The organism is Bacillus sp. RO2 (genome assembly GCF_012911845.1).
In the GTDB taxonomy this organism is placed as follows: domain Bacteria; phylum Bacillota; class Bacilli; order Bacillales; family Bacillaceae_I; genus Sutcliffiella_A.
The window spans coordinates 230687-288357 of record NZ_JAAXCU010000057.1 but is presented as its reverse complement, the minus strand read 5'-3'; the positions used below and the strand labels follow the sequence as shown (position 1 = coordinate 288357).

The following is a 57671-nucleotide window of genomic DNA, read 5'->3' as shown; positions in this document are numbered from 1 at the left end:
TTAGGAAACAACTTTTGGCGGTAAGGCTCGTGGAAAATATCACTTTCCATCATCTTGCCGACAAGATCCCAATTTTTAAGCATAAACGCCCCGAGCATGACATTGGCATGGCTACTCCCAGTCACTGCCTCACTAAATGAAAGTCTGTCTGGCAATAATCCTCTTGATTCCTTTGTTTTTGCTTCAAATTCTGGGATGACTGCCACCATTTCCAGGTCATCTACCGGAAGCTTTACATACTCCCATTTATTATTTTGATAGGTAGATACAACAAGTCCCCCATAAAGAGATGCTGCGACGTTATCCGCATGACCTTCAAACTTTGCTGCAAGCTGCAGTTTTTCATCAGGACTAAGATTTTTCTCACATAGTACATTCATGATTTCAATGGCTCCTACAATAGCTGCTGCACTGCTGCCAAGACCTCTTGCGAGCGGAATATCACTCATGGTCAAAACGTGCGCAGGAGGAGCTTCTACATTCCATAGCTTCTGCAATTCTTGACAGACGGTGTAGAGGATGTTTTCCTCCTTTTTAATGGAGAGAGGAGGAACACTCGTAAACTTCCATTCGTCTGAATAATTGACAAAAAGGGTAACGTATTTGTTTACCGCCATTCCGATAGAGTCAAACCCTGGCCCAAGATTGGCAGAGCTTCCGGGTACTTTAATCACAAAACCATCTCTATATCCGTTCATACTGTTACTCCTACGAACGATTTGACGAGTTGGGAATAGTCGTTGGGAATCTTTTGTACGTTTACATCGGCATAACTCGTAGCTGTTACCGGGTCCTTCAAACCATTTCCAGTCAATACCGCAACCACCTGCTTACCTTTTGCGAGTTCTCCTGTTTTTAGCTGTTTGATAACTCCAGCAACGGATGCACTGGATGCTGGTTCTGCAAACACTCCTTCTGTTTGAGCAAGTAGTTTATAGGCATACAGCATTTCTTCATCTGTAACAAAGTCTATTTTTCCTTTTGACTCCTCTGCTGCCCGAACCGCATACTCCCAACTGGCAGGATTTCCGATTCGAATGGCTGTTGCGATTGTTTCCGGGTTAGAAATGACCCGGTTTTGGACAATTGCCGCTGCTCCCTCCGCTTCAAATCCACGCATTTCAGGTAATCCAGTTCCTTTGTCTTGATGATATTCTTGAAAACCTCGCCAATATGCGGTGATGTTCCCTGCATTTCCGACAGGCAGGGCAAGGACATCTGGTGCTTTTCCAAGCTGATCGCACACTTCAAATGCAGCCGTTTTTTGTCCTTCAATTCTATATGGATTAAGGGAGTTTACGAGCGTGATTGGAAGCTCCTCTGATAATTGACGAACCATTTGCAAAGCTTCATCAAAATTTCCGTCCAATGAATAAATCTCTGCTCCATACATGACGGCCTGTGCAAGCTTTCCTTGCGCAATTTTTCCGTCTGGAATTACGACAATGCATTTCAAACCCGCTCTTGCAGCATAGGCTGCTGCAGAAGCTGAAGTGTTACCCGTAGACGCACAGACAACTGTTGTACTGCCTTCTTCTTTTGCCTTTGCAACGGCTAAGGCCATTCCTCTGTCCTTGAAGGAGCCGGTTGGATTGGCCCCCTCCACTTTTACATGCAACTCCACTCCAAGTTGTTCAGAAAGGTTTTCAAGAAACAGCAGTGGCGTGTGCCCTTCTTGAAGGGAGACGTTTGGTGTTTGTTCACTAACTGGTAGAAATCTACTATATTCTTTGACTAGTCCTCTCCACATCATACTGCCACTTCCCCTTCTACCCGATAACTGCTTTTTATTTCTTTCACATATTTCATATCTGCCAGCTCTTGAAGTAGATTGTCATAGCGCTCTAGAGATGCGTGATGCGTCACGACCACCACTTCTGCCAACGCCTCTTCTTTTAGAGGAAGTTGCAGGATTTTTTCAAAGCTGACACCCTTTTGCGAAAATAGATTAGTAATGTGAGAGAGTACTCCTACTTCATCTTGTACATGCACACGGAGGAAGTGTTTTGCTTGAATTTCTTCTTTTTCTTTGAGTGTCTTTGGGAACTGAGGGGATACCATGCTTTTGCCATTCACACCAAGGCGCATATTTTTCATCACTCCGACAAGGTCGGAGACAACCGCTGTTGCTGTAGGCAAACTGCCTGCACCTGGTCCGTAAAACATCGTTTCTCCTACCGCTTCGCCATACACATACACCGCATTGTATTCGTTTTGCACACTCGCTAATGGATGAGCATGCGGGAGAAGAGTCGGCTGAACGCTGACCTCGACTTTTTCCTTTTCACGATGTGCGATGCCAATTAGTTTAATTGTGTACCCAAGTTTTTTGCTATAGTTCAGATCCTCTTCAGAGACGGAACTAATTCCTCTTACCTGGACATCTTTGAGTTCGATATTCATGGAAAACCCAAGCGTCGAGAGGATGGCCATTTTCCTTGCCGCATCAATTCCTTCCACATCCGCTGTCGGATCGGCTTCTGCAAATCCAAGTTCCTGTGCTTCTTTTAGCACTTCCTCATAGGAAGAACCTTCATTGTTCATTTTTGTAAGGATGAAATTGGTCGTTCCGTTCACAATTCCCATCATTTTCGTAATTCTATCTGAGGCAAGCCCATCTACTAAACCTCTAAGAATAGGAATCCCACCTGCCACACTAGCCTCGTAAAACAGGTCACAATTGTTCTGGGCAGCTGCTGCTAACAGCTCTGATCCATAAACGGCCATTAAATCTTTATTTGCAGTAACAACATGTTTCTTGTTATGCAGCGCCCTTAATATATGATGACGAGTCTCTTCGACTCCTCCCATTACTTCAATGACCACGTCAATTTCAGGGTCATCCAGCACCTCTTCTGCATGCAAAGTCAACAACTCAGGATTCAAATCCACCAACCGCTCCTTATGCAAATCCTTCACAAGCGCCTTCTTCACCCGCACCGGACAACCCACCTGATGCATCAACTTATCCTGATGACCTTCCACAATCTTCACCACACCACAACCAACCGTACCCAACCCCAACAAACCAACCGAAATCACCTTCACTGCGCTCCACTCCCCTTTAAGGGGTCTGACCCTCAGTGCGGTAAAGGATTAAAGAGGGGTCTGACCCTCACTCCTCTAAAGCACTAAAGAAACTCCCTCATTTTTTCTTTATGTCTTTCCTGCGTGTACATTTGTGTTTATATAATGGACATTATAGAGGGGTTTTGTGTGCTTGACAAGGGGAGATTTTTGCGGTTTTTACTTGTAAGCGCTTAACTTGTTGGGGGAGTAACAAGAAAAAAATAAGGGACCGGATCTCTTCTCCACACTTCTTTGTAGAGAAAAGAATCCAGTCCTCAGCAGACCTTTGTCTTCACTTGATTTCCTTGTAATACTGCGACAATATTATCTCTGCATAGCTTTATCATTGTTGTCCTGGTTTCTACACTTGCGCTTCCAATATGAGGAATTGCGACCACTTGAGGAAATTGAAGCAACGGATGCTCGGCTCCTATAGGTTCCTCATAGAAAACGTCCAATCCGGCTCCGGCAATTTCATTGTGATTTAAAGCGGCGATAAGCGCTTCCTCATCCACCACCTGCCCCCTCCCTACATTAATGAAGAAGGCAGAATTCTTCATACGCGTGAATGCGTCTTGATTAAACAGATGCCTCGTATCATCTGTTAACGGTGTTAAGCAGACGACATAATCTGATTCCTTTAACAACTGTTCAAAGCTTCGGTATGCCGCCCCTAGCTCCTGTTCAGCTTCCATATGGCGATTTCTATTATGGTAGAGAATCTCCATACCAAAGCCACTAGCCCTTCTAGCAACAGCTTGTCCTATTTTGCCCATGCCGACGATCCCAATTGTTTTATGATGCACATCGGCACCTGCAAGCAGGAAGGGACTCCAGCTTTGCCAGTGCCCCTCTTTTACAAAACCTTGAGCTTCCGTAATTCTTCTTGCAGTTGCTAGCATCAACGCAAAAGTAAGGTCTGCAGTCGTTTCTGTCAGCACATCAGGTGTGTTGCAAACAGTCACACCTCTATGTGATGCAGCCTTTATGTCAATATTGTCATATCCAACTGCAAGGTTAGCCACGACCTTTAGGTTTGGCGCTTGCTCTAACAATTCTTCATCTACTTTATCTGAAAGCATCGTCAAAAGAGCCGTTGCTTTTTTAGCTTCTTTCATCAACATCTCCCTTGGAACAGGCTCGCTTTCACTGTCCCACATCTTTACATCTGCAATCTCCATAAGAGGGGTGAATACTTCTTCTTTAAGTTTTCTTGTGATAAACACATACGGCCTTTTCATCTGTTTCTCTCCCTACATCTTGTTGTCTGGAATAGTTACTCAAGCTATCTGTTATTTTATCACTCATAGCTTTTCCAAAACATACAAATATAGGGCAAGCGCTTATTTTTTCACCCAATCTAATACTGGGATTCCATAGTTTTTAGCAGGCACACCTGCGAGATCATAGAAATTTCCCAGAAGCTGTTCATAGTGAGTGGAAGAATGCAGTATTGCTTTCATCCGGTCCTCATGCCATTTTTTATCAGCAACAGGTCCGCTCGTATAATAGTCCTCTACACATTCAAAGTAGTGAATGGGAAATGTCAATCTTGCATACAGTAGTCGCCATGAAAAGCTTGATAGCGGCGATACCCTTTCATAGTCTTGTAAAAAAGTTTGGATCTTCGTTGGGTTCATGTCTTTTCCTTTGCGGCATTCTACCCTTATCCATTCCGATAGGTCTCTGCTTGCATGATCAAAAATCCAATCTGTTGGGAGCTTCATCCATTGCGCCTGCTGCCAAGTGAGATCTGTGAAGCGGTGGTGGCAGAGCGTAGCGGCATCATTCATCATCGGACTATCATCAAGCTCTGTGTCCACTAGATACTGAATGGCATTTTCGGTTAATCCTAAATAGTAAGGAAAGGATTCTACAAACTGGGTATCAAAAACATCAACTGGATTGCTTCTTACCTTTTCTCTAAAAAAGCTCTCCATTTGGTCGATCCTTTTTACCCATAAGCTTTTCCATTGACCGATTCGATTAATAGCTGTCATTTTTGCAGGATAACTTCTAGCATTTGTATGAAAGGCAGCCAGTTCTTTACCGACAACTAATTTCCTTGAACTGTAATCATACGGCATCCGGAAAAGGGCGATCTGCCGGCCATCTATCTCCGTTGTATAGGTATCATTCTTATTTTTCACAAAAGAACTAACATATATATCTTTATGCGTGCGTATCATATAGTCACTTATCTTTTGAAGCTCATCAATTTCTTCTGCTTCCAAGTGAGCAACAGGTACCATGATATAAAGTACGCGATTAGACCAAAAAGCATCAAACTGTCGTACCCTTTGCTTCCTTTCCACCCTTAACTCATATTGATCATAAATAATCTGCTTCAACTCTGTTCCCTCCTTCTCCCTAGTACCAACTATATGAAGAAAACAGAGAAAACTTGTTACAAATAATAGCCATCTCCCTAAAATGGCCAAAACGCCACCACCACACAGATAAATCACACCAAAAGCTATTAATTCCACCAAATTAGGGCATAAAGGGAAGATAAAGAAAAAAAAGGAATAAAAGGGGTCTGACCCTCATTGTTCTAAAGCGTTAAAGAGGCAAAGAATTAAAGAGGGGTCTGACCCTCACCGCTCTAAAGTACTAAAGAGGGACCTAAATCCCCCTCGACTATATTATAAAAGATGGGTGAGTTGTATGAAGAATTTTGAGAGTATGGATGATGTGGAGAAGAAGGCACGGGAGTTATTGGAGGAGCGCGGGGTGACGATGGATGATATTGCGGAGTTGGTGTATTTCTTGCAGTCGAAGTATCATCCTTCCCTTGAGCGGTCCGAGTGTCTGGAGAATGTGGATCGCGTTCTTTCTAAGCGTGAAGTTCAAAATACCGTCCTTACAGCAATTGAATTAGACATATTGGCGGAGCAAGGAAAAATACAAGAGCCTCTCTTAAGAATATTGCGTGATGATGAAGGATTGTATGGAGTGGATGAGGTATTGGCATTATCCATTGTAAACGTATACGGCTCCATCGGCTTCACGAACTACGGATACATTGATAAATTGAAGCCAGGCATACTCGAACACCTAAATGACAAGAGCTCTAGAAAAGTTCATACCTTCCTCGATGATATCGTCGGAGCTATCGCTGCTGCAGCATCAAGCCGTTTGGCACATCGAGCAGCAAATACAGAATGAACGAATAGACAATAAAAACCAGGAAGCCGAACTAAGTAGCTCGCTGCCTGGTTTTTTGACGTCCTTCATCATAATAAGATTTCTTATATTCTTTCTATCCACTCTTCCAACGAATCCACTGTATAGGTCGGCTGCTCCTCATACGTTTCTAAATGCGCCTTTGTCGTCACACCTGTATGCACAAGCAACGTATCCATCCCTGCATTCATCCCAGCCTTAATATCTGTATGATAATTATCTCCCACCATCAGCGTTTCTTCACGAGGCACCCCCAACACTTTCAGGGCCTGCTCCATGATGACTTTTTCTGGTTTACCGATAAAGGTCGGTTGTGTTTCCGTTGAAACCGTCAAAACAGAAGTCAACGATCCGTTTCCAGGAAGTAGCCCTCTCTCCGTAGGAATGGCAATATCACCGTTAGTGGAAATGAATCGCGCTCCATTACGAATATTAATTGCACCCAGTGCCAACTTTTCATAACTGATGGATCGGTCGATTCCGCTTACTACCACGTCAGCACCCTCATCAACCAATTCGAACCCTTTCTCCAGCAATGCGGTTCTAATTCCTTCCTCGCCGATTACATATATTTTCGCCTCAGGCTTGAAATCATAAATATAATTGGCCGTGGCATTGCTTGTTGTAAAAACTTGTTCATCTAAAGTCGGTATGCCAAAGTCTCTTAATTTTTGGGCAACCTGTTGTGGTGTTCTAGAGGAATTATTCGTTACAAAAAGATATGGAATCTTTTTATCATATAAAGCTTTTACAAAATGGCTTGCCTCTTCAATCTTTTCTTTTCCACGATACATCGTTCCGTCAAGGTCAATTAAATATCCTTGGTACTTTTTCATCTATCTTCACACTCCACTATAGTCATTTCATTAGTTTAGGTTTCTTTCAACCTGTTCATGTTAGCACAATTTACTAGCCCGATAAAAGCAAGAAAGAACGCTCCCATAAAAGAAAGCGTTCTCAACTCAGCGTTAATTTCTAAAAGCCGAAACAGGGCCTAATTCATTTTCCAAATATACGCGGACAGCACCACAGAAACCAACAACTGTCTCCTGTACATCCGTTAAACACGTTTCCACCTCTTCGTGAGAAATCAGAAGATATTCTTGTACTAGTGTTTTTCGGAGTCGTACAAGTCTCTTTAAGTGCTGGGCCATGTCACCTGTCACTACTTTTTCATCCTCAAGGATGTCAATGATGTCCTCATAGCTACCAGGGTCACGCATGATAAAGCCGTCAATCATTGCATTACCCACATCCAGTATGCCTTCAATGATTGCTACCGCAACACGCTCAAGCGCCTTCTTTTCGATGGAAGAATTCCAAGAGTCATGCTTTTGATATAAGGCTATATTGTCTTCAATATAAAGTAACGTATGCTCTATTTTTTCTCGATCCACAAAGTACATTTTAATTTCTCCTTTGTATGTAATCTTGGCTGTTGTTATGTTATCGGTTGCAACAGTTTTGGCCTGGCGTAAAAATAACCTTGCGCCATGTCCACTTTATGTTTGGAAAGAATCTGAACCTCTTCGGGACGCTCAATTCCTTCTGCAACCACAAGTGATCCTGTCTCATTTGCTATTAACAAAAGTCCCTGCAGCATTTTTTCTTTGACCATATTTTTATCAATATCTTGAATAACAGAACGATCAATTTTTATGATATCAGGCATAATTCTATTGATGGTATGAAAGCTCGCATAACCGGCACCCGTATCATCGACGGCAATTTGAAAGCCTAGCTCCCTGAGCGCAACAATGTTTCGCTCAAAATTCTTCAACCCATCGATAGAATCTTGCTCTGTCACCTCAATAGCTATATTCTGTGGAATAATCTCCGGATACTTTTTCAACAGAACCAGCATCTTTTCAATCAACTCTACCTCGTTTAAAGTGGTAGGAGTAAAATTGATAAAAATTGCTTCCTTCATTTTGCACTGATAAATTAGTTGAAATGCCTTTTCTAATATGAGTAATTCCAGCAAAAATAACCTATTAGTCTGTTTGGCGATGGAAAATAGCTGCAAAGGGTTTTCCATCAATGACCCTTTAGGGCCGCGAGTCAGCAACTCCCACGCCTTGATGCCGCCTTTAGACACATCAATTATTGGTTGGGCCAAAAGCGTAATATCTTTAAAAGCAATGATTTGATTTATTTGAAACTTTAATTGCTGGTACTGTAATTTATCTTGTTTCTCGGCCATGGCCATTGCCTGCACATGAGCTTTAAGCATGCATTCAGACAACGAGTACTCCCCTGACTCCAAGAAAACATAACCAGATTGGACACACAAATGCTGGTTATCCAACTGTTTATACTTTCGTCTTTCTATTACCGTCTTAACTTTAGCAAGTCTATCCTCAAGTTCCGTTGTACTGTGAAATCTTGCATCCACTTTCAATAACAAAGAAATTCCATCACTATACTGTTCATGTAAACAAACAATTTCTTCATCAACAAATGTTTGCCCAATGACTTTTCTAAGCTGCGCTTTGATAGCTTCTCGACACGATAAATATTTACGCCTGCCTATTTTTGAAATGATATTCTCCAAGTCAGGAAAATAAAATGAAATCACCGCTACCTGAAACCCTTTTTTTAAAGTATGCTTCACTCGTTGTTCAATCGGATTCCTCAAAATAAAAATCGGCGGATAATAACGCAGATATTTGGACGGAAGCATTATTTTTACTAGATGTGAGCCATTCTTATTATAGTATCTCTTTATGCGATTCCAGCTTCGCCCCATGAAGTGGCTCCCTTCTCTCTAGACAAAAATCAGCAAGTTATATTTCTTTTATTTTATCACAAAAAATAAGAAAATTGTCCCATTTCTTGCACAGTGTAGATATAATTGATAATATCCGATAACAAGAAAGACGTTGTATTTGTTATACTAGAAAAAGATGCAAGAAGGAGGTTTCAATATGGGGGAAAAATTCTTTTTATATGACGATACAGTCGATACCAAAACCCGTTTTGTGAGCTTTATGGGAGAAAATAGTCGCTTTGACTTGGCAATAGTGAAATCCGATCGCTATTATGGAAAAAGTCTAGTACTCGATATCCAAGGCAACCGTTTTGCCATCATCGGCAGTGATGACTTGGATGAGCCAGGCTATCTTGAGCATGCTTACCAGTTATCTGAAGAAGATGCAGCAGAATTACGTTCTTTTTTGTATGAGGTAATCTAAACACTTGAAATTCTTAATAATCCCTTATTGTCTCGGTAAAACTAATCTTACTCTAAGACAAAGGGGATTTTTTCATGTTTATCGATGAAAAGGATAAAGAAGCAGAGCACTATACTGATTTCTCTAATGTGGAAACCCAGCGAAATTATTTGATACCTGAAACATTACCTGAAGGTCCTTATGGTTCTCCCCGCGGTAAAGAAACACCGGTGGAAAACAAAAGCACTCCTTGGCGTGAAGGTCAGCGTTATTATAGTGCATTTAATTATGAAAATAAAAACCTTCATCAGGATATCCCCAGACAGCATCCTGGTGCCCATCCCACCCATAATGACAAGAATATGAACGAAGAGCATCCATATGGGAATGAGAAAGACTGATAAATACTAGGAAAAGGACCCCAGCAGCTTTTGATGGGGTCCTTTTTGCAACAATCACTTCGCCTCAGCTGCAGGTTTTTTCACTTTTTTTAGTACAAAGTAAGCACAGCCGAAATTACAGTACTCTAAAATGTAGTCAGGAAGGGTGCTGATCTTTGTGTCATGGGTGGATTTATGATTTTGGTCTTCGAAAAATCCTCGCAAACGCAATTGGTTATAACCCCAGTCACCGACAATATAGTCGTATTTGTTCAAAACATCAATATATCTCGCGCGAAAGGTTTCTTCGTTGAAACCGTTTCGATTTTCTTCCAACAGTTCGTAACAATGGTTTCCAATACAAATCATTTTCCGCTCCTCCATTTCCGCTCTTATCTACATTATAGACCATTCTCCACTAATTTCTAAGTCAAAATTTTTATCAACGGGCAATCCTATACGTAAGGAGGTGTTTCCATTGAGGAAAACAATAAAAATTCTTGCGGCATGCAGTTTAGTTACTGCAATCACTTCAGCCTGTTCTTTTGACCCTACACCAGAGGAACGCCAAGCCAGAAGCGCCATATACGGGCGTGATGGGCAGCCAATGAATACAAATACAGGACACCGTTACGATATGTATGATGTAAGAGACAGCAATAACCATGATCAAACTCGCTTCGGTTATGTTCGAGACCAAGCTGAGCCGGTGAGAAATTCTCAGCGCTACAATGAGAATATCGCTGCCGTGGATTACGGTGAAATTGCCAATATCATCAACAAAATGGTTGTTCAGTTACCTGCAATAGAAGATTCTGCGACACTTGTTACGGATGAAGAAGTACTTATTGCCTATGAAACAAACAGTGAAGACCGCGAGCTAACAGCCGATCAGGTTAGTAAAACCGGATTATCCATCGTTCCACGTTATTATCATGTTTACATTTCTGATAATCCAGAAATGATTCATGATATTGAACGTTTTCGTTCCCTTGGTGTGACAAGTCCTAGGGTGGATGAAATATTAGAAACGACTATAAAAGAAATGCTCAAATCTCCGCAAGGCAAACAGCTGAATTCCGGCGAAAACGGGAACGGCGAAGCAGACGGTGAGATGAACGAAGAGTCAGACAAAAGCGAGTTTAGAAAACAAATGAAAAACGACTAACAAAAAAGGTACAGCCACGTAATGTGAAGCTGTACCTTTTTAAATATTGGCTCAGTTAAACACCGCTGTTGATTTCCGCAAAAGGCTTCGCTTTCCGCGGGGCGACCTTGAGCCTCCTCACAACGCTTCAGGGGTCTCAACATTGTCGCTTCTCCCCCCGCAGGACAAGGAAGGCTTCGACAGCGTAAACATCGCACGAAGAAAATGCGTAGCATTTTCGAGGAGTCTACGCCTTTTGCTCCAATCAACAGCTACAGAGCTCTCATTATCTTAAAATGCTGACTAGTTATGCCTGTGCTTGTCTTGCTTTTGATGCTTCGTTTACTTGCTCATCAGCATGATAGGAAGAACGGACAAGTGGACCGGCTTCACAATGACTGAAACCTTTCGTCATTGCGATTTCCTTCAACTCCGCAAACTCATCAGGATGATAATACTTCTGCACCTTAATGTGTTTCTTAGAAGGCTGCAAGTATTGACCAATTGCCATAATGTCCACATTGTTTGCACGAAGATCATCCATTGTTTCAATAATCTCTTCTTTGGTTTCTCCAAGTCCAATCATGATGCTTGATTTTGTTGGAATGTCAGGTTGTAATTCTTTTGCACGACGCAGTAGTTCAAGAGAACGGTCATAAGTAGCTCTCGCACGAACTCGAGGCGTTAAAGAGCGAACTGTTTCAATGTTATGGTTAAGAATGTCCGGTCTCGCTGCCATCAACATTTCAATGTTCTCATAAACCCCACCCATATCAGAAGGTAATACTTCAATCGTAGTAAAAGGGTTTTCACGGCGGACCGCTCTAATCGTTTCTGCAAAAATGGCAGCGCCGCCATCTTTTAGATCATCACGGGCAACCGCTGTAATAACAGCATGCTTTAAGTTCATTAGTTTTACGGACTCTGCTACGCGTTCCGGCTCTTGTGTATCAAGCTCTGTTGGCAAGCCTGTCTTGACCGCACAGAAACGGCAAGCACGTGTACAGACAGCACCAAGAATCATGAAAGTAGCTGTACGTCTAACAGCCCAGCATTCATGGATGTTTGGGCATTTTGCCTCTTCACAGACTGTGTTGAGATTGTGCTCTCTCATCAATTTCTTTAGTCCTGTATAGTTTTCATTCGTATTCAGCTTGATTTTCAGCCAATCTGGTTTACGTATGTACTCCTCTTTTTTAGCCATATGATCAACTCCAACTTGTCTTTTTTTCAAGATGACTTCATCAATGATTTATCTGTATATTTTCACTATTCTATCTTATCGTATAGGGAAAATGACATATTCACACCTGTCACTTTATCAAACATCTGGTAAAGAAACAAGTCCAAAACCTTCCACGAACATACTCCAGACAATCTTCCATGAATTAGTATTTATGAAATGAAGAAAACTTACCAAACTAACAGTAGGAAATGAAAGAAAAGGAAGGAGTGAGGATTTGATACGGCTACTTTTGTGTGTGATTATCCTATTTAGTATGATTCCTGCAGATGCTTTTGCTGAAGAATCAAACTTAACAGACGAACAAATATATGCCAAAAGGCAGGACCTATATAACCGAATGCAATCTGTCACCCAAATTCCATGGTACTATTTCGCAGCTGTTGATCAATATGAAAGAAATGTTCGCAGAGTAAGACGAGATATTCCGAAGGCAAAAGGAGTTATCGGTATTTATTACAAACCTGAGGTATGGGCGGGTCCGTTAAATCCTGATTCACAGGATAGCAACCCTATGAGCATCCAATTCTTTGGCGGAATGGGGATGGATGGAAACGGGGATGGAGTTGCTGATTCCACAAATGACGAAGATGTATTGTTTACATTTGCTAATTATCTCCAGTCTTATGGTACAGATAAGGAAAATATTAAAATTGCCTTGTGGGAGTATTATCAGCGCGATAAAACGGTCGGGCTTATTATGAACCATATGAAACTTTATAGTACTTATAAAACCCTCAAGCTTGATACACATGCTTTTCCTCTGCCAATCCGGTCTAATTTCAGCTACCGAAATACGTGGGGAGATGCACGCGGCTGGGGTGGCAGAAGAATGCATGAGGGTACAGATATTTTTGCAAGTTATGGTGTCCCAGTTCGTTCCACTTGTTATGGTGTCATTGAGATTAAAGGATGGAACAAGTTCGGCGGCTGGCGCCTTGGAATTCGTGATATAAATAATACCTACCATTATTTTGCCCATTTAAACGGCTTTGCTAAAGACCTAGAAGTAGGACAGGTAGTAGAACCAGGACAAATTATCGGATCAGTTGGCAGCTCTGGTTATGGACCGCCTGGAACGGCAGGGAAATTCCCTCCACATCTTCATTATGGCATGTACAAAGACAACGGCTATTCTGAATGGTCTTTTGACCCGTTCCCACACCTAAAATCTTGGGAACGTGGGGATAGAAGAAAGCGTTAAGGATTTGATATAAAAACTTTATTAGTTTGGTTAAACGCCGCTGTTCCTTTCCGCAAATGGCTTCGCTTTCCGCGGGGCGACCTTGAGCCTCTTCACAACGCTTCAGGGGTCTCAACAATGTCGCTACTTTCCCCGCAGGAGTCTTCGCCATTTGCTCCAATACACAGCTAGAAATTCCTTTAAAGAAACGATAATTCAAATTCAGTTAACTCGTTTAGTTACTCTTCTTTAACCTTTTGGTAAGTGAAATTACCTTGTTGATTGGAGTGGAAGGCGCGTAGACGCCCGCGGGAGGAAGGGACAGGTGAGACCCCGGAAGGCGTAGCCTGAGGAGGCTCACGGACCCCCCCGCAGGCAAGCGAAGCGCCTAGAACGGAAATCAACCGGACACATGAAACCATAAAAAAGCTGCTGACCGAGAATTCACACTCGATCAACAGCTTTTTAACTTTACGCTTCCTTACTCTTCTTCATAGCCCAAAGGATACTTCCAGCAAGGCCACCCCAAATGATGACAATTCCGACAACCATCATGATAATCGCACTTGTTTCCATTATTTATTGACCTCCTTTGACGAGGAAGCTGGAAGCTCCAACGTGTCTTTTTTCCATTTAATAAGGGAGAAGGCAATACCTACGAGCAATGCAAGTACTGCGACAACTAGACCATATTGAATCGTGAAGATACGTGGATAATCTCCGTATACTTCCGCAATATTTGTACGAATAAGATCAATCATCATATAACCAAGTACAATTGGTGTAATAACTGCTAAGGACCAAGTCCACCATTGTCCAAGGAATCCCGTTAATTTAATATCAGAGATTTCATTCGCATGGTTACGCAATGTCTTAAGCTGTCTTGCAAAATAGACAACGATAATTACTTGAACAAGACCTGCAAGCGCCACACCGAATTGATTGATGAAGTAATCTGCAACATCAAGGAAATTCAAGCCGCCTTTTGTCGCAAAAAGAATGGAGATAATTGCAGACAATCCACCACCAAATGCAACTGCTTTCGTACGGGATACTTTAAATTTGTCTTGCACACCTGCAACAAAAGTTTCAACAATAGAAATCAGTGAAGATAGTCCAGCCAGAACTAGAGATCCAAAGAACAAGAATCCGAACAATTCTTTAAATGCCGGGAACTCATTTATAATCTGTGGGAACACGACGAATGCCAATCCAACACCGCCTGCTACCACATCCTCTACTCCTACTCCTTGCTGTACTGCCATGAATCCCAAAATACTGAATACACCGATACCTGCTAATAATTCGAATCCGGAGTTACTGAAAGCTGTAATAAATGCGTTATTTGTAATATCCGCTTTTTTCGGAAGATAACTGGAATATGTGATCATGATGGCAAATGCAATGGATAAACTGAAGAAAATCTGTCCATATGCAGCTACCCAAACCTTACCGTCTGCAATTGTGCTCCAGTCCGGTTTGAAGAATGCGTTTAATCCTGTTGTTGCTCCTTCTAAAGTCAAAGCGCGAACAACAATAATCAAGAATAATATGACAAGTGCAGGGATGAAAATTTTATTAGCTACCTCTACACCTTTCTTAACGCCTTTGAAGAGAATTCCCAGGGTTACAACCCAAACGATCACTAATGGCAGTAATACAGAAGGAACAAGTCCCCCGATTTCCCCTGGCGCAGCAACCTGAAGGTATTCTCCAATCAGGAATCCGCCTGTATCGTCTCCCCACTTTAGATTAAGCGAGAACACGGAGTAGGACATAGCCCAAGCAATGATGACGGCATAATAAGTAGAAATTACAAATGCAATACCAACTTGCCACCAGCCAAGCCATTCAGACTTTTTGTTCATTCTTGCATAAGAAAGTGGTGCAGAACCTCGGTACTTATGACCCATAGTGAATTCAAGGATCAATAATGGAATCCCTGCTGTCAGAAGAGCGAATAAATATGGTACAAAGAATGCTCCTCCTCCATTTTCATACGCAGTTGCTGGAAAACGCCAAATGTTTCCTAACCCGATGGCCGATCCAACCGCTGCTAAAATAAATCCTGCTCTTGTCCCCCATTGCGGTCGATTATCCATTCTCTTTCTCCCCCTACTTAGACTCTATTTTTACCAAAAAATAGATAAAAGAGTCTAAATGTTTTATTTTTTCTGATTATTTAATATAATTTATACATAGTATAACTAGACTTTATGACTATGTCAAAACAAACTTTTACGCTATATTAATCGACATCATGTGACAATTCTCAACAATGTATTTTTATTCTATTTACAGACTATAAAAATCTGTATATATTGATACACTTGGATTTCAATGTGAATATTTATTCATTTATCTTTTCAAAAGAAAAAACACCTCTCTTTTTATCACTTAGTAAAAAGTAGATAAAAAGGAGGTGTTTTTTACTTTATTTGAAAAGTATTTATTTTGTTATTCTGCTGTGTTCACTGTTTTAAAACTAAAGCCAATGATTACAAAAGCCACTAAAACTACTAGCAAACCAAGTAATGTGCTTCCTGTCAATCCTAGCACGATATATCCTGCAATCGCGACACCTGCACTAATTAACGCATACGGCAGCTGTGTTAGGACATGGTCAATATGGTTACATCCTGCACCAGTGGAAGAAAGGATTGTTGTATCGGAGATTGGTGAACAATGATCTCCGAATACTGCTCCAGCCAATACTGCTGCAAGAACAGGTAATAGAATGGTTACATCTGTCGCAGCTGCTATCTGTCCTGCAATAGGAAGTAATAGCGTGAACGTCCCCCATGAAGTACCTGTTGCAAGAGCTGTAAAACCAGCAATGACGAAAATGATTGCCGGCAAGAAGGCAATATTGATATTTGAGTTTTCTACTTGTTCCGCAATATATGTTCCAGTTCCCAGACCATCGATCAATCCTGCAATGGTCCATGCAAATAATAGAATATAGATGGCAGGAAGCATGGATTTTGTTCCTTCTACTAAACCGCGACCCACTACATTGTTTGATACTCCACCTTTAGAAATTTGACCGAAAAGTAAGATGAAAGAAACTACTAAAGCGAATAATCCACCATAAAATAATGCTGCAGACGGGTCTGTATTTTCAAAGATACCTAAAACCGTGATATCTCCTTCAATTGCTGAAGCACCTGTCCAAATCATCGCTCCAATAACACCAACAAAAAGTGCTACAATCGGCCACACAAGATTACCAATCGTTCCTTTTGTGCTAGTAGGAAGCTCGTCTGATAATTCTCCAGGTACTTCTTTTTCTGGATCGTATAATTCACCAGTCTCCATTGCACGTTGCTCATGCTTTCTCATTGGACCAATATTGAAGTTAAAATAACTTACCAAGAATACCATGATTAATGCTGAAAAAACGTATAAGTTCATTGGTATGATTTGCATAAAAGCACTGATTGCTGTTAAGTCACTAATATTCTGTCTAACGATTACATCCGTTCCGATAATACCGATAATAACAGCACCCCAACTTGAAACAGGTGAAATGACACAAATCGGTGCAGATGTGGAATCAATCAAGTACGCTAATTTGGCACGTGACACTTTGTAGCGATCCGTTACCGGTCTACTGATTTGACCTACTGCCAATGCGTTAAAATAATCATCAATAAAAATTACGATTCCTAAAATAGCAGTTAGGAATTTCGATCCTCTTCTTGTCTTGATTTTTGTCTGTGCCCAGTCGGCAAATGCCCTGCTGCCACCAGTAATTGAAATAAATGCAGTTATAATTCCTAAAATGATTAAGAACACAAGAATATAAATATTCCACAGGTTCAATTCTTTATCGTCTACTGAATAAAACAGACCTAAAACCATATCCCAGATCAATACAACCATCGTCACCGGATTGAAATCCGCCAACATTAAGGCTGCCGCCAGAATACCTACTCCTAGTGAAAGCAATACTCTTCTGGTCAAAATAACCATCAAGATCGCAAGCACCGGAGGAATTAAAGAATAAATTGTTCCTTCCACAAAAAAAACCCCCAATAAGCTGTAATATGTTTGACAGGATTCAAACGGGTTACAACAATGGAAGGCGCTGAAAGAAAACAAAATAAAAAGTAATGATAGAAAATAACTATCATTACCATGTAATGTGTTATCCTCCATCCGATCAGTAGCCCTCCATTATAAAAACCGTCCGTACCGGTCATAATGGCAGTGTTATCCTTATTCAAGATAACCCCAGCAACATGAGTTTGACCGCTCATATTGCTTCGGCACAGCATCCTTTCTTTCTACCATCTTAGGTGTCAACCTCCAGTAGTTTTACTCTTATGCTATGCAGCCTCTACCTCATCGTATGATAAGGGAAGTATATTATTTTATGAGTTCACTATACCATATATCCTCATATAGGACAAAGGAAATATATTTCTTTTTTCTCTAGTCTTTCCTATTAGCTAACGGCTGCTATTTTTTCGAGGGAATCGCAGTCCACAATCGCTAAGTTAAGATGATCTTTTAGATTTATATCATAAGGGGTCTCCAGATCTTCTCCCTCTTCTTCTACCACCCTTATGACAGGTCGCTCAGTAAGATCCTTATTTTGGCCAACGACAAGTCCTTTTCTCCCATCATTCAAGGTAACCATTAAGCCATATGGATAGATGGCCACCGATTTTCGGAAGGCTTCAATAATCTCAGGTTCATACAATGTGCCCGATCCTGCATATAAAATTTCAAGTCCTTCATGTGGAAGCATCGCGCTCCGGTAAATGCGGTGGGAGGTCACTGCATCAAAAACATCCGCTACAGCAAGAATTTTACCAAACAGATGGATATCGTCCGATTTAATGCCGCGAGGATAGCCACTGCCGTTTAGGCGCTCATGATGCTGGAAAGCACAGTGGGCAACCATTAAAGGTATGGTCTGCATGTTGCGAAGGATATCGTATCCATAGGTCGCATGCCGCTTCATTTCAGCAAATTCATCACTTGTAAGCTTACCTGGCTTAAAGAGAATTTCATTGGGTATCAACATTTTTCCTATATCATGAAGAATACCACCAAGCCCAAGTGTTTCTAAATCTTTTTGGGACAGCCCTAACTTTAATCCAATGGATAGGGAGTAAAGTGTTACATTTAACGAATGGGTAAACACGTAATTGTCGTGTACATATACATCCGTCAAAAGCGCAGATACTTCTTCATTTGATTTCATGTCTGAAAGAAGATTTTGAATAAGTGATTTAATGCTTTTTGAAGACTTGTCCATGACAAACCACTTACTTAACTCTTTTTCATGTTCCACAGATTTAAAGGTATCTGTAATCGTCTTTATTGCTTCCTTACGCGTTTTGTCCGAAATAATAGTCGGTACTTCCATCCCGCTCGTCCGGGCATCTTCTATATATACATACGTAATATTCAATTGCTGCAAACGTGTGATCATCCGTGAAGTGACAGAGATCCCTTCACTCAACAGTACTCTTCCAGAATCATTGTAGATCGACCTGGCCAACACCATTCCCGGTTTCATTGATTTTGTAGGTAATAGTCTCATAACTTCTCCTATCTTCACATTTCGACAAAATCTATATATTTCCTATTATAGTAAAAATTCCGGGATAAAGCTTGATAAAATAAAAAAAAGTTTTGAAAAGTTTATTACAACAATAAAATACCACCGTATAAGACGATGGTATATATATTGGAGGCAGAAGGCTGAAACTAGCATCTCCACCCTTTATAACATTTTTAACAAAGCATCTTTCCCAGACATCCCCACAGTAATACCAACATTCTCCGCCTCATACGTAATGGATTCCAAAGGGGCCTCTATTAATTGCTCGATAGTACGCACTCCAACTGCCCGCCCTGCAATGATTTTACGGTCCTTTAGCTTGGCATTCAATAAGCCGACATCAAGCGCACCGCACATGATATAACCTTTATCACTAGTCACCGCCAAAAAATTGGTCTTTGGCAATCGCACCGTAATTGCTGTAAACGTATGGCCTTCGATTGTAATTGGTGTCATTTCAATCATAGATAATTGTCACGCTCCCTTCCCATATCAATTTATGGTGTGTATATGGAAAGGGTGTGAAAAATAGGTCAATTATTAGAAAATGAATGTGCTAACACATCACGAAGCAGCTCTGGAAGGAAAAATTTCTTTTCTTTTGCACGGATGATGCTTGGATACATCCTCCCAAAAGTGAACATATCAACGGTACCGATTGTTACACGGTCTGTTGCATTCAGCCGCTTAGCCCCCACATATATATCAGTCACTTGAACGGTTCCGTCTTTTATGGCCTCTGTGTCAAATCTAACGCCACTAAACGCCATACGCCCCATCACCTCACCACGGAACCCTAGACCTTTCACCCTCAAGTTTTCCATATCAGGATGAAGAGCCTGCTGGACAACTTCCCTTAACTCCTCGCCTGTCAAGGTCACCCTGCAAGGATTAATAGGATGAGGACATATTCGGTGAAGCATACCAAGGGTTACTTCTCCTTTATCTAGTCCATCAAGCAATACACCAGCATTGACCATTCCGATATCTGCCTGACACCATTCTCTTAACTTGTCTGCAAGGAAATCTGGAAATATAGAAGGCGCGAACCATTCCACCTGAAGTGATTCTTCAATACTTCCTACTTGCTTATTCAAATGCTCCTCCGCTACTTGTTCCATGTCTTTTATCCATTCTGTTAATTGCTGATCCGGCTCATAGTGTTCCAACTTAAATAGCTTTGCAGTGGATTGAATAAGTGATTTTGACTCTTTATCGTAGACAAGATTGACCTGACCTATGTATTGCCCATATTTACCTGCTCCACATATTAACGTATTTCCAATTCGTCTGCCTTCAGGCAAAACATGATGAGTATGTCCACCAAGGATGACATCAATTTCCGGGAACCTCCTTGCCATCTCCTCATCATCAGAAATACCAAGATGGGAAAGCACCACAATAATATCTGCCTCTTCTTTTAATACAGGAAGGTATTTTTCCAAAATAATATAAGGATCATCTATTTTCCAGCCAAGCAGCGAATAAAAATGCTGATAGAATACAGTCACTCCGATAAAGGCAACCTTAACATTCCCCATGTATTTCACATCATAAGGTTTTACCCAATCCGGATAATCTCCATTTTCTTCGAATAGATTGGCAGCCAAAACGGGAAATTCCGCATCCTCATATAGCTTTGATAACCCTTGATAGTCCAATGTTATTCCTTCATTATTACCAAACGTGGCATAATCATAGTGAAGCCTGTTTAATAGTTTTGTGTTAGCCTTTCCACTTGTAGCCTCGGTAATTGGGTGAAAACGGTCCATATTATCACCAATGTCGACAAGAGCCGATGGCTGTGTAGACGCCTGTTCTTTTAAAAAAGTCGCAAGCTTTGGATACGCATCAAAATGACTATGGATATCGTTTGTATGTAAAATTCTAATTTGCTGCACACCGTTTCTCTCCTCTAAAATAAATCTAGTTGCCTTGGGGCCAGTCCTGTATACTCGACACCCAAAAGGTCAATCATCTGTTTTGCATTTCCAGCGGCATGGCCCCCAGAGTTATTGTTGAATAACAAATAAATGTTCCGAGATGAAGGAGCTAACCTCTCGAGATTTTCCTTCCATTCCATTAATTCATTAAAATTATAATCATACAAATAACGGACCTCTCTCCAGTCCTTCCCTGATGCAGGTTTTGTCCAACCATGAACATTCCTCCCATGGAGACGAATAAGGGTACTGTCAGGATCGGTGGGATGCAGGACGGTAGGAATAGACCCTTTTCCCGCTTGCGGTTCATCACAGATACTATGAATCCATCCCTCCTCTTCCATAAACTTCAGCGTTCTGTCATGATAGGCAGGCTGAAACCATGTCTGATTGCGGAACTCAAGCGCTACCTTTGTGTCTCCCATCTGCTCTTTACACCATCTCAAATAATCGACATTCTCCTTCTTGCATTCAAACCATGGTGGAAATTGAAAAAGAACCATAGCCATCTTTCCGGCTTTTTCATAGGGTTCTATAGATTGCTTAAAAGCCTTAAACATTAGTTCTTTCGTGTCAAAAGGAATCTCACCACGCTGATGACCTGTCATTCCTTGGTAAGCTTTTACAATGAACTTAAAAGTATCAGGTGTATCGGCCACCCACTTTTCCACGTTCTGCTTTGGCTGCACGGCGTAAAAAGAAGCATCCACTTCAACAACAGGAAAATGAGCTCCATATTCTTGCAGTTTGTCTCTCGGCGCGGTGCCTGCAACATATAATGAATCATGATCTCCCCAGCCTGTCACACCAACATAAATCATCCGTTTCACCTCATTTTTTTCATTTTATCATATTCTGAGGGAAATTCTCCTGTTTATAGTGCAGAATATGGGAGTAATTGGTATGATAATTGTATCCTTTATCTTTTACGGAGGTTCTATGAAAAATAAAATCGTTATTTTCGACTTACTTTTCTACTTAGCTTTACCTTATTTGATTTGGAAATTTGGACAAGAACCATTAGGAGACTATTATGCGATATTACTTTCCACTGCGCCGGGGTTTGTGTACACCATTGTCCGTTTTGCAGTGGAGAGACAGTTCAATGTGACAGGGATGTTTATAATGGTTTCATTGTTTGTAAGCACACTTGTTGATATCCTTTCAGGGGATGCCTTTACCATGCTCCAGAATTCGGTTTATGTGTCTGCTGGTTTTGGATTATTCATCTTTGCAACCATGCTTGTAAAAAAACCATTAGCTCTTTATCTTGGTGTAGATATCGCTTATCTTCAAGGCCATAAGCGTGAAGACAGCTTACGGCTTTATCGTCAAAAATCAATCCTGCCCGCTTTTTATATCCTTACCGGAATATTTGCCTTGCGGGGGTTGGTTGCCGCGGGATTGAAATACTATCTGATTGGTGTATACGGTGTTCAAGGGTATGACAGGATTTTGTTCTTCATGAAGGTGAACGGCTGGGTGTTTGGGATATTGATTGCAGGTGGATTTATTTATTCCAGTTTGAAGGTTAATGAGTATTTGGAAAAGCAGAAAGAAGATAAGATTTCAGATCCTGATGATACGGAATTCGTTCAGTGAGTTAGAGTTAGATGGAAGCATTCCTTTTTTTAGAAGGAATGCTTTTTTTCAATATTTTTTTATTGTTTTTCAATAAATTTTATGCTAGATTCAATTAAAAGATTAAATGTGAGGTGTTGCTGATGATACGCGAAACACTGGAACTTGACTCAGAAGTAAAGAAGAAGGAATCGTTTATAGTTAGCGGGGTTATGCAGCTCGTCCGTTTCGGCTGGCAACAGGCACTCTCTTGTGTGTTTCCTGTCGTCATATTTGCTTCCTTGGCATTAACTCAAGTGATACCTCTTCCCATTCTGCCACGATATGATTGGCTTCTTATCATCTGTCTTATCATGCAATGGTGGATGTTACGGTCTGGACTTGAAACCCGCGATGAAGTAAAAGTCATCACTTTGTTTCACCTTATTGGGCTCGCACTTGAAATCTTCAAGGTGCACATGGGATCTTGGTCCTATCCAGAGGAAGGCTATTCCAAAGTTTTTGGAGTGCCATTATATAGCGGCTTTATGTACGCAAGTGTGGCAAGTTATCTTTGTCAGGCATGGAGAAGATTGAATGTTGAGCTTGTTGACTGGCCTCCTTTTTGGGCTGTGGTATCAATCGCAGGAGCCATCTATCTTAATTTCTTCACCCATCATTATTGGATCGACATCCGTTGGTGGCTATCAGCATTAGTCATTATTCTGTTTTGGAAGTCTTGGGTACGCTATGAAGTTGGTGAGAAGAGTTACCGTATGCCTATAGCACTATCCTTTGTACTTATTGGTTTTTTCATATGGGTCGCGGAAAATATTGCAACCTTCTTCGGTGCTTGGGAATACCCAAATCAAACAGATACGTGGAGCCTTGTACATCTAGGCAAGGTGAGTTCCTGGCTATTGCTGGTGATTGTCAGCTTTCTCATTGTGGCGACGTTGAAGCGGGTGAAGGGGAAAGTTTCAAGTAGCTTAAATAATTAAATAGCATCACAAAATAAAAACCTTGGCATGCTAACATGCCAAGGTTTTTTTATGACTAAATGTTACCCAATAGAACCTTCCATCTCAAACTTGATCAGACGGTTCATTTCTACTGCGTATTCCATTGGTAATTCTTTTGTGAATGGCTCGATGAAGCCCATTACGATCATTTCTGTTGCTTCTTCTTCAGAAAGGCCACGGCTCATCAGGTAGAACAGTTGCTCTTCAGATACTTTGGATACCTTTGCTTCGTGCTCAAGAGAAACGTTGTCGTTGAACACTTCATTGTAAGGAATTGTATCAGAAGTAGACTGGTTATCCATGATTAGCGTGTCACACTCGATGTTAGAGCGTGCACCGGAAGCTTTTTTACCAAAGTGTACGATACCACGATATGTTACTTTACCACCTTGCTTGGAGATGGATTTAGAAACGATGGTGGACGACGTGTTTGGTGCAAGGTGGATCATTTTCGCCCCTGCATCTTGGTGCTGACCTTTACCAGCTAATGCGATGGAAAGAGTCATACCACGAGCGCCTTCTCCTTTAAGGATTACCGCTGGGTATTTCATCGTTAACTTGGAACCGATGTTACCATCAATCCATTCCATTGTCGCATTTTCTTCACACACTGCACGCTTCGTAACTAGGTTATAAACGTTGTTCGCCCAGTTTTGAATTGTTGTGTAACGGCAGTAAGCATCCTTCTTGATGATGATTTCTACTACCGCACTGTGAAGCGAGTTTGTTGTGTAAACAGGTGCTGTACAGCCTTCTACATAGTGTACGTGTGCGCCTTCGTCTACGATGATAAGCGTACGTTCGAATTGACCCATATTCTCAGAGTTGATTCGGAAGTATGCTTGAAGTGGAGTTTCCACTTTAACACCTTTAGGAACGTAGATGAAAGATCCACCAGACCATACTGCAGAGTTCAATGCAGAGAACTTATTGTCTGTTGGCGGAATTACTTTCGCCCAGTGCTCACGGAAGATGTCTTCGTTTTCTTTTAACGCTGTGTCAGTGTCTTTAAACACTACACCCAGCTCTTCTAAGTCTTCTTGCATGTTGTGGTATACTACCTCAGATTCGTACTGAGCAGATACACCTGCAAGATATTTTTGTTCTGCTTCAGGAATACCTAATTTATCAAACGTTTGCTTGATTTCTTCAGGTACTTCATCCCAAGAACGCTCAGACTTCTCAGATGGCTTTACGTAATACGTAATTTCATCAAAATTCAAGCTGTTCAAATCGCCGCCCCATTGAGGCATTGGCATGTTATAGAAATGTTCTAATGATTTAAGACGGAAATCCAGCATCCATTGAGGCTCTTCCTTCATACGAGAGATTTCTTCAACGATCTCTTTCGTAAGACCACGGCCAGAACGGAAAATGGAAACGTCTTTGTCCTTAAAACCATACTTGTAATCGCCGATTTCAGGCATTTTTTTCGCCATTTTTATTCCCTCCATTCAAGAGGTGAGCAACAGTGCAACACATAATGCCACACTACTACTCCCTATCTTGCCTTGCTTATTCCGATTTGACTCCCTTTTCCATGGCTTTCCATGCAAGAGTGGCACATTTAATACGCGCCGGGAACTTCGCCACTCCTTGAAGTGCTTCAAGATCCCCTAAGTCCATCGCTTCGTCATCGTACTCTTTGCCTAACATAATATCGTAAAAGATCTGGGATAGCTCCAGCGCCTTTTCCACTTCTAATCCTTTTACCGCTTGGGTCATCATGGATGCAGATGCCATGGAAATGGAACATCCTTCGCCATCAAACTTAGCGTCCGCCACTTTTCCATCTTCCACTTGAAGAGTCAAATGGATGCGGTCACCGCAAGTAGGGTTATTCATGTCGACAGTTATGCTGTCAGACTCGATTGTCCCTTTGTTGCGCGGATTTTTATAATGATCCATAATCACTTGACGATATAGAGTATCTAAATTATTAAAAGACATTACTAAAGTACTCCTTTGTTTTCACTAATGATGCTACTAGCTTATCAATTTCTTCCTCTGTGTTATACAGGTAAAAACTAGCACGTGCAGTGGAAGAGACGTTTAGATACTTCATTAATGGCTGTGCACAGTGATGTCCTGCACGAACAGCAATTCCTTCCGCATCAAGCACTGTAGCTACATCATGTGGATGTACGTCGTCTATATTGAATGTAACAAGTCCCGCTCTTTTCTGTGGACCGTAAATCGTGATTCCTTCGATTTCGGACATGCGGTTCATCGCATAATCTGCAAGCTTATGTTCATGGGCAAGGATATTGTCCATTCCCACCTGCTCCAGGAAGTCAATTGCTGCGCCAAGTCCGATCGCACCCGCAATGATCGGGGTACCTCCTTCAAACTTCCAAGGCAGCTCCTTCCAAGTGGATTCCTGCAGTCCGACAAAGTCAATCATTTCCCCACCGAACTCAATTGGTTCCATGTTCTCAAGCAGATGTTTTTTACCGTATAGGGCACCAATTCCTGTTGGAGCACCCATTTTATGACCAGACAGTGCGAAGAAGTCGCAGTCTAAATCTTGTACGTCCACTTTCATGTGTGGAGTACTCTGGGCACCGTCGACCACCATGATTGCACCATTGCGGTGAGCAATCTCAGCGATCTCCTTGATTGGGTTGATGGTACCTAATACGTTAGAAACTTGCATGATGGAAACAATTTTCGTATTTTCCGTGATGGTAGCTTCCACATCTGATAAGGACAGGCTTCCGTCCTCTGTCAGCGGGATATATTTTAAAGTAGCTCCAGTGGCTTTTGCCGCCTGTTGCCATGGAATGATATTACTATGATGCTCCATGTAGGTGATAACTATTTCGTCGCCTTCCGTTAGGTTGGCCCGTGCATAGCTGCCAGCTACAAGATTCAGAGCGGTCGTTGTACCACGAGTGAAGACTATTTCTTCTCTGTGGGCCGCATTGATAAAGTTCTTCACCTTATCACGTGCGCCTTCGTAACCGTCTGTCGCTCTCGTACCCAAAGTATGAACTCCACGATGAACATTAGAGTTATACCCTTTATAGTACTTCTCCAACGCCTCAATGACCGCTAGCGGTTTTTGAGATGTAGCAGCACTATCCAGATACACAAGCGGATTTCCATTGACCTCTTGATGCAAGATGGGAAACTGCTGACGTATCTCCTGGATATTCATTACTTCACTTTCCTTTCAATTACATCAATCAACTGGTTCTTAACCTTTTCGATAGGTAATTGATTTACTACAGGTGCCAAGAATCCGTGGATAACTAAGCGCTCTGCTTCTTTTTTGGAAATTCCGCGGCTCATTAGGTAGTAAAGCTGAAGTGGATCAATTCGACCCGCTGATGCTGCGTGACCTGCCGTTACATCATCTTCATCGATAAGAAGAATCGGGTTAGCGTCTCCACGAGCTTTTTCACTAAGCATTAACACGCGAGATTCCTGCTCAGCATTTGACTTGGACGCACCGTGCTCAATTTTTCCGATACCATTGAATACAGAGCTTGCGCTGTCTTTCATAACCCCGTGCTTAAGGATTTGTCCGTCGGAGTTTTTGCCAAAATGAACAACCTTCGTTGTAAAGTTTTGCTTTTGCTCTCCACGTCCGACTACTACTGTTTTTGTATCTCCAACAGAGCCGTCACCCATTAGGTTTGTTACGTTCTCAGAGATCGTGTCGCCATCATTCATCAGACCTAGTGCCCACTCAAGCGTCGCGTCACGTCCAACTACCCCGCGGCGGTTAACGTAAGTTGTTACGCCTTTTCCAAGGTTGTCTACAGCACCGTATTGCACTTTAGAGTTTCCGTTAGAGATAACTTCTGTCACGATGTTGAAGATGGAACCTTCGCCATCATTATTGGACAGGTAGTTTTCGACATAAGTAACCTCACTATTGTCTTCCGCCACGATTAATACGTGGTTGAACACAGCTTCTGCTTGGTCATGAAGATAGATCGCTTGAATCGGTTCTTCAATAACAACGTTTTTCGGTACATAAAGGAATGCTCCGCCGTTCAATAGTGCAGCGTGTAATGCTGACAGCTTATGCTCATCAACTTTTACACCGTCTTGCATAAAGTACTTTTTCACAAGGTCACTGTGCTCTTTTGCAGCAGTGAAGATATCTGTGAAGATAACGCCTTGTGCTTTTAATTCTTCTTTAAGAGTAGATACCACTGGTGTGTTATCCACTTGAACATATATATTTTCTCCATCTACTAACGCCTTTACCTCTTCAGGCAATTGGTCCACAGAAGTAATGGAAGTTTCTACAGTGTGCTTCTGGAAGTTTGTAAAATTCCAGTTCGTAATCTTCGTCTTATCCGGCTTAGGTAATGGCAGTTCTTCTGCCAAGGATAAAGCTTGTAAGCGAAGATCTAACAGCCACTGAGGCTCCCCTGACTCTTTGGAGTAGTTAGTGAGGTAGTCTTGATCAAACGGTAATTTCGTCTCTAACGTCATGATAATCCTCCTTGCTTACGCTTCTTGACCGACTGTTTCGTCTTCGATACCTAATTCTTGCTTAATCCAATCGTAACCTTCTGCCTCTAAACGTTGCGCTAATTCCTTACCACCGGACTTCACGATACGGCCTTGCATCATTACGTGAACGTGGTCAGGAGTGATGTAGTTCAATAAACGCTGGTAGTGAGTGATGATAAGGCAACCAAAGTCGTCTCCGCGCATTTCGTTGATTCCTTTAGAAACAACTTTCAATGCATCGATATCAAGACCAGAATCAATCTCATCAAGGATCGCGATCTTAGGCTCGATCATCATCAATTGAAGGATTTCGTTACGCTTCTTTTCCCCACCGGAGAAACCTTCATTTAAGTAACGTTGTGCCATTGCTTGATCCATTTCCAAGAAGTCCATGTTCTTATCCATTTTACGGATAAATTTCATTAGGGAAATCTCATCGCCCTCTTCACGGCGAGCGTTGATAGCAGAACGCAAGAAGTCCGCATTTGTTACACCACTGATCTCACTTGGGTATTGCATTGCAAGGAATAAGCCAACTTGCGCACGCTCATCCACTTCCATTTCAAGAACATCTTTGCCATCAAATGTAATGCTTCCGCTTGTTACTTCATATTTTGGGTGACCCATGATTGCAGAAGAAAGCGTTGACTTTCCTGTTCCGTTAGGACCCATAATTGCGTGAATCTCTCCGCCTTTTACTTCAAGATTTACACCCTTTAAAATCTCTTTATCATTAATGGATACATGTAAATCTTTAATCGTTAACGTTGAACCCATAACTGTAACCTCCAATGTTCTTGTGTTCCTATATGAAAACACATTCTTGTTTTAATTCTCATTTTATTCTCATTACAATCTTATAACAAATAGAAAGTGATAGCAACCTTTTCCGCCTTGTGTAAGATACCCTCAAATTATAACGAATATAAGGGGGCAAAGTCGAATTTTCATGAGAAATTTATTTAATTTAACTCCCGGTTTCAGCCATTCGCTTTCCGCGGCACGTGTGCTTGAGCCTCCTCGGTGCGATGGGAGGCAATTAACCTGGATATTAAGAAACAAAAAAGGGTCTGCATTATTCTCTTTTCGTTTGAGAATAACACGTACCCTTTTTCTACTATATTATATGGTCAACCTGACAGTTTGCTGCTGCGCAGGTCTTATGGGCGGAAATTACGGTCTACTTCTTCGACAATCTCCAAGCTTTTTTGGTAATCCTTTTCTCGCTTTTGCTCAACTTCTATGAGTTTCGAGAGCTTATTTGAATACTCCTCATAACCAAAACCGTAAGCTTGATACATTGCCTTCTCCATTTCACCTGTGTACTTCACATGTACCTGATGGATAATAAACCATTCCCTTCCTATTTATAAGTGTTTATTTTTAGTACCAGTTTTTCTGATACCCTCAAAGTATTTGTTATAAACACTTTATTAATCATAGCAGGGGTGGTTAATTTATCCAAACGAGGTTTGTGACTATAATTGGTGATAATAGAGGTTCTGGGGGAAATAGGGAAGGTGATTGGTAGGAGGCTTAGAATTTCTTTGAATTGCTAAGGCGTTCTGGTTGTCCTGATATGTGAGGGCGTTAAGTTGAGTAAAACCGCTTCTATTAGACACTTCACCCTAATATCGAGGGTCTTCGGGCGTATACAGCCCTTCTATTAGACAGTTCAATCGTATTTAGTGGGCATTCGGGCGTATAGAGTGCTTCTATTAGACAGTTTAACCTTATTTCGTGGGCATTCGGGCGTATAGAGTGCTTCTATTAGACACTTCACCGGTATTCTAAAGATCTTCGGGCATATAGAAACAGTCTTTGAGACATTTCATAAGTTTTAAAATAGCCTTCAGGCAAATAGGACTCTGTAAACGAAAAAAGCCCAACCCAAAAAGGTCAGACTCCAGAAAAATCAATGCTTCAATTCATTAAAATCACTAATGCAAGACTGCACCAATGTCACAGATTGGCTCATTGCGGCGCCGCCTCCAAATGCTGCTGTCACGCCACACACTTCCAAAATCTCCTGCTCTGTAGCACCTTGATCCAAGCAACCTTTAGTATGATACACAATACAATATTCATCTTGGGAATACACACTGACACCAAGAGCAATCAATTGCTTCTGCTTTTTATCAAGTACGCCTTCTTTAAAACAAGCTTCTGTAAACTCGTTATAGTGGTGTGCAAGCTCCGGCATTTTTTCAGTGAATACACCAAGTCCAGCTTTATAATCATGAAGTGCTGCTTCTGCATAGTTTTTTGGCTCATAATGTTGTTCCATTGAAGACAACTCCCATCCTTATTTTTCACAAAGTTAGTATTTGTTTAGGGGGGAGGTTAGTATTCAAGTATTACAAAAAAAATAACCCCGCGCTTTAAATATTGCACGGAGTCATTCATTCAACCCTTATTCTTCGTCAGATGCCTTTGCAGGTAGCACGGATCCTTTGTATTCTTTTTCAATGAATGCTTTAATTTCATCAGATTGAAGTACTTCAACCAATGCTTTAATTTGTTCATTATCTTTATCTTCCTCACGAACAACGATAAGGTTTACGTAAGGGTTGTTTTCACCAGATTCTAGAGCAATTGCTTCTTCTTCAGGGTCGATATCAGCGCCAAGTGCATAGTTACCGTTGATTAACACTGCATCTCCATCACCATTAAGATATGCTTGCGGAAGGAAGGCCGCTTCGAATTGTGTATTGAACTCTAGATTTTTTGGATTTTCATCAATATCATCAACAGATGCAGATGTAACTTCCACCCCTTCTTTTAACGTAATTAGTCCTTTTTCTTCAAGCATTGCAAGGATACGGCCATGATCGGCAACAGAGTTACTCATTAAGATTTCTGCACCCTCAGGTAGTTCTTCCAGGCTGGCATATTCTTTAGAGTAAACACCGATTGGTTCAATGTGAACGCCACCTGCACTTACAAATTCGTAATCATTTTCTTCGATTTGACTCTTTAGATAAGGCTCATGTTGGAAAAAGTTCGCATCAATGTCTTTATCACGTAAAGCTTGGTTTGGAATGATGTAATCTGTATATGTTTGAATGTCTAATTCAATGCCCTTTTCTTCTAATAATGGTTTTGCTTCTTCAAGGATTTCTGCGTGAGGAACATTTGATGCACCTATTACCAGCTTACCTTCTTTGATTCCTTTGTCTCCGCCGCCACATGCAGCAAGCACTAGTACTAACAATGATACAACAGCAAAACTTAAAACTTTTTTCATAATTTTAGTCCCCTCTTTCTTATCGTTTGTCTAGTTTGTTTGTTATTAGATCTCCAATAAATTGGATGATGAATACAATGATTAGGATGATGACAGTACATACTAGTGTTACTTCCCAGTTGTTACGTTGGAAACCATCTAAGAATGCGAGGTTACCCAATCCACCGGCTCCAATGATTCCTGCCATGGCTGTGTAACTTACAATGGCAATCGCTGTAACAGTTATCCCCGAAACCAATGCTGGCATCGATTCCGGAAGGAGTACTTTCCAAATAATTTCTGAAGTTTTGGCACCCATGGAACGTGCTGCTTCAATAACACCTTTGTCAATTTCACGAAGTGCAATTTCCACCATTCGAGCGTAAAAAGGTGCTGCTCCAATAATTAAGGCTGGCAATGCTGCGTTCGCACCGATAATGGTATCCATAATGAACCTGGTAAAAGGAATGAGTAAAAATATTAAAATGACAAATGGGATGGAGCGGAAGATATTTACGAAAGCTGCTACCAATCCATTAACTAAACGACTTTCCCATATGTTTCCCTTAGCTGTTAAAAACAATAATAGTCCTAAGACGATTCCTAATATAAACGTAGCGACAACGGATATACTGCTCATATAAAGAGTTTCTAAGGTTGCTTCCCACATCTTGTCCCAATTAACTCTCTCAAGCATGTGTCATCACCTCCAACTCTACTTCCTGCTCACGGATGAAACTCAATGCCTCTTGTACTTGCGTTTCTTCTCCATCTAGGTGCACAAAAAGAGTGCCATATGCTCCATTTTGAGTCTGTGAGATTTTCCCTTGAAGAATATTCACATCAATTGGGAATCTACGAATCAAATTCGTAATTAAAGGCTGTTCTGCCGAAGTTCCTACAAATGTTAATTGAATTACTTTTCCTTGTGGATATTCCGTCAACAAGTGTTCTACGGTTTCTTGCGTATCTTCTGGTTCTGTCACCTGTTTCACGAAGCGTTTCGTGATTGGTTGCTCAGGTTTCCGGAATACATTTAAAACATCCCCCTGTTCCACAACCTTACCATTTTCCATAACCGCAACTCGATGACAGATTTTACGGATAACGTGCATTTCATGTGTAATTAGAACAATAGTCAGAGATAGTCGTTTATTGATATCGACTAAGAGGTCTAGGATAGAATCTGTTGTCTGCGGATCTAAAGCTGAAGTCGCTTCATCACATAAAAGCACTTTTGGGTTATTCGCAAGCGCTCTGGCAATCCCGACACGTTGCTTTTGACCTCCGCTTAGTTGAGATGGATAGGAGTCACCTCTTCCCTCTAATCCTACAAGCTTGATAAGTTCTTCGACTCGTTTGTTCCGCTCTGACCTGCTTACTCCTGCAATCTCAAGTGGAAACGCGATATTTTCCTTTACCGTCCTTGACCATAATAAATTGAAGTGTTGGAAGATCATGCTTATCTCTTGGCGTGCTTCTCTCAGTTCCTTGCCCTTTACTTTTGCAAGGTTTCTTCCTGCTACATCTACCACTCCATCCGTAGGAGTTTCGAGCCCATTTAGCATACGAATCAGTGTACTTTTTCCTGCTCCACTGTATCCGATAACTCCGAAAATCTCCCCTTGGTTGATGGATAAATCTATATTATCAACAGCTGTTACTAATCCATTTTTCGTTTTAAATACTTTTTTTACACCTTGAAGTGAAATCATGCTCGCACCTACCTTCTTACTTTTCCTTGTTTTAGCTTACCCAATTAAGATTAATCAAACGTTTGTTTAATCCTTGAAAATAAAAAATCCCTTCTGCAACAATGAGCAGAAAGGATTAAATGAGAAAAGTCCTTTCTCTCATCTATCAAAGCAAATAGCTTTGTGTGAATTGGCACCAATTTCAACAATTCCTTGTTGACGGTTGCCGGGTTTCATCGGGCACGTCCCTCCACCTCTCTCGATAAGAGATAAACATATATAATTAAAATTAAGTATTTGGGCAATTCGAATTAACGAGTGTTATCGTATCACGGTGATAAATAGCCTGTCAATTAAAAACTTTCTTCCTACATTTAAAAAATCTTTAATACTTTCTCTTCTATACTAAAATCTGTGGTGCTATTCCGAACAATTTCACCGTCACACTGCATCACCATGGAGGAATTCTGACTTATTTTAATAGACGCACCTCTAAGCATTGTGACATTCCGGTGTCTAATATGTCTCCCTTTAAAAGCTAGTGGAAACACAAATAATAACTCCCATCTTCCAATACCAGAAACGACACAAACATCCAATACCCCATCATATCCACTGGCATCAGGGCAGATCATGATCCCTCCGCCATAATATGGGAGATTGGCTACTGCTATCAGCCAAACATTCTCGAAAATATTTACTTTGCCATCTACTTCAACTGAAACATCAGATGGTTGATAGGTAAAAAGGACTCTGAATATATTCATCACGTAGGACAAGCCGCCTAAGCCTAATTTATTTAGTATGCGCTTTGATCTTGACCTATTGGTCACTTCGGCAACCTTACCGTCAAACCCTAGCCCGGCAATCGATATATAATACTCTTCACCTACTTTTGGTACATCAATTAGATGATGAGAACCCTCTAAAATTCGAGCCAAAGCTCCTACAACATCAAAAGGGACTCCAAGGCTTCTTGCCAAGTCATTTCCAGAACCGGCAGGAACAATCCCTAGAGCCACTTTACTATAAACCAATTTATTAACCACTTCATGAATGGTACCGTCCCCACCAACTACGACGACAGCTTGAACCAAATTTTCATCTATATTTTCTAATAACTCACCGGCATGACCTGCGTGCTGAGTAAAAGAGACTTGATAAGGTAAACTTTTCTCCTGTAAAAGCTTTTCTGTTTCTCTCCACATTCTCAGTCCTTTTCCGTTACCAGCCAACTTGTTAACAATAATATAATACACTACCCCTACACCGCCTATATTTTCTCTTTATCTAAATACACTAATTCGTTATAGGCGAGTATAATTCCTTTAAGATACCTCTTTTCTTTCTGAACGATTTACAAGAGTAAACAGCGAATCCATTAGCAAGAAATGTCTAAAGGACCCTTTAAATGCTAAACCTTTCACATCTCTCATTTTCGTTCCATTTAGAAGTTCCATTATATCGTCTGCAGAACCCTCAATGACTACATCAGCCACTGTTGCACCCTGTTCCAATTGCATGTTATTTTTACTTAATGAAAAAAACGACCGCTCCCCTTGGGACACTAAACAGCAGCGCAGACTGTAGTAAGGCAAAATTTCCATTACATGCGACTTACTTTTGGCTTTAAGAAGAAACATTTCTAAGTTCTCTATTACCATTACAAACCAGCCCCCTTTTTCTATATAATTTCCCTGCCTGTCAGCCTAATCCCTGCAATAAAAAAAGAACAATTACCGCGTATTTTTCGATAACTGTTCTTCATTTCCCAAGAAATATGTCAGACTATGATGTCTTTACCATAGCCTTTTGGTAGGTTGCCGTCGTTTTTTCCCTAAACATCAAATAAAAGAAAATAGAACTTGTCAGATAAAGAACAGCCGTGATGGAGAATACAATCGAATATCCCCAATATTCCCCATATAAAAGTACGATGGTCATTGAAACCGGCCCCATGCTTGCCCACCCGAGTGAAAAGACCATTTGATTTATCGAGTTAGCAAAACCCTTTAAAGAGTTATCTACCTTCTCCATCATCATCGAAGAAATGATTGGATTTGCAGCATTCATCAATGCCTGTCTGAATAAAAATCCAAGAGCAGCAAGCCAAAAAATTTGAGTGAAAGCGGTTATTAGCATGAACGGTAAGGAAAGAAGCTGTAAAATAACCACTGCTCTCATCTCTCCTATTTTTCTGACCACCGCCGGCCCGATAATCATGGCTACTGCTGTTACAGCCTGACCTAGGGATAGAACAATGCCAATGGTAGAATTGGAGGTCCCGAAACGATCTGCAAAATACATATTTAAATAAGGAATGACCAGCCCAGATCCAAACCCTATTAAGATGGATGCAAAAGAAAAGGCAAAAATCAGCTTCCATTGCCCTTTTGGTATAGACGATTGGAAATTTTTAAAAGTAAATGCTTTGTTCTCTTTTTCCCGTTGTACTTCAGTGGTTTTCCATAAAGGAATAATTCCCAACATGAAGATGAGACTTCCGAGTAAAAGCGTTAGTCTAATACTCCAAACAGGGGTAAGTCCAACAACATGTAAAAGTAAATCCGTTAATGACCCTCCCAAAAGATTCCCGATAACATTTGCTCCCATCATAACCGCAAAGTGATAGCTAAAAAGTTTAACCCTCTGTTCTTTTGTTGAGCTTTCTGCAAGCCATGGTACTGCTGTCACTTGAATGAAGGCCATTGCTATTCCTGCAATAAAAGCACTGATTAAAAGAAGTGATTCTAATTCGAATATACTTCTTAAGAACATAAAGATCCCACTAAAAAACACACCATAGAGCATCATTTTCTTGCGGCCAATCCGATCACTTAATATCCCTGCTGGAATTAAGATGATAGCTGCCGCTAATGATGAAGCTGCAATGACATTCCCGTTTACCGTCTCGGCAAACCCAAGCTCCCTTATATAAAAGTTATATACAATCATAAAAATGCCGAGCCCTATTTGAGTAAGGATATTAACAATAAATAACTTCTGGATTGTATGATCATACCGCATAAATGACTGAAACCAGTTTGCATTTTTCAACATAAATATACCCCTCGTTTGTTTGTTGAATAAATATTTCGTCTCCCTAAACAAACTTACTCCTTTTTCAGAAAAATGGCAATAGGTGTTTCTGTCGAATTAAAAATATTTGCAATAACATGGTTGATTGGAGTGGAAGGCACGAAGACGCCCGCTGGAAGAAGGGACAGATGAGACCCCACATTCGAAAGCCGGAAATCAACGGAGTATGGACATAAAAAAAACACCACAATGGGTGTTTAGAGATTTCTTACTTACCATCATACTGCTTAATAAGTCCATACAAATACTCCACAGAACGAAAAGCATAAATTTTATCTTTTATCTCACCATTCTCGAAAATCATCAAACAAGGAACACTTTCGATCTCCCACTTCATAGCAAGATCCTGAATATAATTTACATCAAGCATCCCAAAAGTAAGATGCGGAAAAAGCTCTTTCGTCACATCCAGCATCCGCTTGGCAACCTGACAGGTCCCACACATTGGCGTGTAAAAATAAACTACACTTTGTTTATTTTCGTTAATTTCTTGTAAAAGTTCTTCCTTGGTCCAATCCCTCATGATCTCATCCTCATTACATCTTATTACAAGTATTCTGCATGAATATCAATATTTGCACTTAGTAAAACCGTAGCTATATGGTGATGTGGCGCAGAGGCCACTTCTCGATACATTTTATCAATATAAAGATGCTCTGCCTCTGGAAACTCTCTTTTAAAGAGCTTGCGCAATTTTTCACCAGAACTATCCGCATCGACCAAAATATAAACCTCTTTATCCATTATATCTTCCATCAATTCATCAAGCTTTGTGACACTAATTGTGCCATTGGTACATATAATATGAACCGGTTCATTGATAACTTCCTGAACGCGTTTTTTATCTGATTTACCCTCTACAATAATGATTTTTTCCTCATGTATTAAATCCATATCCATCACCTGTTCTAAAAAGATGTATAAAGATAAGTTGCTTTATACTATAACTATTCCGAATAGCGGTAATGTACACATATAATTAGAAATAAGGGCGTCATTTAATATGAAAAAGGGGCGGAACTAATAAGAGTCCCAACCCCACCGATGGTTAACACCATCCATTTTCGTAGTCGCAATCTACATATTTGGCATCTTTTTCAGAAGGCACTTGAACTTGTTGAAAGATCTTGCTACCTTCTTGTTCATAGCCATTTTTTAAGGAGTACTGGTTGCCTTGCTCGGTAAACGTTACTTGACCTATGGATTCACTTTCCACGTAAAGCTCAAAGCCTTGTTTTGTCAACTTCCCGTTTACTCGGTCGGTGATATCCAGCCTTTTGTTATCCAACGTCATTTAAGGTCACCCTCTTTAGTAAAAGTTAACTAAAGTTAGGTTGCCCCGCGTCTTCATTATTAGTCTTCTTTTGTCATTTCCTCATATTGCTCAGCAGTCATTAAATTGTCAACTTCACCAGCATCTGCAGGTTCCACCACAATCATCCATGCTTTTTCGTATGGAGATTCGTTAACAAACTCAGGGCTGTCATTTAAATCTTCATTCACTTCTACCACTATACCGCTAATTGGAGCGTAAAGTTCAGAAACTGTTTTTACAGATTCTACACTTCCAAATGGCTCATCTGCAGAGATTTCATCTCCAACTTCAGGAAGTTCAACAAACACGATATCGCCTAGTTCGGATTGTGCAAAGTGCGTAATCCCAACTCTTACTTTTTCTCCTTCAACCTTTACCCATTCATGCTCTTCGGAATAACGTAAATCTTTAGGTGTGCTCATTAATAATTCCCTCCATCAAACTAGTTTATTTTAGCTCTTCTAACAGGGCTTGCCCATTTAAAAAGAGAGCCTGTCCTATTTCCATGTATCCTCAAACTGCTTTTCGTTAAATCCAACTGTTACCTTGCTGCCGTCCGTCGTAATCGGGCGCTTGATTAGCATGCCGTCTGTTGCAAGAATATCAAGCAACTCCTCTTCGGATGCCGTTTTCACTTTGTCCTTCAACCCAAGTTCACGATATTTCATGCCGCTTGTATTAAAGAACTTCTTCAGTTCGAGACCGCTTTTCTTGTACAGCTCCTCTAACTTTTCACGTGATGGTGGATTTTCGACAATATGTACTTCTTCTACCGCTACATCATTCGCCTCAAGCCACTTTTTAGCATTGCGGCAGGTGCCACATTTGGGATACCAATAAAACGTTACTGTCATAACCTTTTTGCACCACCTTAGCATACATGATTTTACTCATATATTGTAGCATAACAGAAAGCTTGCGCCTAATTTTCAACACGCTATTTTCTATAATTCGACGTCTTTTCCTATTTTCCTTTTAGACGAGATACAATTTCTGTAGACCATAGATTTAAGAGTGTATTACAGTTAAAATATAGCTATAGTAATCAGTGGAAAGGATGAGCTCTGTGACGGAAAAATTATCAAAAGAACTAAAAGAGTTTTTGTTCTCTTCTTTTGAAAAGAAATTGGCTGTCAAAAAGGGAGCTTATTTATTTCAAGAGGGTATGGTATCCTCTGAGATATATTTGATTTTGAACGGAAGCTTTAAGATAAGCAAGGTGACACCTGATGGACAAGAACTCACTTTACGGCTGTGTAGCGAAGATGACCTAGTGGGTGAATTGACATTATTTTGTCCAGGAGCAATTTATATGCTCAGTGCTAAAACAATGGATGATAAAGGAAGTGTGCTAGTAATACCAAAGTTGGAATTGGAACGGAAACTCGCAGAAAACGGCCAGCTTGCTTTGGAGTTTATGAAATGGATGAGTCTTCACTATCGTAAAACGCAGACAAAATTCCGGGATCTTGTATTGAACGGCAGGAAAGGTGCTTTGTACTCTACTCTAATCAGGATGTCCAATAGCTATGGCGTTTTAAAAGCGGATGGTATCTTGATTAACCTCTCCTTAACCAATCAGGAATTGGCCAACTACTGTGGGACATCACGGGAAGTGGTGAATAGGATGCTTTCGGAGTTGAAAAAGAATGGCGTTGTATCCGTTGATAAGGGTAGAATTATCATCCATGACTTGAATTATCTGAAGGTAGAGATCCATTGTGAAAATTGTCCGGATGAATTATGTCGAATCGACTAATGATTATTTTAAAAACCAGGCTCTCCATGAGGAGGCCTGGTTTTTCGTTATCATACAGTATATTTTTGTGCATCCAATACGACTGCTGCAATTTCGCGCTTCTTCGCAACCACGTTGATTGGTGTGTGACGAGTGAATTTGCGTAGTGCAGAGATCATCATGCGAAGCGTATCGCCAGTTTCAGCAGCTACCAAAGTTTCTCTTGCATCTGCTTCGATTTGGTTGAACGCTTCTTGACAGAACACTTGCGTGTAAAGGACTTTCAATTTATTTTTGTCTTCGCCGGATTTTGCAATCGCTTTTTCTGTACGTAGAACAGCAGATTCCATGGAGTACACATTGCTGATGATGTCAGCGATGTTAACAAGCAATTCTTGCTCTCTTTCCAATGCTTTTCCGTACTTTTGAGCTACAAGACCTGTCATTAGGATAGCGATTTTCTTAGCATTCTTCACAAGATATTTCTCTTGCTCCAACACCCCATCGCCAACTTCTTCAGGCATAAGCATCATTAACTCTTCTTGTAAGCTTTGCGCTTTTTGAATAAGTGGAAGTTCACCTTTTAATGCTTTACGCAGGTATGTTCCTGGAACCAATAAGCGGTTGATTTCGTTTGTTCCTTCGAAGATACGGTTGATACGTGAGTCGCGGTACATTCTTTCTACTTCGTACTCAGCCATAAAGCCGTATCCACCATGGATTTGAACTGCTTCATCCACTACATAATCAAGCGTTTCAGAACCGAATACTTTATTTAATGAACACTCGATAGCATATTCAGCAACGGCTTTTGCCACTGCATTAGGATCTTTCTCTTCTTCTTTAGTCAAGCGGCCCATACTGTCTTCAAAAAGGCCGACTGTACGGTAAACGGAGCTTTCTGTTGCATATGTTTTAACAGCCATGTTTGCAAGCTTCTCTTGGATAAGGGAGAATTTTGCGATAGGTGTTTTGAACTGTTGGCGCTGGTTTGCATATGTTGCTGCAAGCTCGATTCCACGCTTAGATCCACCTACTGTTCCAACTGCCAATTTGTAACGTCCGATGTTAAGGATGTTAAATGCGATAACGTGGCCGCGTCCAATTTCACCAAGAAGGTTTTCTTTTGGTACAAGTGCATCTTCTAAAATCAATGTACGTGTAGAAGAACCTTTGATTCCCATTTTCTTTTCTTCCGGACCAGTGGAAACTCCACCAAACTCGCGCTCTACGATGAATGCAGAGAAGTGCTCGCCATCGACTTTGGCATAGACAACGAATACATCAGCAAAACCTGCATTGGTAATCCATTGTTTTTCACCATTCAATACATAGTGTGTACCTTCGTCATTCAACTTGGCTGTCGTTTTCGCACCAAGCGCATCAGATCCAGAACCTGGCTCTGTTAATGCGTATGCTGCAAGCATTTCACCGGAAGACAGCTTTGGAAGGTATTTTTGCTTTTGATCTTCATTACCGAAAAGAACGATAGGAAGGGATCCGATTCCAACGTGTGCTCCGTAGGATAAGGAGAATCCGCCAGCTCTTGAGAACTTTTCTGTGATTAAGGATGAACTGATTTTATCAAGTCCGAATCCGCCGTACTCTTCTTGTACGTCTGCTCCTAAAAGGCCCAGTTCTCCTGCTTCTTTTAAAAGTTTTACGGAGATATCGAAGTTGTGGTGTTCGATTTCTTCTAGGTTTGGTACTACTTCGTTTACGACGAATTCTTCGGTTGTTTTGGCGATTAGTTTGTGTTCGTCTGAGAAGTCCTCTGGTGTGAAGACTTTTTCTGCTGCGATGTCGTCAAGTAGGAAGCTTCCGCCTTTGATTACATTTTCTAATGTGTTTGACATTTTGTTTTCCTCCCGTTTGTAAAATAAATAGGTTTACTCTTACACCGCTGCTGATTTCCGCACCGGGCTTCGCTTTCCTAGGGGCGTTGCTGGAGCCTCCTCACTTCGTTGCGGGGTCTCCACCTAACGCTATCTCCCTCAGGAGTCTTCGCCCTGTGCTCCAATCATCAGCTAAATTATTTTAATAGAAAATATTTATGCCAGTAATTCGAATACTCCTGCGGCTCCCATTCCTCCGCCGATACACATGCTGACGATACCGAACTGTTCGTTGCGGCGTTGCATTTCGTGTAGGAGGGTCAGGGTCAGTTTGGAGCCTGTGCATCCAAGTGGGTGACCTAGGGCGATTGCTCCACCGTTTACATTCACTTTGTCTTCGTCAAGATTCAACTCGCGCATAACTTGGATTGCTTGGGATGCAAAGGCTTCGTTTAATTCTAGTAAGCCGATATCGGAAAGTTCCAAGCCTGCCAGTTTAAGTGCTTTAGGGATTGCCACTACCGGTCCAATTCCCATTACTTCCGGTGGTACGCCACCTACTGCGAAGGATCGGAATTTAGCGATCGGTTTTAATCCTAGTGCTTCCGCTCTTTCTCTTTCCATAACAAGAACTGATGCTGCTCCGTCACTTGTTTGGGAAGAGTTTCCTGCTGTTACGGAACCTTTGACATTAAATGCAGGGCGAAGTTTGCTCAATACTTCCATGGAAGTACCTGCTCTTACACCTTCATCCTGACTGAAAGTGAAGGTTGATTCTTGTAATTTGTGGTTGGATCCAACCTTACGCAACGTTACATCCACAGGGACGATTTCATCCACAAACTTTCCTTCTTGAATTGCTCGTGCAGCACGCTCATGACTGCGAACGGCGAACGCATCCTGGTCTTCACGACTTACACCGTATTTCAGGGCTACTTGTTCCGCAGTGTGGCCCATCCCCATGTAGTACTCTGGTGCGGAATCAACAAGTCTTGCATTTGGTCTTACAGTATGGCCAACCATTGGCACCATGCTCATAGATTCTGCTCCACCGGCGATGATGGATTCAGAGTGTCCAAGCATGATTCGTTCTGCTGCATAGGCAATGGTCTGTAAGCCTGAAGAACAATATCTATTTATGGTAATTGCAGGTACGCTTGATGGAAGTCCAGCTAATCCTCCGATGTTTCTTGCCATATTGAGACCTTGTTCTGCTTCTGGCATCGCACATCCGAAAATAAGGTCATCGATTGGACCATCATAGTTTCCTGCTCGTTTAAGTGTTTCTTTTACTACTAATGCCCCTAGATCATCTGGTCGAACTGTAGCTAGTGATCCTTTTCTTGATCTTCCGACTGGTGTTCTTGCACCAGCAACAATAACCGCTTCTTTCAAAATGCTCCCCTCGCTTTTCTAGTAGTTTAGTAGGTTTTGCTTTAAACACCGCTGTTGATTTCCGCAAATGGCTTCGCTTTCCTAGGGGCTGACGTGAGCCTCCTCGGCTTCGCCTGTGGGGTCTCCAGCTAGCGCTATCTCCCTCAGGAATCTTCGCCTTTTGCTTCAATCAACAGCTATGAAATTTTTAACGAACTAGTTTAGTTACGTAGTGGTTTTCCTTTTACAAGCATGTGTTGCATACGTTGTTGGGATTTTGCTTCTCCAACTAGGCTTAGGAATGCTTCGCGTTCAAGGTCTAGTAGGTACTGTTCATCTACTTCTGTTCCGTACGGTACATTTCCTCCTGCGATAACGTAGGCCAGTTTCTTCGCGATCTTTAAGTCGTGCTCGGAAATGAATCCGGAGTATTGCATATTGTGTGCTCCAAGCATTAACGTTGCATAGCCTGTTTCCCCCACTACAGGGACTTTTCTGCGAACAGGCGCCGTGTACCCTGCTTCATATAAGCTTGTTACGGCTTGCTTTGCATCATGGATCAAGTGGTCACCGTTAAAGCTGATTTGATCTTTGTTGTTTAATAAGTGCAGATCTCTTGCTTCCGCTGCGGAAGTAGAGACTTTTGCAGTTGCAATTTGTTCGAATACTTTGTTCGCAACCTTTTGCAGATCATACTCTAGGCCTTGTGGCATGCTGTTCAAGTGCTTCATGTAAAGCTCTTTGTTTCCGCCTCCACCAGGAATTAATCCGACTCCGACTTCTACAAGTCCCATATACGTTTCGCTGGATGCCTGCAGTTGGCTTGTTGGTAGGCAGATTTCTGTTCCTCCTCCGAGTGTCATACCAAATGGCGCGGCCACTACCGGTTTAGAGCTGTATTTTATATTCATCATGGCTTGTTGGAAGTGCTTAACAACCATTTCTATTTCAAAATAATTGTCGTCTTGTGCCTCCATTAGTATCATCGCAAGGTTAGCACCTACACAGAAGTTCTTTCCTTGGTTTCCGATTACAAGCCCTTTGTAGTTTTTATCTACTTCTTCAAGCGCGTAGTTCACCATTTGGATGATATCTAGCCCGATAGCATTGTTTGGTGATTGGAATTCAAGTAATGCCACATCGTCTCCAAGGTCGATTAAGCTTGCTCCAGAGTTTTTCTTGATCACACCATTTGTTTCTTTTAATGTTTTCAAGTGAACTACTTTTGGATTTACTTCAAGCGCTTTGTAAGTGCCGTTGTTATATAATAAAGTTGTTCCACCATCTTTTTTGTAGAAGGAACGATGGCCGTTCGCTAGCATTTCATCAACCCATTTTGGAACTGGAACTCCGTCTTCTTTCATTTTCAAGACGGACTGTTCTAGACCGATGGCATCCCAAGTTTCAAATGGACCATAATCCCAGCCGAAGCCCCATTTCATCGCTTGGTCAATTGCCACGATATCATCAGCGATCTCACCTAGTAATTCAGCAGAATAGCTCAATACTGGTGCAAGAATGCTCCAGATCAGATTTCCAGCGCGGTCGTCAGCATATACAAGCGCTTTCATTTTGTTGCTGTAGCCTTTTGCCTGTTTGCTCATTTCAAGAGCTGGTGTTTTTAATTTTTTACGTGCGTCATATTCCAACGTCTCTGGGTTGAGTTCCAGAATCTCTTTTCCTTGTTTTAGGAAGAATCCTTGACCGGATTTCGAGCCCAACCAGCCTTTTTCCTTCATCTTGTTCATAAAGTCTGGAATGCGGAATACTTCTTGTTCCTTGCCCTCGACTTTTTCGTAAACATTGTTGGCTACATGAATGAATGTATCTAACCCTACAACATCAAGCGTACGGAATGTGGCACTTTTTGGTTTGCCAATAGCTGGACCTGTGACAGAGTCCACTTCTCCGACACTATAACCTCCCTCAAGCATTTCATTCACTGTAACAAGTAAGCCATACGTTCCAATGCGGTTTGCAATGAAGTTTGGCGTATCTTTTGCAAGTACGATGCCTTTTCCTAATACATCTTCACCGAAAGTTTTGATGAAAGTGACAACTTCTGGACTTGTGTCCTTAGTCGGAATCACTTCAAGCAATTTCAGATAACGCGGTGGGTTAAAAAAGTGCGTTCCTAGAAAATTCTTTTTGAAATCTTCGGATCGTCCTTCCGCCATCGCTTCAATGGATATACCGGATGTGTTGGAGCTGATAATACTTCCAGGTTTGCGGTGAGCATCTACTTTTTCAAAAAGTTGCTTTTTGATTTCCAGGTTTTCAACGATTACTTCAATTACCCAGTCACAATCCGCAATTTTTGCCAAGTCGTCTTCTAGATTTCCTGCTTCAATTAGAGCAAGATTAGACTTGGATGTAAGTGGAGCGGGTTTTTGTTTTAATAATTTTTGTAAAGCTGTGCTTGTAAACTTGTTTCGGATTGCTTTATCAGAGAGTGTTAAGCCTTTTTGTTCTTCTTCACTCGTTAATTTGTTAGGAACGATATCTAACAAGATTGTAGGAATTCCAACGTTTGCTAAGTGTGCGGCAATCCCGGATCCCATTACTCCCGATCCGATTACAGCAGCCTTTTTAATACTTTGTTTCATTCTTCCTCCCCCTTGATAGTTGGTTTTAAAGAAAATTAGTTAACCACCGCTGGTGATTTCCGCACCGGGCTTCGCTTTCCACGGGGCGCTTGAGGAGCTTCCTCGGCTTTGCCTGTAGGGTCTCCTCTAAGCGCTATCTCCCATAGGAATCTACGCCCTATGCTCCAATCACCAGCTAAAAACTGTTAAACCGGTTTTTGAATGAATGCTCATTCATTTTTACCGCAAAAAAATATCTCCTTTGTAAGAGTTCCCTTGGTTTTAACTATAAAGTATTTTGAAAATTTTCGCAATAAATAAATAGGAATTTTCCATATTATTTTCTAATGTACGCTGCATGTAGCTGATTGGTGTGGGGAAAATGTAATTGTGGAGGTGAGATATCATGGCAAAGTTGAAAAAACAACCTTCTCATGCAGCAAAAAGTGCTGCGAGTGTAAAAGGAAACGCAGGTCCTACTGTAGAGATGGACTATAGCGGTAAAAAGACGAGCAACAATCAGCAGTACGGGAAACAGAACATGCAAGACTGATGTTATAAGAAAAAAACGGGCAGAAAACGCCCGCTCCCTCTTTTCCATAAAACATTAGTTAGTGGTTATGAGCCGCTGTTCCTTTCCGCAAATGGCTGCGCTTTCCGCGGGACGGTGCTTGAGCATCCTCACTTCGTTGCGGTGTCTCAATCTACCGTTACTCCCCTGCGGGAGGAAGGGACAGGTGAGGCCCCTGAAAACAGATAACATAAGTTTTTAATAACCCCTAGCTGTTGATTGGAGCAAAAGGCGAAGACTCCTGAGGGAGATAGCGCTAGGTGGAGGCTTGCCGAGGAAGCTCACGGACCGCCCGCAGGCAGCGAAGCGCCTGGAAAACGGAAATCAACCAGATTATATATACTTACTTATTCTATAAACGTAAAGAGCGTGCATAACGCACGCTCTCTTATTATTTCTTGATGATTCCTTTTAATACGAACGCTACGTTTGCTGGGCGTTCTGCTAGGCGGCGCATGAAATATCCGTACCAGTCTGTACCGTATGGAACATATACGCGCATTTTGTAGCCTTCTTTTACAAGTTCTAATTGGCGTTCCGGGCGGATACCGTATAGCATTTGGAATTCAAATTGATCCTTAGAGATACCATGTTTTTTCACGAGTTCTTTTGTGTATTCAATCATCGCATCATCATGGGTTGCAACTGCTGTGTAGTTTCCGTTCAGCAGATGCATTTCAATGATTTTCTTGAAGTTATCGTCCACATCTTTTTTATCTGGGAAAGCAACTTCCGGTGACTCTTTGTACGCACCTTTAACTAAACGAAGATTTGGGCTGTATTGATTAAGGTCTTCCATGTCTTTAACCGTTCTGAACAAGTAAGCTTGTATTACAGTGCCGACATTGTCATACTCTTCTCTTAGCTTTTTAAATACATCGATGGTTTTCCCGCAGCGGGAATAGTCTTCCATATCAATTGTGACAAATACACCGTGTTCTTTTGCTGCATCTAGGATTCTACGCATGTTCTTCATCACAACTTCTTCTGAAATGTCTAGTCCCATGGATGTCATTTTCAATGACAACTGAGAATCAAGGTTTTCGTTGCCGATTGCACGAATGGCTTCAATGGAGTTGTCTGCCATTTCATTCGCTTCTTTTTCCGTATCAATAAATTCACCTAAATAGTCAATAGTTACGCAAAGGTCTTTTTGGTTAAGCTCTTGGATACATTTTACCGCTTGATCGATCCTTTCCCCTGCAACAAAACGGCCAGCTCCAAAACGCAATCCGTACTTTCTTGCCATTTTGGTTAATGATTTGCTTTTTGATAGATACAAAAATGTATTGCGCATTACTTGTTCCATTTGATATTCCTCCCGCTTCTTCTTGGTGTCCCTCTCCGATTGCTTTATTCTATTTTCTGAAATTTATAGTAAACGCTTTCATTGAGTATAAAAATAAAATTACAACCTCATTTTATCATCTTTTCAAATTTTTGAATACAAATTATTTGTCGGGAAATAGTGCTGATTTTTGTCGCTTTATTAACAATTTGGGATAAAGTAGATTTTATTTGGCGTACATATTTTCCTGCTAAAAGGTTACTCTACATTTGATAGATTATGATAGGAGGTCGTTGTATGCAACAGCAGCAACCACAGCAAAATACTACTCAGCAGCCTGGCTATTACCCACAGCCGCCAAATGTGGTAACGACAAAAGATTCTTTATACTTTGCAGATATGCTTTCCTGGAATTTACTTGCGATGAAGAAAGCGCACTTTTTTGCAAGCCAATGCCAGGACCAGGAAGTCGTCACTGCTATTGAAAAAGCCGGCCAGATGCATCAGAGACATTATCAAAAGATTTTGACGCACATCCAGGGTCAGAACCAAATGCAGCAACAGCAGCCATTACAATAGAAAGGAGACAACCTACATGAATCAACAAAAAATCCAGAATCCTGAAACGCAGGTTGCCAAGACACCACAAATGAATGAGCGCGATTTCATCAACGATATGTTGGCTACAGAAAAATACATGACCGATTCATATTGCACTGCTTTAAATGAAGCAAGCAACCAACAAATCTACACGGATCTGCTTGCAATTTTTAATGAAACACAGAATTGTCAGCGTGAGCTTTATAATGTGATGTTCCAAAAAGGGTGGTACGGACTGGAGCCGGCTGATCAAACAAAACTTCAACAGGAATACCAGCAGTTTCAAGGTTACACGAACCAGTTTCCATATGGAAATAACGGGATGATGCAGTAAATGATTAAAGCGACGATTGAGGCCAAGAAATCCGGTATCTTTCGTTGCTTTTTTTCAAATAAGGCTATAAAAAAACGTATCTTCCCCTCTACCCTTCAGCATAATCTCCGAAACCCGAAATTTCCTCATTTAGGTAAATTACTCCATTTTTTTGTGGTAAAATTAAACAAATTTCGTTTTTAGGGGGGAATTGGGTGAAACGTGTAGTCACTCTATTTTTAGTAGGAGTATTGTTTAGCGGTTGCTCTAATACAGATGTTCACCAAGAAAAAGTCACAGAGTTGGAAACCGAAATAGTGGAAGTCTATGCGCAACTAGAAGAGAAAGAAATGGAGATAGAAACGCTTTCCCAACAACCTGCGGAAGAGGAAACTGGAGAATTCATCACCATTCCTAAAGATCAAGTCCCTCATCTATGGAGAGATGTGGATGTACAGCTTTGGGAGTACTTGATAGATGATTCGTTAGCGAAAGAAACTGGTTGGCAAAAAGGAGTTACGAATTGGCGTGAGTGGGATGGAGAATATGATCAAGCTCTTGGGACTGCCAATCAAAGTTGGAAAAGTCCAGGATTATTAATGAATGCATGGATGTTGGATGTAGAAACCAGCTATGGACTTGGTATGGATGTGTGGGAAATTAACACAAGAATTGATTTTTCAGATGAGGATGAAGCGGAAGGCTATATCATGAGTTATGGAATTCGGGATGATTCTGTTGCCGGCAGCGATGTAAAACTCACGATGTTGAAAGAAAATAATTTTTGGTATGTGGAAAAGGTGGAAGTTCGTGACAGGTGTTCTCGTGGTGTTAGTGAAGATAAAGATCTCTGTTTGTAATCAATGAAAAAGGATTTAATGGATAAATGGTCACTTAGGATGGATATATTGAATTTATAATGGATATGTTGCCTCTTGCAATGGATAAACGTCCGGTTAGAATGGATATATCTGTTTTACAATGGATAACCGTATAAATGCGACTTTAACTCGTACCTTTTGAAATAAATAGAGCCTTGATTTGCACAATAGCAATCCAAGGCTCTTCCCTATTTTCCGCTTTTCGCACGGTGGGCGTCATTTAATTCTTTAATTTCCTTAATCAATGTCATCATATCTTGCTTTGCATCTGGATATTGCTCATTCCAATGCTTGACAAGTGGTGGCATTGATTTTGCGATGTATGTATAGAGCACCCATGCTTTCACATTTTCTTTGTGCTCTTCTGTCACTTCTCCTAAAAGAAGTTCCGTGTACTTTTCTAATAAACCGTCCAGTTGCTGGTCGAGTTTATCGTTCATCGGCAGAACCTCCCCTCAAGCTTTTGTTCCATTATAGTGAAGTAAATCAGTTATTACAATTTAATGGACAGGTCGAGCATCGGACTCCTTCGCTATTGGTTTTATAATAGTAGCAACAGGTAGTTCGCATTCTCAGCTCTGCTTGGTGCATTTCTACGAAGGTTTTCGGCTTATAGAACAACGCTGCTGGGTTTCTTTTCATTCCAAATAAAGCAGGGTCTGCCTCCAATAAACTTTTAAAATCTTCTTCTTGGTATGGCGCATCCAACTTCTGATTAGGGAGAATGGACTCGTACATCCAGTAGATATATAGCACAACATTTTCCCATAAAGTTTGGCGGGACACCTTTGCCTCTTTTGCCATACGCTGAATCAGCGGGGCAATCACTCCGTTGAAAAGTTCATTAAAATGCTGAACTCTCCATTCCTCACGCGTTTCAAATCCAGTGACCTCCATTGCTTGCACCTCTGTATAACGAAGCTTCGGCAGCCACACATCATTTTCTACATAAGAATCAATCCAAATGTTGGCTGGATCTAATTTCAGTGTTTTGTTAAATGCCGTCATGGAAAGCAAACAGTTTACCGCAAGGAATCCCAACCTTTTCATGAGAAGCGATGCCGCAACGTCCATTTCGTCTGTACCCAATGAAGCCTTGACCTTCGTTAAATATTCTTTCGTTCCATTATGGATAAGTGAATGAAGCGAGATAGTATCCTCTACCTCTGCCTCTCCTGTTACAAAACGGCAGCTTTCTTCCAAGAAACGAAATTCCTGTTTTGTGAGCGTGCCCATCATGCTCTTAGTCCTTCCAGATTCGGAACCAAGCAACGGCCTCGACCATGCGGAATACATAAAGGTGTCCCAAATAGTGGATCCGTAGTTACTTGGCAATTCATATCAAAAACATTTTTGACAAGATCACAGTTGATTACTTCTTCTGGTTTGCCTTGTGCATATATTTGCTTATCGCGGATGGCAACAAGGTGATGCGCATAACGGCAGGCAAGATTAAGATCATGAAGGACCATGATGATGGTACGGTTTTCTTTTTCATTTAATTCAAAAAGAAGGTCGAGAATTTCAATTTGATGTGTTAAATCCAAGTATGTTGTCGGTTCATCCAACAAGATCACATCTGTCTCTTGCGCAAGTGTCATCGCAATCCATGCACGTTGACGCTGCCCACCTGATAGGGAATCAACCGTTCTTTCTGCAAATTCTTCCATGCCTGTTGCACGAAGGGAATCCCAAACTACTTTTTCATCATGTTCTGACCATTGCTTTAACCATGACTGATAAGGGTAACGGCCTTGTTTTACTAACTGAAGCACAGATAACCCCTCTGGTGCAGTCGGTCCCTGTGGAAGGATGGCAAGTTGCTTGGCAATGTCCTTTGTGGATTGACCGGATATAGCCTTACCTTCCAAGAGCACATTTCCTTGTCTTGGCTTTAACAAACGAGCTAGCGAACGAAGCAAGGTGGATTTCCCACAGCCATTTCCACCGATAAAGACCGTAATTTCCCCTTTAGGAATTTGCAGATCTAATTCTTCTATAATGATGGATTCACCGTAGGATAATGTAAGTGACTGGGTTTCTAAAGCATTCATGTTACTTCCACCTCTCGTTAAGAATTTCTCGTTTTATAAAGCAGATAAATAAAATATGGTGCTCCAATGGAAGCGGTAAATACACCGGCGGGAATTTCAAGTGGCGAAAACAAGGTTCTGCCAATTAAATCAGCCAGCATGACCAGAAAGGCTCCGATAAATGCGGATGTGGGAATCAGCACTCCAAATGAGGAGCCAACAAGCCTGCGAGCGATATGAGGAGCCATTAGACCAACAAATCCAATTCCTCCTGCAAATGCAACCGCACCACCTGTCAGTGCCGTACTCAGGAAAAGCAAGCCCACTCGGTGTTTATTGACCGCACCGCCTACTCCTGTTGCCACTTCGTCTCCAAGTTCTTGTATATTCAGTTGCCTTACTGCCATAATGCTGACAAGAACAAGTAAGACAGTCCAAGGTAATAAAATTTTCACATGACTCCAGTTGGAACCATATACAGTTCCGGTAATCCAAATGTTAGCTTGGCTAGCACGGTAAATCGGTCCAAGTATCATGAATAATGTTGTTAAAGCCTGCATCAATGTGGAAATTCCTATTCCAATTAAAACAAGTCTGATTGGCGACAGTCCGTTTTTCCAGGCAAGGGAATAAACAATGATTGCGATGGTTGTCGCACCGACAAATGCACTTAATGGCAGCCACTGAATGCTTACAGTCAACGAGTTGTTGCTGTCGCTGAAAAGAGCGAGAAACAGGACAACCGCTGTCGAAGCCCCTCCAGTCAATCCTATAATATCAGGAGATGCGAGCGGATTCCGTATTATGCCCTGTAAAATGGCTCCGGCAACCGCCAGTGAAATTCCGACAAGTAATGCGATGATAATCCTTGGCAGACGGAAGGATTGGACAACGAGCGTTTCCATGGAGTCCCCTTGGCCGAAGAATACTTTTATCACATTCCATGGAGAGATTTTCATATCCCCCATACCTGTACTTAAAATAAACAAAGTAATGACTGCGAGCGCTAATCCCAATATTGTAAGTATCGCTTTTTTATCCATAAAGAAGGATAAGCGACCCTTGCCAAGTCGAAACGTTTTATAGTTCTTCATTTTCCGTGGAACCCCCTTCTCGCGATATAAATAAAGAATGGAGTTCCAATTACCGCCGTCATGACACCGACAGGTACTTCTTGTGGCATAATCACATAACGAGCTCCAATATCTGCAACAAGCAGGAGAATACCGCCTAATATCCCGCAGTAAGGAGCCAGCCAGCGATGGTCGGTGCCAACTAGATATCTCGCAACATGCGGGATAACAATTCCTATGAATACTATGGGTCCTGCAATAGCAACAGAGCCGCCTGCCAGTAATATAATTATGACTGCTGCTGTTATTTTAAGGAGACCTATTTTTACTCCTAAGCTTGTTGCCACGTCATCCCCCATCGCAAGCAAGTTGATCTTTTTTCCGATGAAAAAAGACGCAAGCCATGCCACTGCAATATAAGGAAGAACTGCAAACACCATATCCAGACTTCTGCCCTGAACAGAACCTGCCAACCAAAAAAGCACTTGATCAAGAGCCGTCTCGTTCACAACGAGCAACCCCTGTGTGAGAGAGGAAAACATAGCAGCAAAAGCCGCACCGGCAAGTGTCAGTTTCATCGGTGTCAGCCCCTCACGCCCAAGTGATCCGATAAAATAAACCGCAAACGCAGCAAGGGCTGCACCTGCAAAAGCTAACCATGTATAAGTTTGTAAAGACGTGACAGAAAAGAAGGAAACCGCGACTACCACAAAAAAGCTAGCTCCGGCGTTAATTCCGAAAATTCCTGGGGAAGCCAACGGATTTTTGGTCAGCGCCTGCATCCATAGTCCTGCAATCGCTAAGCTTCCCCCCACTACTGCGGCAATGATTGCCCGAGGAAGACGGACAGATTGAACAATGATGTGTTCATTTGATCCGTCAAAATTACGAAATGCCTCAACCGCAAGCGTAAAACTAGTATCTGTATATCCATATATTATGCTTGCCACAAAGCTCATTGCTAATAAAAGAAAACCAATTATCAATCCAAATACTTTGTGACTATTTTTACGAAGTAACATACTCTGTACCTTCAATCTTCATAGCTTTTTATCTATCTATAAGTTTAGGAGAATTAGAAGGACGTGTCAATGACTTTGAAAATCATTCTCATTAAATTATTGACAATCATTCTCATCAGGAGTACTATTTAACTTGTGAATGAAAATCATTATCATTAAATACGGGGGCTACATATTATGTTGAAAAACAAAAATCTTTTTACATTATTTTTACTTACTTTAATAACTTCTCTTGTTTTATCGGCTTGCTCTGGCAACAATGGCAATAACGCTGGCCAAGAAGATACTTCTGGCGATACTCCAACGGAAGATACTTCTTATGAAGTGGAGCATGCAATGGGTACAGAAACAATTGAAGGTACTCCAGAAAGAGTAGTAATTCTTACAAACGAAGGTACAGAAGCATTGCTTGCAATGGGTGTAAAACCTGTCGGCGCTGTTCAATCTTGGTTAGGTGACACTTGGTATGATCATATCAAAGCAGACATGGAAGGCGTAGAAGTTGTGGGTACGGAAAGCGCGGTAAACCTAGAAGCAATCGCAGCACTTAAGCCGGACTTGATCATCGGTAACAAGCTTCGTCAAGAAGACGTGTATGAGCAACTGGATGCTATTGCACCAACTGTTTTTGCTGAGACATTAAAGGGTGACTGGAAAGAGAACTTTAAGCTTTACACAAAAGCATTGAATAAAGAAGAAGAAGGCAAAAAAGTAATGGACGACTTCGATGCACGTGTGGCAGAGATGAGCGAGCAACTTGGTGAAAAGAAAGAGCAGGAAGTATCTATCGTTCGATTTACAGCTGGAGATGTACGTATCTACCATAAAGATTCCTTCTCTGGAATTATTTTAGATCAACTTGGATTTGCACGTCCTGAATCTCAAAATGTTGATGACTTTGCTGAAATGAATGCAACAAAAGAAAGAATCCCTGCAATGGACGGAGATGTTCTATTCCACTTCTCCTTTGAAACTGGTGACGGAGAAGCAACAAAAATCAAGGATGAGTGGTTAGAAGATCCATTGTTTAAAAACCTTGAGGTTGCAAAGGCAGGAAATGTCCATGAAGTAAGTGACGCAGTATGGAACACTGCCGGTGGAGTGCTGGCAGCAAACCTAATGTTGGATGATATTGAGAAAGTATTTTTAGGGGAAGAGTAATACTGAGGGAGCCGGCGCAATTGATGCGACGGCTCATTTTTTGTTTTCTCTGTTACCGTTTGCGGCAGGTTTTTGCTTATTTCCGCCTTGAGACGCTTAGAGAAATTCCTTTATGTCATAAACTTTTCCATTTTCAATCGTACTTGAGAATATTAAATCTATCATTTTTTCAGCAACAAACGCCGGACTTCTTAATTGTCCCTCTTCATAGTAGTTTTTGAAAGTCTCCACATTACTGAAATCCTCTTTTTCAGAACTGCGGATCACTCCTTGCATATCCGTATCCATCACTCCTGGTGAAAAAGAGAGAATGTTTGTCGGATGTGCAGCTTGGCTTTGTTCGAGCCCTACTGATTTCGTGAACATATCCAGCCCAGCCTTTGTCGTGCAATAGGTGTTCCATCCATGAATCGGGCGGTTGGCAGCTCCAGAACTAATATTGACGATCACCTTTTTGCAGTCCCAATCTTCGGTGAGCCGGATAAATTCGTTGGTCATCAGCATCGGAGTAAGAAGGTTAAGGTGAACAGCCTTGGTCATAGTGGACTCTTCCGCTTTCCCAGCGGGCTTAATCGGATCTACCATTCCGGCATTGTTTATTAGATAAATCCCCTCTGCCTGCCCGTCCTTCTCAATTTTAGACAAAAGATATTGTACAATCCCAGTCACTCGTTCATGCTTGCTTAAATCCTCTTGTAGAAAAGTTAATTCTGCTCCACTCTCTTTTGCTGTGTGTTCCAGCTCCTCATTTTCACTTCTGGCAATACAAATGACATGATGGTTTTCTTTTAGCAGTAATTTCACAGTAGCTTCTCCAAGACCTTTAGAAGAGCCTGTAACAATAAAATAGTTCATTCATACACTCCCAATCTATCTATTTTTTACTAGTTTGATGAGCGAAGATGCAATCTGCCAGCCGTCTGAACATTTTTCTCCTAGTTTAAAAGGTATAAGGTTGACGATACCGATCCAGAGGCTGAAATAGACGAATAAGGCGGAAAAGGAAAATTGAAATGGCGTCCAAAACGGTAGTACTAATAGGACAGATAGTAAGTTAAAAAGAGGTCCACCAATAGAAATCCAGGCAATCTCTTTAAGGGATAACTCCTTTGTCATGTCATTACTGGAGTACCCTCCTAAAAACGGGATAATGTTTATCCTTATTTGGGTACCCTTTAAATTAAAATCCACAATCTTCGGACCTATGCCAATCCCGATTTCCGTTTTTTTCACTTTATGAAGTTTTGCCATACTCACATGGCCTGCCTCATGAATCAGGTGGACAAGCGGTACTACTACGTAGAAAAACATCAAAGTATCAAGCATACCAAAGCAACCTTCTTTTTAAGTCGTTGGTTATATTATACATGAGCAACCAACTGTATTGGAGGAATTTGGTGTAGAAAAAAACTCCTGTCGGGGTCAGACCCCGACAGGAGTTTTCATTTTAATCTCGAATACACTAATGTTATACCTTATTAGATTATATCCAACCAGATTTTTATAGTAGTTGCTAAAATCAATAATGCCAAGATCCACTGTAATACTTTCGTATTCATTTTCTGTCCAAGCTTAGCGCCAATTGGTGCCGCTAGGATACTCGCGATGACCATGACGATAGCAGGAACCAACAGTACTTGACCAGTCGTGATTTTCCCGACAGTACTACCGATAGAAGAGATAAAGGTAATTGCGAGTGAAGACGCGATTGTCATACGTGTAGGAATCTTTAATACAACAAGCATGATCGGTACGAGCAAGAATGCCCCTGCCGCTCCGACAATACCAGAGCCGATACCGACGATGAAGGCAAGGACAGCTGCTAATGCCTTATTGAAAGTAACTTGATCTAACGGTATGTCATCAATGCCTTTTTTAGGAACGAACATCATAATAACAGCAATAAGTGCAAGAATACCGTAAACCATATTAATGCCGTCTGCGCTCATAAGACGGGAACCATATCCACCGATAAAACTACCAATGAGAATACTTACTCCCATATAAATGATAAGATTTTTATTTAAATAGCCGCCTTTGCGGTAGGCCCATACACCTGAAATGGTGGCGAAAAACACCTGCACCGCACTGACACCGGAAACCTCATGCGCTGTGAGCGCAGTAAGACCGAGCATCGGCGGGATATATAATAACATCGGATACTTAATAATTGAACCACCGATACCAACCATCCCCGACACAAACGAACCGATGAAACCTATCGCAAACAAAGCTAAAAGCCACAGAATATCAAATTCCATATAGCATCCCTCCTTCTAAGTTGAGGGGGTTTCGACACGAATGCCAAAACTCCTAGAGGGGTCTGACCCCTTTTCTAACTTTTTTTAATATTTTCCGCCCTTCGACACGAAGGGCGGAATTCCTTTGAGGGTCTGACCCCTCTCCAAGGATATTTTTATCCGTGCACCGCGCAGCGGTTAGGGCCGATTTCCATGTCGCGTTGTTCGTCTTCGGTTGGGTTGGTTTTGCCCATGTTTAGTTGGCGGATTTCTTGGTATGCGTTTGGTTGTGGTGGCAGGTTTTCGGAAACGAGTTTACGGAATTCCGCTTCGTCTTCGATGTTTAGGCCTGCGTTGTTTTTAAACAAGTCGCCTAGGCGTGCTGCCACTAGCCCAGCTTCACCAACTTCGGACATGGTGCCAAAGTGAGCCGGTAATACTACTAAATCATCAGATAACTCTTTGTAGCGGGTGTAAAGTGTTTCGCGAAGATCTGCTACCCAGTCCTCCGCTTTTCCTGCAAGGTCAGGACGACCGATAGACTCAACGAATAAAATGTCACCACTTAACAAGAAACGGTTATCCACGACAAATGATGTGCTTCCGATTGTGTGACCCGGTGAGTAGATCGCCTGTACAGCAACCTTTGTTGTACCTACTGTGATTTCCACACCATCTTCCAATGCTGCATAATCAAATGTTACTTCTTCTGCATCTTTTGGAGGTAACCAGTACGTCGCGTTCGTTGCTTCACGAAGCATGCGTCCTCCAGAAATGTGGTCGGCATGCAAGTGTGTGTCAGCCACATGTACCACTTTCAAACCTTTCGCTTCAGCAAACGAAATGTACTGATCCACCATACGCGTAGAGTCAATAATCATAGCAGAACCATCAGATTCAACTAGGTAGCTTAAGCATCCTTTTCCGATACGAACGAACTGCCACAATGTACCGCCATCCGTTAAATCTGCTACCTTAACTGGCTCCAAGTATTCACTCCATGCCTTCATTCCGCCTTGCAAGTAAGAAACATTTTTAACGCCAGCTTCCACTAACATCTCACCAACAAAGATAGAAGAACCTTCTTTCGCACATACAACCAATACATTTTCTGATGGAATTTGGTCTAAGATTTCTTCTACGCCATCCATCAACTCAAAGTAAGGTACATTCCTATGCTCAACAGATGCGCCTTCAATTTTCCAATCAGCAAATGCATCTTCGTTTCGCACGTCTAAAATAAATAATGATTCATTAGCCAAAATCTTTTTCGTTACATCTTTTGCAGTCATTGCGTTTAACATGAATAAATACCCCCTATGGTATATTTTATTTCAAAAAAATTTATAGCTTAAGCTGTAGGACCTTCCCACTTACTCATGCCAGGAACAACATTTTTTACATTTGTAAAACCTAGCTCTGTTAGTTTCTGTGCAGCCATATCACTGCGGCTTCCGGTACGGCAAATAACATATGTTTCTTTTTCTTTATCTAAATCTGATACTCCGTTTTCAAGGTCACCTAAGGGAACGGATACTGCACCTGGAATATGTCCGAATGCATACTCGGCTGGTTCACGGACGTCAATCACATTGATGCCTGCTTCCAACTTGGCTGCCAACTCTTCGTTCGTTGCAACATGAGGATAAGTTTGCTCTTCTTTTTC

Annotated in this window: 62 protein-coding genes and 2 riboswitches (2 of these 64 running past the window's edge); of the genes, 13 read left to right on the top strand and 49 right to left on the bottom strand. The window is 41.4% G+C overall.

Annotated features, from left to right (window positions below):
- The 5 genes from thrB to yutH form a co-directional block, all read right to left on the bottom strand.
- Window positions 1-698 carry the 5' portion of a homoserine kinase gene (gene thrB / locus HF078_RS20225; RefSeq protein WP_169292757.1) on the bottom strand. 223 nt of this gene lie to the left of the window's left edge, so 698 of the gene's 921 nt are visible here — the first part of the coding sequence; its start codon is at window positions 696-698; the stop codon falls past the left edge of the window.
- A complete protein-coding gene (thrC, locus tag HF078_RS20220) occupies window positions 695-1750 on the bottom strand; it encodes a threonine synthase (protein WP_205831697.1) in 1056 nt (351 codons plus the stop codon). The genes thrB and thrC overlap by 4 nt, the downstream gene beginning before the upstream one ends.
- A complete protein-coding gene (locus tag HF078_RS20215) occupies window positions 1750-3048 on the bottom strand; it encodes a homoserine dehydrogenase (protein WP_169292755.1) in 1299 nt (432 codons plus the stop codon). The genes thrC and HF078_RS20215 overlap by 1 nt, the downstream gene beginning before the upstream one ends.
- Before the next feature lie 296 nt (window positions 3049-3344).
- Window positions 3345-4310: a 2-hydroxyacid dehydrogenase gene (locus HF078_RS20210; RefSeq protein WP_169292754.1), complete on the bottom strand. Its 966-nt coding sequence runs from the start codon at window positions 4308-4310 to the stop codon at window positions 3345-3347.
- A gap of 102 nt (window positions 4311-4412) precedes the next feature.
- Window positions 4413-5420, bottom strand: coding sequence for a spore coat putative kinase YutH (gene yutH / locus HF078_RS20205; RefSeq protein ID WP_169292753.1), 1008 nt, complete (start codon window positions 5418-5420; stop codon window positions 4413-4415).
- 316 nt (window positions 5421-5736) lie between these two features.
- Here yutH and HF078_RS20200 point away from each other — a divergent pair, with 316 nt between their 5' ends.
- The gene (locus tag HF078_RS20200; RefSeq protein WP_346775379.1) at window positions 5737-6237 is read left to right on the top strand and encodes a phosphatidylglycerophosphatase A family protein; all 501 of its coding nucleotides are present in this window, start codon (window positions 5737-5739) and stop codon (window positions 6235-6237) included.
- Between the two features lie 83 nt (window positions 6238-6320).
- Here the strand turns inward: HF078_RS20200 and HF078_RS20195 are convergent, their stop codons facing one another.
- From HF078_RS20195 to HF078_RS20185, 3 genes are all read right to left on the bottom strand, one after another.
- Window positions 6321-7091 carry a TIGR01457 family HAD-type hydrolase gene (locus HF078_RS20195; protein WP_169292752.1) on the bottom strand — a complete coding sequence of 257 codons (771 nt, stop codon included), beginning with the start codon at window positions 7089-7091 and terminating at the stop codon, window positions 6321-6323.
- Between the two features lie 132 nt (window positions 7092-7223).
- Entirely contained in the window at window positions 7224-7661 is a 438-nt protein-coding gene (locus HF078_RS20190) for a DUF86 domain-containing protein (protein WP_169292751.1), read from the bottom strand.
- A gap of 35 nt (window positions 7662-7696) precedes the next feature.
- Window positions 7697-9004, bottom strand: coding sequence for an EAL domain-containing protein (locus HF078_RS20185; protein ID WP_169292750.1), 1308 nt, complete (start codon window positions 9002-9004; stop codon window positions 7697-7699).
- A gap of 178 nt (window positions 9005-9182) precedes the next feature.
- Here HF078_RS20185 and HF078_RS20180 point away from each other — a divergent pair, with 178 nt between their 5' ends.
- Both HF078_RS20180 and HF078_RS20175 read left to right on the top strand, forming a co-directional pair.
- Entirely contained in the window at window positions 9183-9449 is a 267-nt protein-coding gene (locus HF078_RS20180) for a DUF3055 domain-containing protein (protein WP_169292749.1), read from the top strand.
- A 74-nt stretch (window positions 9450-9523) separates the two neighbouring features.
- Window positions 9524-9829, top strand: a complete 306-nt coding sequence (locus HF078_RS20175) for a cytosolic protein (protein WP_169292748.1) — start codon at window positions 9524-9526, stop codon at window positions 9827-9829.
- Between the two features lie 54 nt (window positions 9830-9883).
- Here HF078_RS20175 and HF078_RS20170 read toward each other — a convergent pair whose 3' ends face one another.
- Window positions 9884-10177 carry a YutD family protein gene (locus HF078_RS20170; protein WP_010196615.1) on the bottom strand — a complete coding sequence of 98 codons (294 nt, stop codon included), beginning with the start codon at window positions 10175-10177 and terminating at the stop codon, window positions 9884-9886.
- A 109-nt stretch (window positions 10178-10286) separates the two neighbouring features.
- Between HF078_RS20170 and HF078_RS20165 the strand changes: the two genes are divergently transcribed.
- A complete protein-coding gene (locus HF078_RS20165) occupies window positions 10287-10976 on the top strand; it encodes a YhcN/YlaJ family sporulation lipoprotein (protein WP_169292747.1) in 690 nt (229 codons plus the stop codon).
- A gap of 286 nt (window positions 10977-11262) precedes the next feature.
- Here the strand turns inward: HF078_RS20165 and lipA are convergent, their stop codons facing one another.
- On the bottom strand, window positions 11263-12159 hold the full coding sequence (gene lipA, locus HF078_RS20160) for a lipoyl synthase (protein ID WP_168865345.1): 897 nt from the start codon (window positions 12157-12159) through the stop codon (window positions 11263-11265).
- A gap of 259 nt (window positions 12160-12418) precedes the next feature.
- On the opposite strand from lipA, the gene HF078_RS20155 reads away from it, so the two are divergent.
- Window positions 12419-13402, top strand: coding sequence for a M23 family metallopeptidase (locus HF078_RS20155; protein WP_481748037.1), 984 nt, complete (start codon window positions 12419-12421; stop codon window positions 13400-13402).
- A 450-nt stretch (window positions 13403-13852) separates the two neighbouring features.
- Here HF078_RS20155 and HF078_RS20150 read toward each other — a convergent pair whose 3' ends face one another.
- The 7 genes from HF078_RS20150 to HF078_RS20120 form a co-directional block, all read right to left on the bottom strand.
- Window positions 13853-13957: a methionine/alanine import family NSS transporter small subunit gene (locus HF078_RS20150; RefSeq protein ID WP_010196622.1), complete on the bottom strand. Its 105-nt coding sequence runs from the start codon at window positions 13955-13957 to the stop codon at window positions 13853-13855.
- Entirely contained in the window at window positions 13957-15483 is a 1527-nt protein-coding gene (locus HF078_RS20145; RefSeq protein ID WP_169292746.1) for a sodium-dependent transporter, read from the bottom strand. Before HF078_RS20145 ends, HF078_RS20150 begins: the two co-directional genes overlap by 1 nt.
- Window positions 15484-15838: 355 nt before the next feature.
- Complete coding sequence (locus HF078_RS20140) at window positions 15839-17404, bottom strand: Na+/H+ antiporter NhaC family protein (RefSeq protein ID WP_169292745.1); 1566 nt, start codon at window positions 17402-17404, stop codon at window positions 15839-15841.
- A gap of 138 nt (window positions 17405-17542) precedes the next feature.
- Window positions 17543-17734: riboswitch (Lysine riboswitch) on the bottom strand.
- A 97-nt stretch (window positions 17735-17831) separates the two neighbouring features.
- Window positions 17832-18938 (bottom strand): HD-GYP domain-containing protein, encoded by a 1107-nt coding sequence (locus tag HF078_RS20135; RefSeq protein ID WP_169292744.1) that lies wholly within the window; start codon window positions 18936-18938, stop codon window positions 17832-17834.
- Between the two features lie 183 nt (window positions 18939-19121).
- A complete protein-coding gene (locus HF078_RS20130) occupies window positions 19122-19424 on the bottom strand; it encodes a YunC family protein (protein WP_060665472.1) in 303 nt (100 codons plus the stop codon).
- Between the two features lie 68 nt (window positions 19425-19492).
- Entirely contained in the window at window positions 19493-20860 is a 1368-nt protein-coding gene (locus tag HF078_RS20125) for a metallophosphoesterase (RefSeq protein ID WP_169292743.1), read from the bottom strand.
- A 14-nt stretch (window positions 20861-20874) separates the two neighbouring features.
- Entirely contained in the window at window positions 20875-21723 is an 849-nt protein-coding gene (locus HF078_RS20120; protein ID WP_169292742.1) for a DUF72 domain-containing protein, read from the bottom strand.
- Window positions 21724-21805: 82 nt separating this feature from the next.
- Here HF078_RS20120 and HF078_RS20115 point away from each other — a divergent pair, with 82 nt between their 5' ends.
- Both HF078_RS20115 and HF078_RS20110 read left to right on the top strand, forming a co-directional pair.
- A complete protein-coding gene (locus tag HF078_RS20115; protein WP_240951802.1) occupies window positions 21806-22504 on the top strand; it encodes a VC0807 family protein in 699 nt (232 codons plus the stop codon).
- 191 nt (window positions 22505-22695) lie between these two features.
- Window positions 22696-23463 carry a DUF817 domain-containing protein gene (locus HF078_RS20110; RefSeq protein WP_481748036.1) on the top strand — a complete coding sequence of 256 codons (768 nt, stop codon included), beginning with the start codon at window positions 22696-22698 and terminating at the stop codon, window positions 23461-23463.
- 62 nt (window positions 23464-23525) lie between these two features.
- On the opposite strand, the gene sufB is transcribed toward HF078_RS20110, so the two are convergent.
- The 18 genes from sufB to HF078_RS20020 all read right to left on the bottom strand — a co-directional run bounded on the left by sufB (window position 23526) and on the right by HF078_RS20020 (window position 38145).
- Complete coding sequence (sufB, locus tag HF078_RS20105) at window positions 23526-24923, bottom strand: Fe-S cluster assembly protein SufB (RefSeq protein ID WP_169292740.1); 1398 nt, start codon at window positions 24921-24923, stop codon at window positions 23526-23528.
- Window positions 24924-24999: 76 nt separating this feature from the next.
- On the bottom strand, window positions 25000-25434 hold the full coding sequence (gene sufU, locus HF078_RS20100) for a Fe-S cluster assembly sulfur transfer protein SufU (RefSeq protein ID WP_010196645.1): 435 nt from the start codon (window positions 25432-25434) through the stop codon (window positions 25000-25002).
- Window positions 25424-26644 (bottom strand): cysteine desulfurase, encoded by a 1221-nt coding sequence (locus tag HF078_RS20095; protein WP_169292739.1) that lies wholly within the window; start codon window positions 26642-26644, stop codon window positions 25424-25426. The genes sufU and HF078_RS20095 overlap by 11 nt, the downstream gene beginning before the upstream one ends.
- The gene (gene sufD, locus HF078_RS20090) at window positions 26644-27936 is read right to left on the bottom strand and encodes a Fe-S cluster assembly protein SufD (protein ID WP_169292738.1); all 1293 of its coding nucleotides are present in this window, start codon (window positions 27934-27936) and stop codon (window positions 26644-26646) included. The genes HF078_RS20095 and sufD overlap by 1 nt, the downstream gene beginning before the upstream one ends.
- A gap of 15 nt (window positions 27937-27951) precedes the next feature.
- Window positions 27952-28734: a Fe-S cluster assembly ATPase SufC gene (gene sufC, locus HF078_RS20085; protein WP_060665465.1), complete on the bottom strand. Its 783-nt coding sequence runs from the start codon at window positions 28732-28734 to the stop codon at window positions 27952-27954.
- 383 nt (window positions 28735-29117) lie between these two features.
- A complete protein-coding gene (locus tag HF078_RS20080; RefSeq protein ID WP_169292737.1) occupies window positions 29118-29258 on the bottom strand; it encodes a YuzK family famiily protein in 141 nt (46 codons plus the stop codon).
- A gap of 614 nt (window positions 29259-29872) precedes the next feature.
- Window positions 29873-30244 carry a carboxymuconolactone decarboxylase family protein gene (locus HF078_RS20075; RefSeq protein WP_060665463.1) on the bottom strand — a complete coding sequence of 124 codons (372 nt, stop codon included), beginning with the start codon at window positions 30242-30244 and terminating at the stop codon, window positions 29873-29875.
- 126 nt (window positions 30245-30370) lie between these two features.
- Window positions 30371-31204, bottom strand: a complete 834-nt coding sequence (locus tag HF078_RS20070; RefSeq protein ID WP_169292736.1) for a MetQ/NlpA family ABC transporter substrate-binding protein — start codon at window positions 31202-31204, stop codon at window positions 30371-30373.
- 19 nt (window positions 31205-31223) lie between these two features.
- Window positions 31224-31880, bottom strand: a complete 657-nt coding sequence (locus tag HF078_RS20065) for a methionine ABC transporter permease (protein WP_169292735.1) — start codon at window positions 31878-31880, stop codon at window positions 31224-31226.
- Entirely contained in the window at window positions 31873-32898 is a 1026-nt protein-coding gene (locus tag HF078_RS20060) for a methionine ABC transporter ATP-binding protein (RefSeq protein ID WP_169292734.1), read from the bottom strand. Before HF078_RS20060 ends, HF078_RS20065 begins: the two co-directional genes overlap by 8 nt.
- Before the next feature lie 135 nt (window positions 32899-33033).
- A riboswitch (SAM riboswitch) is annotated at window positions 33034-33146 on the bottom strand.
- A 105-nt stretch (window positions 33147-33251) separates the two neighbouring features.
- On the bottom strand, window positions 33252-34136 hold the full coding sequence (locus HF078_RS20055) for a YegS/Rv2252/BmrU family lipid kinase (protein WP_169292733.1): 885 nt from the start codon (window positions 34134-34136) through the stop codon (window positions 33252-33254).
- 69 nt (window positions 34137-34205) lie between these two features.
- Window positions 34206-34541, bottom strand: a complete 336-nt coding sequence (locus tag HF078_RS20050; RefSeq protein WP_169292732.1) for a hypothetical protein — start codon at window positions 34539-34541, stop codon at window positions 34206-34208.
- A gap of 124 nt (window positions 34542-34665) precedes the next feature.
- A complete protein-coding gene (locus tag HF078_RS20045; RefSeq protein ID WP_169292731.1) occupies window positions 34666-35937 on the bottom strand; it encodes an MFS transporter in 1272 nt (423 codons plus the stop codon).
- 247 nt (window positions 35938-36184) lie between these two features.
- On the bottom strand, window positions 36185-36499 hold the full coding sequence (locus HF078_RS20040) for a thioredoxin family protein (protein WP_169292730.1): 315 nt from the start codon (window positions 36497-36499) through the stop codon (window positions 36185-36187).
- A gap of 23 nt (window positions 36500-36522) precedes the next feature.
- Complete coding sequence (locus HF078_RS20035) at window positions 36523-36870, bottom strand: toprim domain-containing protein (RefSeq protein ID WP_168865336.1); 348 nt, start codon at window positions 36868-36870, stop codon at window positions 36523-36525.
- A gap of 154 nt (window positions 36871-37024) precedes the next feature.
- A complete protein-coding gene (locus HF078_RS20030) occupies window positions 37025-37270 on the bottom strand; it encodes a YusG family protein (protein WP_169292729.1) in 246 nt (81 codons plus the stop codon).
- A 59-nt stretch (window positions 37271-37329) separates the two neighbouring features.
- Window positions 37330-37713 carry a glycine cleavage system protein GcvH gene (gcvH, locus tag HF078_RS20025; RefSeq protein WP_169292728.1) on the bottom strand — a complete coding sequence of 128 codons (384 nt, stop codon included), beginning with the start codon at window positions 37711-37713 and terminating at the stop codon, window positions 37330-37332.
- Between the two features lie 75 nt (window positions 37714-37788).
- Entirely contained in the window at window positions 37789-38145 is a 357-nt protein-coding gene (locus tag HF078_RS20020; RefSeq protein ID WP_169292727.1) for an arsenate reductase family protein, read from the bottom strand.
- 203 nt (window positions 38146-38348) lie between these two features.
- Here HF078_RS20020 and HF078_RS20015 point away from each other — a divergent pair, with 203 nt between their 5' ends.
- Window positions 38349-39050, top strand: coding sequence for a Crp/Fnr family transcriptional regulator (locus HF078_RS20015; RefSeq protein ID WP_169292726.1), 702 nt, complete (start codon window positions 38349-38351; stop codon window positions 39048-39050).
- A gap of 50 nt (window positions 39051-39100) precedes the next feature.
- Here the strand turns inward: HF078_RS20015 and HF078_RS20010 are convergent, their stop codons facing one another.
- From HF078_RS20010 to HF078_RS20000, 3 genes are all read right to left on the bottom strand, one after another.
- The gene (locus HF078_RS20010) at window positions 39101-40885 is read right to left on the bottom strand and encodes an acyl-CoA dehydrogenase family protein (protein ID WP_169292725.1); all 1785 of its coding nucleotides are present in this window, start codon (window positions 40883-40885) and stop codon (window positions 39101-39103) included.
- Window positions 40886-41080: 195 nt separating this feature from the next.
- On the bottom strand, window positions 41081-42259 hold the full coding sequence (locus tag HF078_RS20005) for an acetyl-CoA C-acetyltransferase (protein ID WP_169292724.1): 1179 nt from the start codon (window positions 42257-42259) through the stop codon (window positions 41081-41083).
- 200 nt (window positions 42260-42459) lie between these two features.
- Window positions 42460-44844, bottom strand: a complete 2385-nt coding sequence (locus HF078_RS20000; RefSeq protein ID WP_169292723.1) for a 3-hydroxyacyl-CoA dehydrogenase/enoyl-CoA hydratase family protein — start codon at window positions 44842-44844, stop codon at window positions 42460-42462.
- Between the two features lie 385 nt (window positions 44845-45229).
- On the opposite strand from HF078_RS20000, the gene HF078_RS19995 reads away from it, so the two are divergent.
- Window positions 45230-45376, top strand: coding sequence for a YuzL family protein (locus tag HF078_RS19995; RefSeq protein WP_148989126.1), 147 nt, complete (start codon window positions 45230-45232; stop codon window positions 45374-45376).
- 409 nt (window positions 45377-45785) lie between these two features.
- Here the strand turns inward: HF078_RS19995 and HF078_RS19990 are convergent, their stop codons facing one another.
- Window positions 45786-46703 carry a proline dehydrogenase family protein gene (locus HF078_RS19990; protein ID WP_169292722.1) on the bottom strand — a complete coding sequence of 306 codons (918 nt, stop codon included), beginning with the start codon at window positions 46701-46703 and terminating at the stop codon, window positions 45786-45788.
- Between the two features lie 276 nt (window positions 46704-46979).
- Here HF078_RS19990 and HF078_RS19985 point away from each other — a divergent pair, with 276 nt between their 5' ends.
- From HF078_RS19985 to HF078_RS19975, 3 genes are all read left to right on the top strand, one after another.
- The gene (locus HF078_RS19985) at window positions 46980-47261 is read left to right on the top strand and encodes a hypothetical protein (RefSeq protein ID WP_148989124.1); all 282 of its coding nucleotides are present in this window, start codon (window positions 46980-46982) and stop codon (window positions 47259-47261) included.
- A gap of 16 nt (window positions 47262-47277) precedes the next feature.
- Window positions 47278-47616 (top strand): spore coat protein, encoded by a 339-nt coding sequence (locus HF078_RS19980; RefSeq protein ID WP_169292721.1) that lies wholly within the window; start codon window positions 47278-47280, stop codon window positions 47614-47616.
- 194 nt (window positions 47617-47810) lie between these two features.
- Window positions 47811-48455: a hypothetical protein gene (locus HF078_RS19975; protein ID WP_169292720.1), complete on the top strand. Its 645-nt coding sequence runs from the start codon at window positions 47811-47813 to the stop codon at window positions 48453-48455.
- Window positions 48456-48664: 209 nt separating this feature from the next.
- On the opposite strand, the gene HF078_RS19970 is transcribed toward HF078_RS19975, so the two are convergent.
- Genes HF078_RS19970 through HF078_RS19950 form a run of 5 tightly spaced genes read right to left on the bottom strand, consistent with a single transcriptional unit; the run spans window position 48665 to window position 52604 of the window.
- Window positions 48665-48916, bottom strand: coding sequence for a YusU family protein (locus HF078_RS19970; protein ID WP_169292719.1), 252 nt, complete (start codon window positions 48914-48916; stop codon window positions 48665-48667).
- A gap of 46 nt (window positions 48917-48962) precedes the next feature.
- On the bottom strand, window positions 48963-49715 hold the full coding sequence (locus HF078_RS19965; RefSeq protein WP_169292718.1) for an IucA/IucC family C-terminal-domain containing protein: 753 nt from the start codon (window positions 49713-49715) through the stop codon (window positions 48963-48965).
- Window positions 49712-50530 (bottom strand): ABC transporter ATP-binding protein, encoded by an 819-nt coding sequence (locus tag HF078_RS19960; protein ID WP_169292717.1) that lies wholly within the window; start codon window positions 50528-50530, stop codon window positions 49712-49714. Before HF078_RS19960 ends, HF078_RS19965 begins: the two co-directional genes overlap by 4 nt.
- A gap of 17 nt (window positions 50531-50547) precedes the next feature.
- Window positions 50548-51603 (bottom strand): FecCD family ABC transporter permease, encoded by a 1056-nt coding sequence (locus tag HF078_RS19955; protein ID WP_169292716.1) that lies wholly within the window; start codon window positions 51601-51603, stop codon window positions 50548-50550.
- Entirely contained in the window at window positions 51600-52604 is a 1005-nt protein-coding gene (locus tag HF078_RS19950) for a FecCD family ABC transporter permease (protein ID WP_169292715.1), read from the bottom strand. Before HF078_RS19950 ends, HF078_RS19955 begins: the two co-directional genes overlap by 4 nt.
- 177 nt (window positions 52605-52781) lie before the next feature.
- Between HF078_RS19950 and HF078_RS19945 the strand changes: the two genes are divergently transcribed.
- Complete coding sequence (locus tag HF078_RS19945; RefSeq protein ID WP_169292714.1) at window positions 52782-53765, top strand: ABC transporter substrate-binding protein; 984 nt, start codon at window positions 52782-52784, stop codon at window positions 53763-53765.
- A gap of 96 nt (window positions 53766-53861) precedes the next feature.
- Here the strand turns inward: HF078_RS19945 and HF078_RS19940 are convergent, their stop codons facing one another.
- The 5 genes from HF078_RS19940 to HF078_RS19920 form a co-directional block, all read right to left on the bottom strand.
- The gene (locus tag HF078_RS19940; protein ID WP_169292713.1) at window positions 53862-54620 is read right to left on the bottom strand and encodes a (S)-benzoin forming benzil reductase; all 759 of its coding nucleotides are present in this window, start codon (window positions 54618-54620) and stop codon (window positions 53862-53864) included.
- Window positions 54621-54635: 15 nt separating this feature from the next.
- The gene (locus HF078_RS19935) at window positions 54636-55091 is read right to left on the bottom strand and encodes a site-2 protease family protein (protein WP_169292712.1); all 456 of its coding nucleotides are present in this window, start codon (window positions 55089-55091) and stop codon (window positions 54636-54638) included.
- 152 nt (window positions 55092-55243) lie between these two features.
- Window positions 55244-56026, bottom strand: coding sequence for a sulfite exporter TauE/SafE family protein (locus HF078_RS19930; protein WP_169292711.1), 783 nt, complete (start codon window positions 56024-56026; stop codon window positions 55244-55246).
- Window positions 56027-56181: 155 nt separating this feature from the next.
- The gene (locus HF078_RS19925; RefSeq protein WP_169292710.1) at window positions 56182-57309 is read right to left on the bottom strand and encodes an MBL fold metallo-hydrolase; all 1128 of its coding nucleotides are present in this window, start codon (window positions 57307-57309) and stop codon (window positions 56182-56184) included.
- A 47-nt stretch (window positions 57310-57356) separates the two neighbouring features.
- On the bottom strand, window positions 57357-57671 hold the 3' portion of the coding sequence (locus HF078_RS19920) for a sulfurtransferase TusA family protein (RefSeq protein WP_169292862.1). The gene runs 240 nt beyond the window's last position; the window shows 315 of its 555 coding nt (coding positions 241-555); the start codon falls outside the window, past its right edge; the stop codon is at window positions 57357-57359.

Bases quoted from the DNA above. Each gene is read 5' to 3' on its own strand.
- HF078_RS20060 (WP_169292734.1), bottom strand. From the start codon at position 32,898: ATGATTTCACTTCAAGGTGTAAAAAAAGTATTTAAAACGAAAAATGGA.
- HF078_RS20180 (WP_169292749.1), top strand. From the start codon at position 9,183: ATGGGGGAAAAATTCTTTTTATATGACGATACAGTCGATACCAAAACC.
- HF078_RS19980 (WP_169292721.1), top strand. From the start codon at position 47,278: ATGAATCAACAAAAAATCCAGAATCCTGAAACGCAGGTTGCCAAGACA.
- HF078_RS20175 (WP_169292748.1), top strand. From the start codon at position 9,524: ATGTTTATCGATGAAAAGGATAAAGAAGCAGAGCACTATACTGATTTC.
- HF078_RS20030 (WP_169292729.1), bottom strand. From the start codon at position 37,270: ATGACGTTGGATAACAAAAGGCTGGATATCACCGACCGAGTAAACGGG.
- sufB (WP_169292740.1), bottom strand. From the start codon at position 24,923: ATGGCGAAAAAAATGCCTGAAATCGGCGATTACAAGTATGGTTTTAAG.
- sufC (WP_060665465.1), bottom strand. From the start codon at position 28,734: ATGGGTTCAACGTTAACGATTAAAGATTTACATGTATCCATTAATGAT.
- HF078_RS20040 (WP_169292730.1), bottom strand. From the start codon at position 36,499: ATGAGGGATTGGACCAAGGAAGAACTTTTACAAGAAATTAACGAAAAT.
- HF078_RS20190 (WP_169292751.1), bottom strand. From the start codon at position 7,661: ATGTACTTTGTGGATCGAGAAAAAATAGAGCATACGTTACTTTATATT.
- HF078_RS20095 (WP_169292739.1), bottom strand. From the start codon at position 26,644: ATGAATATCCAGGAGATACGTCAGCAGTTTCCCATCTTGCATCAAGAG.
- sufU (WP_010196645.1), bottom strand. From the start codon at position 25,434: ATGTCTTTTAATAATTTAGATACTCTATATCGTCAAGTGATTATGGAT.
- HF078_RS20195 (WP_169292752.1), bottom strand. From the start codon at position 7,091: ATGAAAAAGTACCAAGGATATTTAATTGACCTTGACGGAACGATGTAT.
- thrC (WP_205831697.1), bottom strand. From the start codon at position 1,750: ATGTGGAGAGGACTAGTCAAAGAATATAGTAGATTTCTACCAGTTAGT.
- HF078_RS19985 (WP_148989124.1), top strand. From the start codon at position 46,980: ATGCAACAGCAGCAACCACAGCAAAATACTACTCAGCAGCCTGGCTAT.
- HF078_RS20130 (WP_060665472.1), bottom strand. From the start codon at position 19,424: ATGATTGAAATGACACCAATTACAATCGAAGGCCATACGTTTACAGCA.
- HF078_RS20010 (WP_169292725.1), bottom strand. From the start codon at position 40,885: ATGTCAAACACATTAGAAAATGTAATCAAAGGCGGAAGCTTCCTACTT.
- HF078_RS19945 (WP_169292714.1), top strand. From the start codon at position 52,782: ATGTTGAAAAACAAAAATCTTTTTACATTATTTTTACTTACTTTAATA.
- HF078_RS20170 (WP_010196615.1), bottom strand. From the start codon at position 10,177: ATGATTTGTATTGGAAACCATTGTTACGAACTGTTGGAAGAAAATCGA.
- HF078_RS19960 (WP_169292717.1), bottom strand. From the start codon at position 50,530: ATGAATGCTTTAGAAACCCAGTCACTTACATTATCCTACGGTGAATCC.
- HF078_RS20015 (WP_169292726.1), top strand. From the start codon at position 38,349: ATGAGCTCTGTGACGGAAAAATTATCAAAAGAACTAAAAGAGTTTTTG.
- HF078_RS20135 (WP_169292744.1), bottom strand. From the start codon at position 18,938: ATGAGACTATTACCTACAAAATCAATGAAACCGGGAATGGTGTTGGCC.
- HF078_RS19925 (WP_169292710.1), bottom strand. From the start codon at position 57,309: ATGTTAAACGCAATGACTGCAAAAGATGTAACGAAAAAGATTTTGGCT.
- HF078_RS20150 (WP_010196622.1), bottom strand. From the start codon at position 13,957: ATGGAAACAAGTGCGATTATCATGATGGTTGTCGGAATTGTCATCATT.
- HF078_RS19970 (WP_169292719.1), bottom strand. From the start codon at position 48,916: ATGAACGATAAACTCGACCAGCAACTGGACGGTTTATTAGAAAAGTAC.
- gcvH (WP_169292728.1), bottom strand. From the start codon at position 37,713: ATGAGCACACCTAAAGATTTACGTTATTCCGAAGAGCATGAATGGGTA.
- HF078_RS19995 (WP_148989126.1), top strand. From the start codon at position 45,230: ATGGCAAAGTTGAAAAAACAACCTTCTCATGCAGCAAAAAGTGCTGCG.
- HF078_RS19955 (WP_169292716.1), bottom strand. From the start codon at position 51,603: ATGAAGAACTATAAAACGTTTCGACTTGGCAAGGGTCGCTTATCCTTC.
- HF078_RS19930 (WP_169292711.1), bottom strand. From the start codon at position 56,026: ATGGAATTTGATATTCTGTGGCTTTTAGCTTTGTTTGCGATAGGTTTC.
- HF078_RS19935 (WP_169292712.1), bottom strand. From the start codon at position 55,091: ATGCTTGATACTTTGATGTTTTTCTACGTAGTAGTACCGCTTGTCCAC.
- HF078_RS20050 (WP_169292732.1), bottom strand. From the start codon at position 34,541: ATGGTAATAGAGAACTTAGAAATGTTTCTTCTTAAAGCCAAAAGTAAG.
- HF078_RS19990 (WP_169292722.1), bottom strand. From the start codon at position 46,703: ATGGAACAAGTAATGCGCAATACATTTTTGTATCTATCAAAAAGCAAA.
- lipA (WP_168865345.1), bottom strand. From the start codon at position 12,159: ATGGCTAAAAAAGAGGAGTACATACGTAAACCAGATTGGCTGAAAATC.
- HF078_RS20110 (WP_481748036.1), top strand. From the start codon at position 22,696: ATGCAGCTCGTCCGTTTCGGCTGGCAACAGGCACTCTCTTGTGTGTTT.
- HF078_RS20185 (WP_169292750.1), bottom strand. From the start codon at position 9,004: ATGGGGCGAAGCTGGAATCGCATAAAGAGATACTATAATAAGAATGGC.
- HF078_RS20200 (WP_346775379.1), top strand. From the start codon at position 5,737: ATGAAGAATTTTGAGAGTATGGATGATGTGGAGAAGAAGGCACGGGAG.
- HF078_RS20020 (WP_169292727.1), bottom strand. From the start codon at position 38,145: ATGACAGTAACGTTTTATTGGTATCCCAAATGTGGCACCTGCCGCAAT.
- HF078_RS20070 (WP_169292736.1), bottom strand. From the start codon at position 31,204: ATGAAAAAAGTTTTAAGTTTTGCTGTTGTATCATTGTTAGTACTAGTG.
- HF078_RS20115 (WP_240951802.1), top strand. From the start codon at position 21,806: ATGATAATTGTATCCTTTATCTTTTACGGAGGTTCTATGAAAAATAAA.
- HF078_RS19950 (WP_169292715.1), bottom strand. From the start codon at position 52,604: ATGTTACTTCGTAAAAATAGTCACAAAGTATTTGGATTGATAATTGGT.
- HF078_RS20000 (WP_169292723.1), bottom strand. From the start codon at position 44,844: ATGAAACAAAGTATTAAAAAGGCTGCTGTAATCGGATCGGGAGTAATG.
- HF078_RS20145 (WP_169292746.1), bottom strand. From the start codon at position 15,483: ATGGATAATCGACCGCAATGGGGGACAAGAGCAGGATTTATTTTAGCA.
- HF078_RS19965 (WP_169292718.1), bottom strand. From the start codon at position 49,715: ATGATGGGCACGCTCACAAAACAGGAATTTCGTTTCTTGGAAGAAAGC.
- HF078_RS20120 (WP_169292742.1), bottom strand. From the start codon at position 21,723: ATGATTTATGTTGGTGTGACAGGCTGGGGAGATCATGATTCATTATAT.
- HF078_RS20065 (WP_169292735.1), bottom strand. From the start codon at position 31,880: ATGCTTGAGAGAGTTAATTGGGACAAGATGTGGGAAGCAACCTTAGAA.
- HF078_RS20035 (WP_168865336.1), bottom strand. From the start codon at position 36,870: ATGGATTTAATACATGAGGAAAAAATCATTATTGTAGAGGGTAAATCA.
- HF078_RS20045 (WP_169292731.1), bottom strand. From the start codon at position 35,937: ATGTTGAAAAATGCAAACTGGTTTCAGTCATTTATGCGGTATGATCAT.
- sufD (WP_169292738.1), bottom strand. From the start codon at position 27,936: ATGACGTTAGAGACGAAATTACCGTTTGATCAAGACTACCTCACTAAC.
- HF078_RS19940 (WP_169292713.1), bottom strand. From the start codon at position 54,620: ATGAACTATTTTATTGTTACAGGCTCTTCTAAAGGTCTTGGAGAAGCT.
- HF078_RS20080 (WP_169292737.1), bottom strand. From the start codon at position 29,258: ATGTATCAAGCTTACGGTTTTGGTTATGAGGAGTATTCAAATAAGCTC.
- HF078_RS20075 (WP_060665463.1), bottom strand. From the start codon at position 30,244: ATGGAACAACATTATGAGCCAAAAAACTATGCAGAAGCAGCACTTCAT.
- HF078_RS20210 (WP_169292754.1), bottom strand. From the start codon at position 4,310: ATGAAAAGGCCGTATGTGTTTATCACAAGAAAACTTAAAGAAGAAGTA.